General features: G+C 52.5%; 51 protein-coding genes, 2 tRNA genes and 5 pseudogenes (1 of these 58 running past the window's edge). 38 read left to right on the forward strand and 20 right to left on the reverse strand.

Translation table 11 applies throughout. The annotated features are described in order from the left end of the window. Positions 1–111 precede the first annotated feature (111 nt). A pseudogene (locus tag DW806_RS09815) lies at positions 112–971 on the forward strand (IS256 family transposase). Positions 972–1,488: 517 nt separating this feature from the next. On the opposite strand, the gene DW806_RS09820 reads toward DW806_RS09815, so the two are convergent. Together DW806_RS09820 and DW806_RS09825 are read right to left on the reverse strand one after the other, a co-directional pair. Further along, positions 1,489–2,205 (reverse strand): hypothetical protein, encoded by a 717-nt coding sequence (locus tag DW806_RS09820; protein ID WP_147359191.1) that lies wholly within the window; start codon positions 2,203–2,205, stop codon positions 1,489–1,491. Continuing rightward, on the reverse strand, positions 2,177–3,499 hold the full coding sequence (locus DW806_RS09825; RefSeq protein ID WP_158578343.1) for a phospholipase D family protein: 1,323 nt from the start codon (positions 3,497–3,499) through the stop codon (positions 2,177–2,179). The genes DW806_RS09820 and DW806_RS09825 overlap by 29 nt, the downstream gene beginning before the upstream one ends. Before the next feature lie 352 nt (positions 3,500–3,851). On the opposite strand from DW806_RS09825, the pseudogene DW806_RS15710 reads away from it, so the two are divergent. From DW806_RS15710 to DW806_RS09840, 4 genes and pseudogenes are all read left to right on the forward strand, one after another. After that, positions 3,852–4,328 (forward strand): annotated as a pseudogene (locus DW806_RS15710) (transposase). Further along, complete coding sequence (locus tag DW806_RS15435; RefSeq protein ID WP_199677297.1) at positions 4,325–4,762, forward strand: transposase; 438 nt, start codon at positions 4,325–4,327, stop codon at positions 4,760–4,762. The pseudogene DW806_RS15710 and the gene DW806_RS15435 overlap by 4 nt, the downstream one beginning before the upstream one ends. Positions 4,763–5,052: 290 nt before the next feature. Beyond that, a complete protein-coding gene (locus tag DW806_RS09835) occupies positions 5,053–8,724 on the forward strand; it encodes an S-layer homology domain-containing protein (RefSeq protein ID WP_158578344.1) in 3,672 nt (1,223 codons plus the stop codon). Between the two features lie 159 nt (positions 8,725–8,883). After that, positions 8,884–8,959, forward strand: a tRNA-Val gene (locus DW806_RS09840). A 165-nt stretch (positions 8,960–9,124) separates the two neighbouring features. Here DW806_RS09840 and DW806_RS09845 read toward each other — a convergent pair. Both DW806_RS09845 and DW806_RS09850 read right to left on the reverse strand, forming a co-directional pair. Further along, positions 9,125–9,667, reverse strand: a complete 543-nt coding sequence (locus tag DW806_RS09845) for a tyrosine-type recombinase/integrase (RefSeq protein ID WP_118729835.1) — start codon at positions 9,665–9,667, stop codon at positions 9,125–9,127. A gap of 10 nt (positions 9,668–9,677) precedes the next feature. Beyond that, positions 9,678–10,055, reverse strand: a pseudogene (locus tag DW806_RS09850) (S24 family peptidase); the annotation flags it as partial. A gap of 181 nt (positions 10,056–10,236) precedes the next feature. Between DW806_RS09850 and DW806_RS15215 the strand changes: the two are divergent. From DW806_RS15215 to DW806_RS15730, 4 genes and pseudogenes are all read left to right on the forward strand, one after another. Then, positions 10,237–10,407 (forward strand): hypothetical protein, encoded by a 171-nt coding sequence (locus DW806_RS15215; RefSeq protein ID WP_158578345.1) that lies wholly within the window; start codon positions 10,237–10,239, stop codon positions 10,405–10,407. A 296-nt stretch (positions 10,408–10,703) separates the two neighbouring features. Further along, positions 10,704–10,826 (forward strand): annotated as a pseudogene (locus DW806_RS16080) (ssDNA-binding protein); the annotation flags it as partial. Between the two features lie 107 nt (positions 10,827–10,933). Continuing rightward, on the forward strand, positions 10,934–11,101 hold the full coding sequence (locus DW806_RS15725) for a hypothetical protein (RefSeq protein ID WP_407926648.1): 168 nt from the start codon (positions 10,934–10,936) through the stop codon (positions 11,099–11,101). Between the two features lies 1 nt (position 11,102). Next, positions 11,103–11,255 carry a hypothetical protein gene (locus DW806_RS15730; protein ID WP_243022706.1) on the forward strand — a complete coding sequence of 51 codons (153 nt, stop codon included), beginning with the start codon at positions 11,103–11,105 and terminating at the stop codon, positions 11,253–11,255. 92 nt (positions 11,256–11,347) lie between these two features. Here DW806_RS15730 and DW806_RS09865 read toward each other — a convergent pair whose 3' ends face one another. Further along, positions 11,348–11,611: a DUF1653 domain-containing protein gene (locus tag DW806_RS09865; RefSeq protein ID WP_118729839.1), complete on the reverse strand. Its 264-nt coding sequence runs from the start codon at positions 11,609–11,611 to the stop codon at positions 11,348–11,350. Between the two features lie 143 nt (positions 11,612–11,754). Continuing rightward, positions 11,755–11,831: transfer RNA gene (locus DW806_RS09870), tRNA-Ala, on the reverse strand. Positions 11,832–12,107: 276 nt separating this feature from the next. On the opposite strand from DW806_RS09870, the gene DW806_RS09875 reads away from it, so the two are divergent. Together DW806_RS09875 and DW806_RS09880 are read left to right on the forward strand one after the other, a co-directional pair. After that, positions 12,108–13,520 carry a glycine--tRNA ligase gene (locus tag DW806_RS09875; RefSeq protein WP_110436756.1) on the forward strand — a complete coding sequence of 471 codons (1,413 nt, stop codon included), beginning with the start codon at positions 12,108–12,110 and terminating at the stop codon, positions 13,518–13,520. A 370-nt stretch (positions 13,521–13,890) separates the two neighbouring features. Then, positions 13,891–15,183 (forward strand): O-acetylhomoserine aminocarboxypropyltransferase/cysteine synthase family protein, encoded by a 1,293-nt coding sequence (locus DW806_RS09880; protein WP_117488003.1) that lies wholly within the window; start codon positions 13,891–13,893, stop codon positions 15,181–15,183. Between the two features lie 80 nt (positions 15,184–15,263). Here the strand turns inward: DW806_RS09880 and DW806_RS09885 are convergent, their stop codons facing one another. From DW806_RS09885 to DW806_RS09895, 3 genes are all read right to left on the reverse strand, one after another. Next, positions 15,264–15,479 (reverse strand): DUF378 domain-containing protein, encoded by a 216-nt coding sequence (locus DW806_RS09885; RefSeq protein ID WP_118285795.1) that lies wholly within the window; start codon positions 15,477–15,479, stop codon positions 15,264–15,266. 65 nt (positions 15,480–15,544) lie between these two features. Beyond that, positions 15,545–16,261 (reverse strand): NAD-dependent protein deacylase, encoded by a 717-nt coding sequence (locus DW806_RS09890; RefSeq protein WP_118729840.1) that lies wholly within the window; start codon positions 16,259–16,261, stop codon positions 15,545–15,547. A gap of 101 nt (positions 16,262–16,362) precedes the next feature. Then, the gene (locus DW806_RS09895) at positions 16,363–16,884 is read right to left on the reverse strand and encodes a nitroreductase family protein (RefSeq protein WP_117488007.1); all 522 of its coding nucleotides are present in this window, start codon (positions 16,882–16,884) and stop codon (positions 16,363–16,365) included. 181 nt (positions 16,885–17,065) lie between these two features. Between DW806_RS09895 and DW806_RS09900 the strand changes: the two genes are divergently transcribed. The 22 genes from DW806_RS09900 to DW806_RS10005 all read left to right on the forward strand — a co-directional run bounded on the left by DW806_RS09900 (position 17,066) and on the right by DW806_RS10005 (position 42,380). Further along, positions 17,066–18,670, forward strand: coding sequence for an ABC-F family ATP-binding cassette domain-containing protein (locus DW806_RS09900; RefSeq protein ID WP_118359433.1), 1,605 nt, complete (start codon positions 17,066–17,068; stop codon positions 18,668–18,670). Beyond that, on the forward strand, positions 18,670–19,035 hold the full coding sequence (locus DW806_RS09905) for a DUF2752 domain-containing protein (protein WP_118645579.1): 366 nt from the start codon (positions 18,670–18,672) through the stop codon (positions 19,033–19,035). Before DW806_RS09900 ends, DW806_RS09905 begins: the two co-directional genes overlap by 1 nt. A gap of 154 nt (positions 19,036–19,189) precedes the next feature. Continuing rightward, positions 19,190–19,636, forward strand: a complete 447-nt coding sequence (locus tag DW806_RS09910; RefSeq protein WP_118645577.1) for an NfeD family protein — start codon at positions 19,190–19,192, stop codon at positions 19,634–19,636. 12 nt (positions 19,637–19,648) lie between these two features. After that, positions 19,649–20,572 carry an SPFH domain-containing protein gene (locus DW806_RS09915; protein ID WP_118729842.1) on the forward strand — a complete coding sequence of 308 codons (924 nt, stop codon included), beginning with the start codon at positions 19,649–19,651 and terminating at the stop codon, positions 20,570–20,572. Between the two features lie 221 nt (positions 20,573–20,793). Further along, positions 20,794–21,099, forward strand: coding sequence for an ArsR/SmtB family transcription factor (locus DW806_RS09920; RefSeq protein ID WP_117750896.1), 306 nt, complete (start codon positions 20,794–20,796; stop codon positions 21,097–21,099). Positions 21,100–21,104: 5 nt separating this feature from the next. Continuing rightward, complete coding sequence (locus tag DW806_RS09925; RefSeq protein ID WP_118729843.1) at positions 21,105–23,801, forward strand: heavy metal translocating P-type ATPase; 2,697 nt, start codon at positions 21,105–21,107, stop codon at positions 23,799–23,801. Positions 23,802–23,933: 132 nt separating this feature from the next. Beyond that, positions 23,934–25,784 carry a TIGR03960 family B12-binding radical SAM protein gene (locus DW806_RS09930; RefSeq protein ID WP_118729885.1) on the forward strand — a complete coding sequence of 617 codons (1,851 nt, stop codon included), beginning with the start codon at positions 23,934–23,936 and terminating at the stop codon, positions 25,782–25,784. Further along, a complete protein-coding gene (locus DW806_RS09935) occupies positions 25,777–26,445 on the forward strand; it encodes a TIGR03936 family radical SAM-associated protein (protein ID WP_118729844.1) in 669 nt (222 codons plus the stop codon). Before DW806_RS09930 ends, DW806_RS09935 begins: the two co-directional genes overlap by 8 nt. Before the next feature lie 12 nt (positions 26,446–26,457). Then, positions 26,458–27,855, forward strand: coding sequence for a tRNA (N6-isopentenyl adenosine(37)-C2)-methylthiotransferase MiaB (miaB, locus tag DW806_RS09940; protein ID WP_118729845.1), 1,398 nt, complete (start codon positions 26,458–26,460; stop codon positions 27,853–27,855). 15 nt (positions 27,856–27,870) lie between these two features. After that, on the forward strand, positions 27,871–30,465 hold the full coding sequence (gene mutS / locus DW806_RS09945) for a DNA mismatch repair protein MutS (protein WP_118729846.1): 2,595 nt from the start codon (positions 27,871–27,873) through the stop codon (positions 30,463–30,465). A gap of 60 nt (positions 30,466–30,525) precedes the next feature. After that, a complete protein-coding gene (gene mutL, locus DW806_RS09950) occupies positions 30,526–32,532 on the forward strand; it encodes a DNA mismatch repair endonuclease MutL (RefSeq protein ID WP_118729847.1) in 2,007 nt (668 codons plus the stop codon). Between the two features lie 16 nt (positions 32,533–32,548). Continuing rightward, positions 32,549–33,490 carry a tRNA (adenosine(37)-N6)-dimethylallyltransferase MiaA gene (miaA, locus tag DW806_RS09955; RefSeq protein ID WP_118729848.1) on the forward strand — a complete coding sequence of 314 codons (942 nt, stop codon included), beginning with the start codon at positions 32,549–32,551 and terminating at the stop codon, positions 33,488–33,490. A gap of 32 nt (positions 33,491–33,522) precedes the next feature. Beyond that, the gene (hfq, locus tag DW806_RS09960; protein WP_199667438.1) at positions 33,523–33,771 is read left to right on the forward strand and encodes an RNA chaperone Hfq; all 249 of its coding nucleotides are present in this window, start codon (positions 33,523–33,525) and stop codon (positions 33,769–33,771) included. 19 nt (positions 33,772–33,790) lie between these two features. Continuing rightward, a complete protein-coding gene (locus DW806_RS09965; RefSeq protein ID WP_118729849.1) occupies positions 33,791–35,080 on the forward strand; it encodes an HlyD family efflux transporter periplasmic adaptor subunit in 1,290 nt (429 codons plus the stop codon). Then, a complete protein-coding gene (locus DW806_RS09970) occupies positions 35,077–35,802 on the forward strand; it encodes a YggS family pyridoxal phosphate-dependent enzyme (RefSeq protein ID WP_118729850.1) in 726 nt (241 codons plus the stop codon). Before DW806_RS09965 ends, DW806_RS09970 begins: the two co-directional genes overlap by 4 nt. Positions 35,803–35,822: 20 nt before the next feature. Then, positions 35,823–36,323 (forward strand): cell division protein SepF, encoded by a 501-nt coding sequence (locus tag DW806_RS09975; protein ID WP_243022707.1) that lies wholly within the window; start codon positions 35,823–35,825, stop codon positions 36,321–36,323. Positions 36,324–36,344: 21 nt separating this feature from the next. Then, positions 36,345–36,611 carry a YggT family protein gene (locus DW806_RS16085; RefSeq protein ID WP_147356920.1) on the forward strand — a complete coding sequence of 89 codons (267 nt, stop codon included), beginning with the start codon at positions 36,345–36,347 and terminating at the stop codon, positions 36,609–36,611. A gap of 94 nt (positions 36,612–36,705) precedes the next feature. Then, a complete protein-coding gene (locus tag DW806_RS09985) occupies positions 36,706–37,299 on the forward strand; it encodes a DivIVA domain-containing protein (protein ID WP_117488033.1) in 594 nt (197 codons plus the stop codon). A gap of 27 nt (positions 37,300–37,326) precedes the next feature. After that, positions 37,327–40,116 (forward strand): isoleucine--tRNA ligase, encoded by a 2,790-nt coding sequence (gene ileS, locus DW806_RS09990; protein WP_118729851.1) that lies wholly within the window; start codon positions 37,327–37,329, stop codon positions 40,114–40,116. A 61-nt stretch (positions 40,117–40,177) separates the two neighbouring features. Continuing rightward, positions 40,178–40,648 carry a signal peptidase II gene (gene lspA / locus DW806_RS09995; protein ID WP_110436776.1) on the forward strand — a complete coding sequence of 157 codons (471 nt, stop codon included), beginning with the start codon at positions 40,178–40,180 and terminating at the stop codon, positions 40,646–40,648. 2 nt (positions 40,649–40,650) lie between these two features. Beyond that, on the forward strand, positions 40,651–41,571 hold the full coding sequence (locus DW806_RS10000; protein ID WP_118729852.1) for an RluA family pseudouridine synthase: 921 nt from the start codon (positions 40,651–40,653) through the stop codon (positions 41,569–41,571). Continuing rightward, positions 41,568–42,380, forward strand: a complete 813-nt coding sequence (locus DW806_RS10005) for a Cof-type HAD-IIB family hydrolase (RefSeq protein WP_118729853.1) — start codon at positions 41,568–41,570, stop codon at positions 42,378–42,380. The genes DW806_RS10000 and DW806_RS10005 overlap by 4 nt, the downstream gene beginning before the upstream one ends. Positions 42,381–42,442: 62 nt before the next feature. Here the strand turns inward: DW806_RS10005 and DW806_RS16090 are convergent, their stop codons facing one another. The 8 genes and pseudogenes from DW806_RS16090 to DW806_RS10045 all read right to left on the reverse strand — a co-directional run bounded on the left by DW806_RS16090 (position 42,443) and on the right by DW806_RS10045 (position 50,457). Beyond that, positions 42,443–42,724 carry a helix-turn-helix domain-containing protein gene (locus tag DW806_RS16090; protein ID WP_158578346.1) on the reverse strand — a complete coding sequence of 94 codons (282 nt, stop codon included), beginning with the start codon at positions 42,722–42,724 and terminating at the stop codon, positions 42,443–42,445. Continuing rightward, positions 42,699–42,986: pseudogene (locus DW806_RS10015) on the reverse strand (transposase); the annotation flags it as partial. The pseudogene DW806_RS10015 and the gene DW806_RS16090, both read right to left, overlap by 26 nt. A gap of 260 nt (positions 42,987–43,246) precedes the next feature. Next, positions 43,247–43,831, reverse strand: coding sequence for a pyridoxal 5'-phosphate synthase glutaminase subunit PdxT (pdxT, locus tag DW806_RS10020; protein ID WP_117750800.1), 585 nt, complete (start codon positions 43,829–43,831; stop codon positions 43,247–43,249). 1 nt (position 43,832) lies between these two features. Further along, entirely contained in the window at positions 43,833–44,705 is an 873-nt protein-coding gene (pdxS, locus tag DW806_RS10025; RefSeq protein WP_117750799.1) for a pyridoxal 5'-phosphate synthase lyase subunit PdxS, read from the reverse strand. Between the two features lie 162 nt (positions 44,706–44,867). Next, on the reverse strand, positions 44,868–46,787 hold the full coding sequence (locus tag DW806_RS10030) for an HlyD family secretion protein (RefSeq protein ID WP_118729856.1): 1,920 nt from the start codon (positions 46,785–46,787) through the stop codon (positions 44,868–44,870). Between the two features lie 61 nt (positions 46,788–46,848). Beyond that, on the reverse strand, positions 46,849–47,361 hold the full coding sequence (locus tag DW806_RS10035) for a hypothetical protein (RefSeq protein ID WP_118729857.1): 513 nt from the start codon (positions 47,359–47,361) through the stop codon (positions 46,849–46,851). Between the two features lie 130 nt (positions 47,362–47,491). Then, the gene (spoIVA, locus tag DW806_RS10040; protein WP_118729858.1) at positions 47,492–48,967 is read right to left on the reverse strand and encodes a stage IV sporulation protein A; all 1,476 of its coding nucleotides are present in this window, start codon (positions 48,965–48,967) and stop codon (positions 47,492–47,494) included. A 14-nt stretch (positions 48,968–48,981) separates the two neighbouring features. Continuing rightward, positions 48,982–50,457, reverse strand: a complete 1,476-nt coding sequence (locus tag DW806_RS10045; RefSeq protein ID WP_118729859.1) for a DUF3794 domain-containing protein — start codon at positions 50,455–50,457, stop codon at positions 48,982–48,984. Between the two features lie 141 nt (positions 50,458–50,598). Between DW806_RS10045 and DW806_RS15220 the strand changes: the two genes are divergently transcribed. Continuing rightward, positions 50,599–50,745 carry a hypothetical protein gene (locus DW806_RS15220; RefSeq protein WP_158557213.1) on the forward strand — a complete coding sequence of 49 codons (147 nt, stop codon included), beginning with the start codon at positions 50,599–50,601 and terminating at the stop codon, positions 50,743–50,745. A gap of 152 nt (positions 50,746–50,897) precedes the next feature. Here DW806_RS15220 and DW806_RS10050 read toward each other — a convergent pair whose 3' ends face one another. The 3 genes from DW806_RS10050 to nrdD are packed head-to-tail and all read right to left on the reverse strand — an operon-like array spanning position 50,898 to position 54,050. Next, a complete protein-coding gene (locus tag DW806_RS10050; protein WP_118285774.1) occupies positions 50,898–51,413 on the reverse strand; it encodes a deoxyuridine 5'-triphosphate nucleotidohydrolase in 516 nt (171 codons plus the stop codon). A gap of 16 nt (positions 51,414–51,429) precedes the next feature. After that, positions 51,430–51,924 carry an anaerobic ribonucleoside-triphosphate reductase activating protein gene (gene nrdG, locus DW806_RS10055; RefSeq protein ID WP_118729860.1) on the reverse strand — a complete coding sequence of 165 codons (495 nt, stop codon included), beginning with the start codon at positions 51,922–51,924 and terminating at the stop codon, positions 51,430–51,432. A 5-nt stretch (positions 51,925–51,929) separates the two neighbouring features. Then, on the reverse strand, positions 51,930–54,050 hold the full coding sequence (nrdD, locus tag DW806_RS10060; protein WP_118729861.1) for an anaerobic ribonucleoside-triphosphate reductase: 2,121 nt from the start codon (positions 54,048–54,050) through the stop codon (positions 51,930–51,932). Positions 54,051–54,476: 426 nt separating this feature from the next. Between nrdD and DW806_RS10065 the strand changes: the two genes are divergently transcribed. From DW806_RS10065 to hydF, 4 genes are all read left to right on the forward strand, one after another. Next, the gene (locus tag DW806_RS10065; RefSeq protein WP_110436788.1) at positions 54,477–54,734 is read left to right on the forward strand and encodes a TM1266 family iron-only hydrogenase system putative regulator; all 258 of its coding nucleotides are present in this window, start codon (positions 54,477–54,479) and stop codon (positions 54,732–54,734) included. Next, the gene (gene hydE / locus DW806_RS10070; protein WP_118729862.1) at positions 54,727–55,773 is read left to right on the forward strand and encodes a [FeFe] hydrogenase H-cluster radical SAM maturase HydE; all 1,047 of its coding nucleotides are present in this window, start codon (positions 54,727–54,729) and stop codon (positions 55,771–55,773) included. The genes DW806_RS10065 and hydE overlap by 8 nt, the downstream gene beginning before the upstream one ends. A 72-nt stretch (positions 55,774–55,845) precedes the next feature. Continuing rightward, positions 55,846–57,294: a [FeFe] hydrogenase H-cluster radical SAM maturase HydG gene (gene hydG, locus DW806_RS10075; protein WP_118729863.1), complete on the forward strand. Its 1,449-nt coding sequence runs from the start codon at positions 55,846–55,848 to the stop codon at positions 57,292–57,294. A gap of 12 nt (positions 57,295–57,306) precedes the next feature. Continuing rightward, positions 57,307–57,671, forward strand: partial view of a [FeFe] hydrogenase H-cluster maturation GTPase HydF gene (hydF, locus tag DW806_RS10080; protein WP_118729864.1) — the 5' portion only. 853 nt of this gene lie beyond the right edge of the window; 365 of the gene's 1,218 nt are visible here — the first part of the coding sequence; it begins with the start codon at positions 57,307–57,309; its stop codon lies off the right edge, out of view.

Genomic DNA, 57,671 nt, shown 5'->3' on the forward strand with positions numbered 1-57,671 from the left:
CTTGCGGCCTCTGCTTTGTCCAACTTTTCGTCCGCACCCCCCTCCATCCCAAACTTTGTGTAAACCTCCAACAAGGTGTAGAATAGAAGCAGAATGACGGAGGTAATCACAATGGCAAGAAGGAAAAAAACCCCAGAAGAAAACGCACGTCGCGAAAAAATTCGTGAGCTGCTGCAGCTGGCGAATGTAGGCAGCATGGATGACATTCAGGAACTGTTCAAAGACACTATCGCGGAGTTCATGGAAAACGGTCTGGAGGCCGAGCTGGACGATCAGCTGGTATGACTACAAGAACAAGGACACGGATAACAGCCGGAACGGGCACAGCAGCAAAACCCTGCGCACCAGTTTTGGCAAGAGTGGCAGCCGATGCCGCTGGAGCCCATTTATGCGGTTGTTTTTCCGGATGCGATTCACTACCATGTCCGCAGTGAAGGCCAGATCGTAAAGAAGGCCGTCTATATCGCCATCAGTATTGATCCTGATGGTCGGAAGGATGTTCTGGGAATGTGGGTTGGCGAGAACGAAAGTGCGAAATTCTGGGCTACCGTACTGAACAGCCTGAAAAATCGGGGCGTCGAGGATATTTTCATTGCCTGTACGGATAATTTGACCGGTTTTTCTGCGGCGATCGAGGCGGTCTATCCCAAGACGGAAATCCAGAACTGCATCATCCATCAACTTCGAAATTCCAGCAAATATGTCTCTTACAAGGATTTGAAGGCATTTATGGCTGACTTGAAAGCAGTCTACGCAGCGGTAGATGAATCGGCTGCTTTGGACGCGATAGACACGTTCGCAGAACACTGGGACAAGAAGTATCCTAAGATTTCTTAGTCGATGACAGCCTTTTCAAAATGCTGTATCTGGCGATGATCGACATCACGAAAAAGTGGACCGGCCGCCGGCAGGACTGGAGCATGATTCATGCCCAGCTGGCAATCTATTTTGAGGATCGGATGCCGGATTAACAATCCGGCTCGAAGGTCAAGGGGCGCTACGCCGCCGGCGAGGCTCCAATGGACGAGGGTGCCCCTTGACTCCCGCCTCGGTTGGCGTTATGTTGTAGACAAGGCGGGCGCAGCCAACGCCGCTCCCGTCTTGAAATATTAAGCTCTATTTTACACCGCATTTTGGCGGTTACACAGAATTCGGGGTAGTCCCTCTAAATAATATATTCCGAGAGTACAACCCTTTTTGTAGCGAATTTTCATCTTCCCCATCCTTTGCAAAATTTATCATTTTGCTCTGTAAATCGGTTCCAGTTTAATTAATCATATAGCAAATAGGCTGTGTTTTCAATAATTACACCTTGAAATCACAGCCTATTGCACTTATATAGAAGTAGAATTTTTCACAGTTCTGCCTGAGCATTCTCCGGTTTGTACACTAAATTACTAATCCGACTCCAGGCTTCCCTTATTTAAGCCATCTGCAAACCACTGCCTGATGCACACTCACAAACTGCAAGGCGCCTCATTGCCGCTCTCAAAACCGCCACAATCCCTTTCTGAAATTCACATCGAAAAATTCCCGTGCGGCCTGCAGGTTCATCACGACCCACTCACGAGATTTATGGGCCTCCAGTGTTTCCGGCAATTCTTTCATCAGGCGGTCCGCTTCATACGGTACACCCGCATTGTAACGTAGTTCATTGCTGTGCTTATTCACAACAAACGACTTTTTGCTCGTCCGCCATGCATTTTGAATCAACTTGATCGCGTATTTGCCGGTAACGTGCTCACTGAAATAATTCTCCAGTGAAAGCGTTCGGATATAATCCGGCAGCACATCACTGCCAAACTGCTGCATGACAGCAACGATAATCTCCGAGGAAATCTGTAAAATATCCGGTGCCTCGGTTTCATCATCCTTTAGCTGATCGAGTAAATCCGGCATTTGTTCCAGCATTCTGCGTAAGTATTCCCGATAGAATGCTGTGCCGATCTTCTGCTGCACCGAGCGTACCACGTTGCTGCGCATCACTTCGGTATTGGTCAGACCCGCTTCTACACGACAGATAACTGTTCGGCGAATGACCTCCGGTGCAACCGCTTTTACATCCTCGTTAGCACTGATGACAACCGCAGAATAATGTGTCAAATGGTCGCTCACACCAAAATCATCATTCTTGATGGTTTCGATCGCGTGCTGATTAAAGCGTGTATTCGTCAAGTCATCTACAATGATCGGGGCCCCTTGCACGGTTCGTTTTCAGGTTTTCAATGCCAGATCGGGTAAAATCCGGTGCCGAAATCTTAGGTTTCTGGCCGATCATCATTTTGAGCAGTGTTTCCAGAAAGCTGGTCTTCCCGGCCTTGCTCTGTCCATAAACCAAGCCAAATACCGGATACGGCAACCGCTGCTGATCAAACCTTGCCGCCATATCGCGCATCGTTGCCATCAGCGGCGAACAAAAGAACCAGTTCGCAAACTCAAAATACCGATACTGCATCCCCTCATAATCACCAGGAAAACGGCTGTATCCGTCCATATAATCGCGGAATAACCCTACATCATGGCGAATCTCCTCTTCTGTCGGATGCAGGTTCAGTGCCTCGCCATTCAGAGTGGCACTTTGCTTATCCGCATCGATTATCAACTGCGGGTATTCACTTCTCAGTTCTTTTTCTTTAATCTTCTCATTTTGGATTTGCCGCCGCAGCTTGACGATTTGTGCCGCCGAAATGATCGTTTTTCCCTGTTTACTTGTTTTCTTATCCTGCTTAGGCATATACGGCTTCAGTTTATCCGCCAGATTATGTACATCCAGAATAAATTTGACTTCTGACGCATCATCCGCAGTTGTCTCTGTCGGCTCGATCACAAAGACCTTATTCGCCTTGATTGTGCCGGCAATGGGCAGTTCATCAATATTTTCGCCCGCATCTGCATATTGCAGCGCTTTCATGGTGATCTCATCCGAGCTTTCCTCGAGCAGACTTTGAAACACACTGTAATACCAATCATACGCTTCATCGCCATCAACAAAGCAGATATTTTCTCGCTGCATACCGCCGAACGCATGATAAGACATATTGGCCGAACCTGTGATAACGCGCTTTCGGCCATCTGCCGCCTCCAACAGATACAGTTTTTCGTGGGAAACCGTACCGCGGGATACATAAAACCGAACTTCTCCCTTATCCATACGGGCAAGCAGATCATTCATTTTTTCACTTGACTGCTCGCGCATTCGCTCGATCAGCTTATCTTGATAAGCAATAATCTGATTCATGGACGAGGAAAGGATATGCTCACAGCCAAAGATAATCTCCGCATGATCGAACATATCCAGCAGCTGATACACAAAATTCAGGCCGGAGGAAAATGTAATGGCGTGAATGGTATCAAATCCCTCAAACAACTCCTGCCATGTGACAGTGTGCGCCTGCTTGTACCCCATCTCCACTACGTCAAGTTTGCTGCCTCGCTTTTTGTTTGGTGCCGATTTTTCTTCTTCGTCTACCAAAGAAAACAGATTCAAGTTATCGTCCATTGACATTACCCCGCTTTTTATATTTTTGTGTGGTCCTATGCTATTGTTTTGTACCCTTTCTGCTATGGATTGCTATATTTTTGCTCCTGCATCCGCCATATATGGCTGTTTGGTTGATAGCGTATAATCAAGTTCGCAAAAGCAAACAGAAAATAGACAAGCCATCAGGGCTCCTGTAAAATGATAGTTGTCGAAAAAATCATGATGTAAAGGAGAGACCCTAATGGCTCACAAAAAGAATACCACAAATCTGACAGAATTGCTACTGCAATGTGTGACGCAGCCGGATCCGATGCTGAGTATGCTGGAATGGCTGTGCACAGAGCTGATGTAGGCCGAGGTCGATCAGCAACTGGGCGCAGAGAAAAGTCAGCGCACGGACGGAAGAAGCGACTACCGCAGCGGTTATCGTCCTCGCCGTCTGGATACCCGAATGGGCACGATGTACCTCATGGTGCACAAGGTTCGTCAGGGCGGCTACATTCCGTTCTTCGTCACAGAGCGCAAGCGCAGTGAAGAGATGCTCGTACAGGTAGTGCAGGAAGCCTTCGTGCAGGGCGTTTCCACTCGAAAAAATGGAGAAGCTGGCACATAGCCTCGGCATCGAAAATCTATCCAGAAGCCAGATCAGCGAGATGACAAAAGGACTGAATGAGTAGGTCGAGGAGTTCCGTAATCGCTCTCTTCCGATACGGTGTACTCGGTTCTTTGGGTGGACGCACTGTATGAAAAAGTTCGTGTAGATGGCAGAATTATCAGCATGGCGGTGCTTATCGTGTGCGGTGTGGACGAAAATAGCCGCAGAGATATTATCGCGCATATGATGTGATCGACTCCTATGCCAAGCGCTTGCCGAAAGCGGTTCAGTGCCTTGAAGATGGATTGGAAGATTCTCTGGCCTTCTATACATTCCCCATGCTGGACGCGCGAAAAATCTCATCTTCCAACATGATTGAAAGATTGAATCGTGAAATCCACAGACGTACCAGCGTGGTTGGAATCTTTCCGAATGAAAGTTCTTATGTTCGCCTGGTGACAACGTATCTCATGGAATACGCCGAGGACTGGTCTACTTCCAGAGTAAATATACAGCGCTCGTGTTTTTCGTCTTATTATTGCTCATCAACGGCGCAGCTCTGTGGAAAGCTTCACAGTGTTTTTGCACTTATAGGATATTTATGCGAAATACGGATAAATGAACGCATAGTCATTAAACGAAAAACATCATACAGTATGTATGGAAATGACATAATAGAGAATTAGTAGTCGTTTTTAAGATAATAACATAAATATGCAAATATGAATATTCTGCCGATGAAGGGCTCACTGTATAGGTGGAGTAGACACGAAGAAACAGACTAACGACTGGCTGTGCCTTTATGGAAAATGCTGAATATTACATGTCGAATTTTGTCGATTAAAACATTGACGCATATGAAACCTCATGGTAAGCTGAATAAAAATATATGTGTTCTCTGCGAAAAATTGTGCAGAGTGCAGTGAACGAAGCGCACGCAATCGTCAAATACCAGCTTGCGGGTCAGGAGGAAAACGTGAAACGTCTTAAAACGGCATTTTCGGCGGTCTTGGCGCTCTCGATGGCGCTCGGCATGGTAGTCGTTCCTGCGGGAGCGGCCGACGGCACTTATCAGAATGCGGTTTATCCGGAACGGATATGTAGAAAGGCTCGACCAACTACATCAATCCGAATCAATCGAAATGGTACACCTGTAGTTGAAAAGTCGATTACTGTTTCGATTCCAACTGGTGATGAGCCATACAAGGATATGTATACGGCGGATGCACTTTTCCAGGATCTGACGGTCAACCAAGAAGCAAAATGCAATATTTCATTGCATGCAGAAGATAAAACAATAGTGGACGAAAACACGGATAATGGTGTCACATTTCGTAGAGAAGAAGAACTAAATAAGCAGACAAACGAAATAGATGTGCACTGGGACATGATTGTTACTTGTAATGCAAAAGCAGGGCAAACATATCATATGAAAGCCGAGTGTAATGGTTTATCTGACGAACTCGAGATTGTTTTAATCTCGGAAGAAGGTTCTAAAGAAGAAACACCGATTATAGACTGGATTACGTCGGCTAAGGGCACATACGGCCAGACCTGGAATGAAATGGTTGATGTTTCCGGCTGCAGCGCAACGATGAACGGCGCAGACCTTTCCGGCACATTCGAGGTCGTAAACGGTGAAACCGTCCCGAATGTCGGGGACAAATATCGGCTCAAATTTATGTCGGAAGACAGCAAGTACACCGTGGAAAGCGAGGAGTTTTCTGCAGAAATTCAGCCGAAACCGCTGATAATTACGGCGGAAAGCGCAGAGAAAGTGTACGATGGCGAACCTCTGGTGAAAGATGGCTACACAGCAGGCAAACTGGTGTCCGGCGACAAAATCATCGAGGTGAAGGTTTCCGGCACGCAGACGAATGCAGGAAATGCAGAAAATGTACCACATAATGCAAAAATATGCGGAAACGGTACAGATAAGACGAAAAATTACGCAATCAGCTATGCCAATGGTACGCTGAAAGTTATTCCGCGGGATATTGCAGACGCGCAGATTGATATGAAGCAGACCGAGTATGTGTATGACGGAGTCGAGCATAATCCCAAGCCAATCATCGCAATAGGCAATAAAACGTTGAAAATCAACGTAGATTACGAACTTTCTTACACCAATAACAGAGACTGCGGTGCAGGAACGGTGACAATTACCGGCAAGGGTAATTACACCGGAAAAGTTGAGGAAACGTTCCAAATCACGCAGAAAATACCGGAAAAGGACGCAGATTACAAGGTTGCGCTGCCTGCGGCTTCAATATACGACGGCAAGCCGCGTGAGGCGTCGGTGTGGACGAGAACAGGCGTTGGCGAGGTCACAGTTTGGTACAACGACAGCACAGCTTTGCCGGTTCGTGCCGGAACTTACAACGTGACGGTCGAGATTGCATCGAGTGAAAACTTTTCTGCAGTTAAACGGGTGAATATCGGCAGTTTTACAATCAATAAGCGCATAATTTACTTGAATACAACAGCGCTGAAAGTCGCGGACAAGACATGCAACGGACGCGATGATGATGCACGGATTAGCGGTCTGGCGTTCAGCAATCTTCCGGAAGGCGCGGCACTGAGCGAGGGCACGGATTACACGCTCTCGACACGGTATGCATCTGCCGAAGCCGGCGAATGGAATGTGACGGTTACAGTTACACTTACGAATAAAAATTACACGTTAGAGGACGAAAACTGCACTGTAAGGGGTAAAATCCTGCCGAAAACGGTCGAACTTATTGTAAGCGCGAAGAATGCAGTCTATACCGGTCTGCCGTACAGCGAGAGCAATATGACCTGCTCGGGCACGTCCGCGCCGACGTATCGCTACTACGCCGACAGCAACGGCGCAAAAAGCAATCAACTGGACGGTGCACCGATCAACGCTGGAACTTACTGGGTGGAAGCGTATGCACCGGAAACGAGCAGTACGGCTTCCGCAACCTCGCAAGCGGTTCGGTTTCATATTGAAAAAGCGCCGCTGTGTATTCGTGCTAAGGGTAAAACCATAACCTATGGAGAAACGTTAAGTGATAATGGTGCGGAAATCAATGGATTCGTGAACAATGAGAACGAAAACGTGCTTTCGGGTCTGAACTATGCGTTTGACTATGCACAGTTTAGCGATATTGGAACTTACACGATTATTCCGATGGCTGCAAAAGCTGAAAATTACAAAATTACATATGAAAACGGCGTGTTGAACGTACAGCCGAAGCCTGTTGAGATAAAATGGAACGGCGAGAGTATTTTCTATTATGATGGTACGCCGAAGTTGGTCACGGCAGAAGCGATTGGCGCGGTGAACGGAGATGCGCTTACTGTCATAATCGAGGACGGCAGCCGGACCGAAACCGGGTCGTACACCGCACGCGCGGCTGCTTTGGCAGGCGGAAAGGCGGGCAACTATGTGCTGCCCGAGACACAAACCTTCTCGTTTCAGATTAAGAAGGCGCTCGAGACGGCAGCTGTCACGCCGAGTACCGTTACTGCCGTAATCGATGGTCTGACGATTCGACTGACTGGCTTTGCGACCGAGCCGATCACGGTTTCTGCGCCGGATGCCGTGGCCGCGGGCGATACGCTGACCACCTATGGCGTGACGTACACGATCGACCGTTCTGCAGTGGACGTGCGCCGCGCGGAGATCACGTTCGTGTTTGCGGACAGCAGTGCGCAGACCAACGTTTATGGCGCGGGAGATATCGGAACGGCGTTTCCGACCGACGGCAAGCGCGGATACACGTTTGACGGGTGGAAAATCGGTGATAAAACGTACACGACGCTGACAGAGGAAGCACTTACTAAACTGAACGGCACGCAGACTGCAGCACCGGTGTTCACCGCTCAGCAGAGTGGAGGAACGAGCGGCAGTGGTGGCGGCGGTCCGGTCCGCACGCCGACCGGTGCGGTGACTGCGGCTAAGAGTGAGCACGGCGAGGTCTCGATCACGCCGAAAAACGCAGCCAAAGGCAGCACAGTGATGATTAAAGCTGTGCCAAAGGAAGGCTATGCTCTCAAAACAATCGCGGTTACAGACCAGAGCGGCAAGCCGGTCGCAGTGACGGAGAAGGACGGTCGGTTTACATTCGTCATGCCTGCGTGCAATGTCACGCTTACGCCTATTTTCGAGAGACAGCCTGCTCAAAATGTGAGCTTCGATGACGTCAAGCCAACCGAGTGGTACGCCGATGCCGTGCACTGTGTTGTGGAAAAGGGTCTGATGAGCGGTACAGGTACGGATGCGTTCTCGCCGGATGGCACGACCACGCGCGGTATGCTGATGACAATTCTCGCACGGTACGCGGGTGCGGATACGACCGGCGGTGCAAGCTGGTACGAGAAGGGTATGGCGTGGGCGCAGTCGGCAGGCATTTCGGATGGCCGCGCGCCGGAGGCTGGAATTACACGAGAGCAGCTCGTCACCATGCTGTACCGCTATGCGGATGCTCCCGAAGCCAGTGGCACACTGGATGCCTTTGCGGATGCGGATACCGTCAGCGCTTATGCGGCCGATGCCATGCGATGGGCGGCGGCGAACGGAATCGTCAACGGCTCGCACGGCAGACTGAATCCACAGGGGAATGCCACCCGCGCACAGGCTGCGGCAATGCTGATGCGGTTCTGTGAAAAGATGGAACAATAATACATTGCACCGCGCATGCCGGAGAACGCTGTGCGCGGTGTAAATTTTCGGGTCTAAAAATTTTTTGGAGTTTTTTCAGAAAATGTGTTGACAGATTCGTGATTCTGTTATATACTAAACAAGTCGTCAGGGATGAGACAACGACAACAACGACCCGATGGAAGTTTAGCTCAGCTGGGAGAGCATCTGCCTTACAAGCAGAGGGTCAGCGGTTCGAGCCCGTTAACTTCCACCAAACGAAAAGCTCCTAAACATTGTGGTTTGGGAGCTTTTTCTCTGTTTATTTGAACTTTTTTACAGCGCCGCAAGGGAAGCGGCGCTTTTTCCGTTTTTTGTGTGAATGCGGTTTTTTTGGGGTTTTTACGGGTGCAGGATGTGGGACTAAGTGTGGGAGCAAAAATCAACGGATAGAGACGACTTTTTTCTGTGTTTTCTTCCTGCTCTCTGTCGCAAAACTGAGCACCTTTAGCGAGGCGTTCGTGAACGCTTCATCGGAGAGGTGCGTATAAATATGCGACGTCATGGCAATCGACTTGTGCCCCAGAAAGTCCTTTGCAACGTTGATCGGCACGTCGGCGGACTGCAAATCAGTCGCGTATGTATGCCGCAGGCAGTACGGCGTGAGATCGTCAGCCACGACGGACGTTTCCGGGGCGATCACGCCGTGTACCATCTGTGCACCCATATCGAGATCAAGCGCTTGCTTGAACGAGCGCCACATCTGCTTCGTGGACGTTTCGGTGTGCGGTCTGCCGGTAGTCGGCTGCGTAAAAAGATAGCCGCTACTCTTTTCCTCGACCTTGTGCCAGAGATCGCGCGCGGTCTTTACCCGGACGGAGTACCGCTTGTCATTATAGCTAAACGTTTTGCGGAAACATCCGTCTAATGTGTTTGTTTTTATTGTAAAACATCTTTGGTTGTAAAATAAGAGGGTAGAATGCACTCGCTAACGCTCATCGGTTGCAGCCGGTGGACGTAATTTTTATATTTAGAACGCGCGTATCAGTACGCGCGGGATACCGATAATACGGTATCTTTCCGGGTCGGTGCCCTCGATCCGTCTGGGCGGGTAAGACGGGGTTCAGGGGTGCAAGCTCCAGCCAATCCTCGCTCTGAGCGTAGTTGATGCGTTTGATGGTCATTTCGTCATCGCCATAGCTGATGATTCCGATTTCGCCGCTGTGGTTCATGGTGTTCTGCTTGAGCACCAGCACGATATCACCATCACGGAAATCAGGATACATACTGTCACCTCGGACATGCATAGCGCAGAAATCCTCCGGCTTGCGGCCCTTGAGATAGGTGTTGGGAACTTCGACCATTTTCTCTTTTGATTCTTCCTCATAATGTCAGAACAAACATCCTTACTTTATATCAAACATTCGATTGGTTGTGATTAGTGTACCACCTGCGTGATTATAAATCACACAAGGAGGTGTAAAACATAAACGCCTGAACCAATCAGGAACTCCGTTAGGGGGCAAGAACGACCTGATGCGGATGTATTCGAACATGGTATTGCTGACACTGGAGCAAGTCGTAAAAATCTACGGTTTTACCGACAAACACAAAGCCAAGCGCATAATCGGCGCACCGAGAGCGTCCGGCGAGCATCGCGTGACGTACTATCTTGGCGACGTTGCAACCGACATCGTCAAGCGGCGTATTGGCATTGTACGATAAAATGCACAAGAAAGGAGAAGATTCAATGCAAAACAACAACTTTGCAGCCAATCTGGCTGCAGTCGAGAAGCACAGCTGCGGCATCAAGCCGAGCAAGCGTCTTTACTTCTGCTGGACGGAGGAGCAGCTCGAGCAGCTGGCCGCTCTGTGGGATACGGCGTCAAGAACCTGTGGAAGGGCAACCGTCCGCAGATACGCTATCCGGTCATCTACGGCGGCGACGGCATCCGTCCGTCCGGTGAGCCGTTCGTCCTGGAGTGCAAGGGACACTGGGTTACAAGCAGAAGCCGCAGTGCGTGCATATTTCCACCGTCCATGCCGACCTGCTGCCGACCGACGTTTACTCTGGTATGTATGCCCGCGTGACCGTCAACTTCTTCCCGTATGACGCTTCCGGCAACCGCGGTGTCGGCTGTGGTCTGGGCAACGTGTGCAAGACCCGCGATGGCGAACCGCTCGGCAGCCGTGCAAATGCTGTACGGCAGCGTACCCCGGTACGTTTTCGCAGTTGGTGCGGACGGCACTGGTGCCCAAGCCTGGCTACAAATTCGTGGACGCGGACATTTCCGCTATCGAGGCGCGTGTGGTTGCGTGGCTTGCGGGCGAGGAATGGGTCTTGCAGGTTTTCCGCATGCACGACAAGATCTACGAGGCAACCGAAATCCCGTACACGCGAGTGCATTACCGAGAATGAGGTGAACTACATCAAACTGCGGTCGTTGGAACGGGCAGGCTTTATGATCGGGTATGACCCGATTCGCAAGCTGCTGAGCGTCACTGTGCAGGAGCTTGCCGGTCTGGAGGAGCAGACCGTCGAGTATTTGCTGCGGTATCAATCAGTACGGTGAGGACCTCGTGAAGAAGCTGGCGGAGGCGATGGGGAAATAAAGAGAAACCCCTCTGGGAACTGGTTTGATACCGGCTCTCGGAGGGGCTGTTTTTATTCAGTTGCCTTCGGCGTATCTCCGTCAAAGATTACATGAGCAAAGCGGAAACGCTGCGTAACATCAGGGTACTTCTTGTGATCCACCTCGGAGGCGAACATATCATACGGCCGCGCGTAGATTTTGAAGTCGCCGTAGAGCGCCTGATAGATCACCAGCGATTCACCGGTTTCCGTGTGCGTGGCGATAGTGAGTACCTGATACAGCTTGTTCTTAAAGTGTAAGTATTTTTCACCGACCAGAATTTTTCTTGAAGCCATTCATATTTCCTCCAATCCTATATTTTTATTATAACAGAGAGGAGGGCAAAGAAAAAGAGCACACCCGCAATCAGGTGTGCTCTATTCTGATGGTTAATGCGAAAACATTCCGAACTATGAAAAAAGTTTGTATCTTCGCATTATGGTGGACTTGAAGGGGATCGAACCCTCGACCTCTCGGATGCGAACCGAACGCTCTCCCAAACTGAGCTACAAGCCCGAATATATGTTGTCAAGAAAAGTGTTTTGACCAAACTCAACTGAACAGGGAAGACGGGGACTGCTTTCCGCACCGCTTTTAACTGCGCTAATCGCCCAAATGTCAACTTTTTGCAAGCAATTTACCGATCAAACCAAACTCTATTCGTTTAATTCACTAAACTACCCTTGACAATTATTAATTATAACGGTAGAATAATTTCATGTCAAGCACTTTTTTCGGGTGCAAAGCAAAAACCGCGTGCAGCAGCCAGCTGTGCCAAAAGGAGAATTTAACATGAAAAACAGCGAAAAAACAATGGAAAAGATCGTAGCGCTCTGCAAGGGTCGCGGCTTCGTATACTCCGGCTCGGAGATTTACGGCGGTCTTGCAAACACCTGGGACTACGGTCCGCTCGGCGTTGAGTTCAAGAACAACGTCAAGGCAGCATGGCGCAAGAAATTTGTGCAGGAGAGCCAGTACAATGTAGGTCTTGACTCCGCGATCCTGATGAACCCGATGACCTGGGTTGCTTCCGGTCACGTTGGCGGATTCTCTGACCCGCTGATGGACTGCAAGGAGTGCAAGGAGCGTTTTCGTGCCGATAAGGTAATTGAGGACTGGTGTGCTGAGAATAACTACGATCTCGGCAAGAGTGTTGACGCGCTCAGCCAGGCTGAGATGAAGGCATTCATCGACGAGCATGAGATCGCATGCCCGACCTGCGGCAAGCACAACTGGACCGACATCCGTCAGTTCAATCTGATGTTCAAGACCTTCCAGGGCGTTACCGAGAACGCGAAGAACGAGCTGTATCTGCGTCCGGAGACCGCACAGGGCATCTTCGTAAACTTCCAGAATATCCAGCGCACCACCCGTAAGAAGATTCCGTTCGGCGTTGGTCAGGTAGGCAAGTCCTTCCGCAACGAGATTACTCCGGGCAACTTCACCTTCCGTACCCGCGAGTTTGAGCAGATGGAACTGGAGTTCTTCTGCAAGCCGGGCACCGACCTTGAGTGGTTCAAGTACTGGAAGGATTACTGCCACAACTTCCTGCTGTCTCTCGGCATGAAGGACGAGAACCTGCGTCTGCGCGACCACGATCCGGAGGAGCTGTCTCACTACTCCAACGCTACCACCGATATCGAGTTTATGTTCCCGTTTGGCTGGGGCGAGCTGTGGGGCATTGCCGACCGCACCAATTTCGACCTGACCCAGCATCAGAACACCTCGGGTGTTTCGATGGAATACTTCGATCAGGAAGCAAATGAGAAGTATATTCCGTATGTTATCGAGCCTTCGCTTGGTGCTGACCGTGTTGCACTGGCCTTCCTGTGCGACGCTTACGACGAGGAAGTTGTAGGTCAGGACAAGAACGGCAAGGACGATGTTCGTACTGTTCTGCGTCTGCATCCGGCTCTGGCACCGTTCAAGGCTGCTGTACTGCCGCTGTCCAAGAAGCTGACCGACAAGGCTATGCCGATCTGGCAGGAGCTGGCTAAGCAGTTCTCTGTTGATTTTGACGATGCAGGCTCTATCGGTAAGCGCTATCGCCGTGAGGACGAGATCGGTACACCGTACTGCGTAACCGTCGATTTCGAGACCGAGCAGGACGGCTGCGTAACCGTTCGTGACCGCGACACTATGGAGCAGGAGCGCATCAAGATCGAGGAAGTTGCTGCTTATATCGCAAAGAAGATCGAGTTCTGATTTTTTCGCTGCTGAACATTGATCATCAAAACCGCTGCACAATCCCTGTGCGGCGGTTTTCTTTTATTTGGATGGAGAACAGAAAACACTACCCAAAACCTATTGGAAATATAGGGATTGAGCCATCGGAAATTGGGCACTCTGCCGGAATGAAAAAAGTTTGTCGGAAAGGGTTGACAGAAGAGGGGGAGTTTAGTATAATCATAGCAATCCCAGTGAAATAATATGAATTTAGGAGACGCGGTTATGCGATACTACTTTGAAAAGCTGCTCCGCTCGAATTTCCGATTTGGGCGAATGTGATCCTTCTTTTTAGTACACGAAACGAATCAATCACTTCAAACATGTATATAAAAAGGAGATTATTATCATGGCAACTATCAAGAATACCGAAAACTGGTCCTTTGAAACCAAGCAGCTGCACATCGGTCAGGAGACCGCTGATCCGGTTACCGATTCTCGTGCAGTTCCGATCTACCAGACCACTTCCTATGTTTTCCATGACAGTCAGCACGCGGCTGACCGTTTCGGTCTGGCTGACGCAGGCAATATCTACGGTCGTCTGACCAATTCTACGCAGGATGTGTTCGAGAAGCGCATTGCAGCACTCGAGGGTGGTGTTGCTGCTCTGGCTACCGCTTCCGGTGCCGCAGCGATCACTTACACCATTCAGGCACTTGCTCAGGCCGGCGACCACATCGTAGCACAGAAGACCATCTACGGCGGCAGCTATAACCTGCTGGCACACACTCTGCCGCAGTTCGGCGTTGAGACCACCTTCGTTGATGCACACAATCTGGAAGAGCTGGAAGGTGCTATCAAGGACAACACTAAGGCTGTTTACATCGAGACTCTCGGCAACCCGAATTCCGATATTCCGGATATCGAGGCTATTGCAAAGATTGCGCACAAGCACGGCCTGCCGCTCGTAATTGACAACACCTTCGGCACTCCGTACCTCATCCGCCCGATCGAGTACGGTGCTGATATCGTTGTTCACTCTGCTACCAAGTTCATCGGCGGTCACGGCACGACCCTCGGTGGTATCATCGTTGATTCCGGCAAGTTCGACTGGAAGGCATCCGGCAAATATGCACCGATTGCTGAGCCGAACCCGAGTTATCACGGCATCTCTTTTGCAGATGCAGTTGGTCCTGCTGCTTTCGTAACCTACATCCGCGCTATCCTGCTGCGTGATACTGGTGCTACCATTTCTCCGTTCAACGCATTTTTGCTGCTGCAGGGCACTGAGACTCTGTCTCTGCGTATCGAGCGTCATGTTGAGAACACCAAGAAGGTCGTTGAGTTCCTGACCAATCACCCGCAGGTTGAGCATGTAAACCATCCGTCTCTGCCGAATCATCCGGACCATGCACTGTACGAGAAGTACTTCCCGAACGGCGGTGCGTCCATCTTCACCTTTGATATCAAGGGCGGCAAGGAAGCAGCATTCAAGTTTATCGACAAGCTGCAGATCTTCTCTCTGCTGGCAAACGTTGCTGACGTTAAGAGCCTGGTCATCCATCCGGCAACCACCACTCACTCGCAGCTGACCGCAGAGGAGCTGGAGGATCAGGGTATCCATCAGGGCACCATCCGTCTGTCCATCGGCACTGAGAATATCAACGATATTCTGGCTGATCTCGAGCAGGCATTCAACTAAGCAAAGTATCGCGTATTCCTATTTACCTCTTACAATTTGATAAGCAAAGCCCGCCGTTCCCGGCGGGCTTTGCTTTTTATTCAACTTTTCGGCTGCTGTGTGGTGTCATCCTGTCGGAAGAGCAGCGAGATACACCATGCTGCCGCCAGTCCGACCAGAGTGTAGACGATGCGGCTGATGGCGCCGGTCTGTCCGCCGCACAGCAGCGCGACCAGATCGAGCTTGAAAATGCCGATCAGTCCCCAGTTCAGACCGCCGATAATCATCAGTATCAGTGCGATTTTGTCGATAAGCATAGAAAAACTCCCCTTTCAGTTTGCATTCAGTATAACCGAAAAGGGGAGTTTCATACATTTTAACGTTACAGCTGGGAGAAAACCTCACCGATTGGCGCATGAATGACCAGATCAGCACGGCGATCCGCAGGAGTGGGGGACTTGTTGACCAGAACCAGCTTATTGCCGCGGTAATAGTCGATCAGGCCGGCCGCCGGATATACCGCTAGCGACGTACCGCCGATGATCAGGATATCCGCCTTGGAGATGTAGTCCACGCTCTTGTTGATCGTGCAGCTGTCCAGACCTTCCTCGTACAGCACGACATCCGGCTTGATAATGCCGCCGCACGAGCATTTCGGAATGCCGGTGCTCTTGGCGATGGACTCAACCGGATATGGCTTGCGGCAGCGCATGCAATAGTTTCGCAGCACCGAGCCGTGCAGCTCAAGCACTTCCTTCGAGCCTGCCTTCTGGTGCAGACCGTCGATGTTCTGCGTTACAACGGCACGACACTTGCCCTCGCGTTCCCACTCGGCCAGCTTGAGGTGAGCCGCGTTCGGCTTTGCATCGAGCGCCAGCATTTTCGCCCGATAGAAGCGGTAAAACTCCTCGGTTTCGCTCAAAAAGAACGTGTGGCTGAGAATGGTCTCCGGCGGGTACTTGTACTGCTGGTTGTATAGACCGTCCACCGAGCGGAAATCCGGAATGCCGCTCTCGGTCGATACGCCCGCACCGCCGAAAAAGACGATATTGTCGCTGCCGTCGATCCACTCTCTCAGTTTAGCAATCTTCTCATCCATGATATTAGCTCCTTTCGTCGCTAATGAATTGAAAACGGATAATGGAGAATTGAAAATTAAGGTATTTGGCATTTTCTATTCTGGGTTTTCCATTGTTTCGATTATTCGGTAATCGAAACCAGACCCTCATGACGCGGCTTTGCCGGCGTTTCCTTCTCGATGTAGCCGATTGCAGCGGAGCAGACAACGATGTGGTCCTCCGGTACGCCGTACTCGGTCAACAGTGCACGAACCTCGGGCACGTCGCAGGTCTCGCGCAGCTGGTTGATCCAGCAGGAGCCGAGGCCAAGCTCAGTAGCCATCAGCAGCAGATTCTCCATTGCAGCAGCGCCGTCTACCAGAGCGTGGTGCTCATCCCGCTTGTAGGAAATGATAATGTTGACCGGTGCACCGTAGAAATTATACTCCGGACCGCGATTGTCTGCCTCAGCAACGGCACGAGCCAGCTTGAGCGACTTCTCTGCATTGTAAATCACGGTAAAGTGCCACAGGTACTTGCCCATGCCGGAAGGCGCCCATTCAGCAGCTTCAACAATCTGCATGATCTGATCCTTCGGCGGCAGCTCGGACTTGAACGCGCGCGTAGAGCGGCGGGACTTGATAACTTCCATCAGGTTAGACATAGGAAAAACCTCCTGAAACAAATAGGGATTGATATTTATAAATATAGTATATAGCATTCTCGGTGCTGTTTCAAGACAACATGAACAAAAATGCGGCTGCACCTGTAAATTATCTGTGAAAACAGCGGTTTGTGTGGTATACTGATTCTAATTGAAAAATAATGCGGGAGGAATCTCTTTCATGATCAATATCAGCGATCTTAGCTTAAACTTCAGCGGCGAGCCGCTGTTCAAAGATGTAAACCTGAAATTCACCCAGGGCAACTGCTACGGTGTTATCGGTGCAAACGGTGCAGGCAAGTCTACCTTCCTGCGCATTCTGTCCGGCGATCTGGACCCGTCCACCGGCACGGTTTCGATTGCGCCCAAGACCCGTATGAGCGTACTCAAGCAGGACCACTTCGCCTTCAACGAGGAGACCGTGCTCAACACGGTTCTCGGCGGCAACGAGCGTCTGCTCGAGGTCATGCGCGAAAAGGATGCGCTCTATATGAAGGACCCGTTCACCGAGGAGGATGGCAACAAGGCTGCCGAGCTGGAGTCCGAGTTTGCTGAAATGGGCGGTTGGGACGCCGAGACCGAGGCCAGCCAGCTGCTGAACGGTCTGGGTCTGGATGCAGATGCCATCCTGTACACCGAGATGAAGAACCTCGGTGACGTCGAGAAGGTCAAGGTGCTGCTGGCGCGTGCACTGTTCGGCAAGCCGGATATCCTGCTGCTGGACGAGCCTACCAACCATCTGGATATTCAGGCAGTCCGCTGGCTGGAGGACTTCCTTGCCGATTTTGAGGGCACCGTCCTCGTTGTATCGCATGACCGTCACTTCCTGAACAATGTATGTACCCATATCGTTGATATCGATTACGGCAAGATCAAGCTGTATGTCGGCAACTACGAGTTCTGGTATGAGTCCTCTCAGCTGGTTCAGCGCATGATCAAGGATCAGAACCGCAAGAACGAGGAAAAGATCAAGGAACTGCAGAACTTCATTCAGCGTTTTGCGGCAAACAAGTCCAAGTCCCGTCAGGCGACCAGCCGCCGCAAGCTGATCGACAAGCTGTCCGTCGAGGAAATGCCGGCTTCGTCCCGCCGTTACCCGTGGGTAGCGTTTGACGCGGACCGTGAGGCAGGCAAGGATATTCTCGAGGTGCGCGGCATCTCCAAGACCATCGACGGCGAGAAGGTGCTCGACAACGTATCTTTCATCGTGCGCCGCGGTGACAAGATTGCGTTCATCTCGGATAACGAGCTGGCAATGACTACGCTGTTCCAGATTCTTATGGGCGAGATGAAACCGGATGAGGGCAGCTTCAAGTGGGGCGTTACCACCTCGCAGAGCTATTTCCCGAAGGACAACAACGAGTTCTTCGAGGGCCACGAGGAAAACATGCTCGACTGGATCGCACCGTATTCCCGCACGGATACACTGGAATCCACGCTGCGCGGCTTCCTCGGCCGTATGCTGTTCTCCGGCGACGATGTTTACAAGCCGGTTCGCGTACTGTCCGGCGGTGAGAAGGTTCGCCTGATGCTGGCGCGCATGATGCTGTTCGGCTCGAACGTGCTCGTCATCGACCAGCCGACCAACCACCTCGATCTGGAATCCATCACCGCAGTCAACAACGGCGTTCGTGATTTCAAGGGCACCGTGCTGTTTGCTTCCCACGACCACGAGTTCGTGCAGACCATCGCGACCCGTATTATCGAAATTCGTGAAAAGGGCGTTCTGGACAAGGAATGCACCTATGACGAGTTCCTCGAGTTCCGCGAGACCTACAAGGGCTGATGCCGGAGCGCTTTCGGCGCGGTCTGAACGGCCTGCTCGTGCTGCTGATACTGGGTGCGTTGGCATATGCCTCGGCGCTGCTGTTCGGCTGGAACTGTCCGATCAAATACTTGACCGGCGTGCCGTGCCCCGGCTGCGGACTGAGCCGTGCGCTTGCCGCTCTGCTCCGACTGGACTTTCGTGCGGCACTGCGGTTTCACCCGATGGTTTTCGTGCTGCCGCCGGTCGTTTTGTACGCGCTGTTTGGCAAAAAGCCGCTTTTCGGCTCCAAAAACCTCGAGCGCATGCTGCTGTGGAGCGTTATCGTGCTGGATATCGCAATTTGGCTGATACGTCTCGCGCTGCATGACCCGCTGATTTTTTGAAGATTTTCCGCTCGAACTGTACTGCACGGTCCGGGCGGATTTGTTTTATTCGACATTTTGTGCAATATGCAAAAATTAACCGGAAATTTAATCGGGTTTTGCTGTACTTTTTCGTAGGCACATGCTATACTGTTGCCAAGGGAGGGGATAGTTTATGATGTTTGGAATTGACAGCCTGTATATCTGGCTGGCTGTCATTATCATCAGTGTAGCGGTAGAGGCGTTTACACTCACGCTGTGCGGCATCTGGTTCGCTGCCGGTGGTGTCGCGGCACTCATTGCAGCCAGCCTTTCGGTCGGACTGATGGGGCAGTGGATTGTGTTCATCGTGTTCTCCGCGCTGCTGCTTGTACTGGTGCGTCCGCTCTGCCGCCGTTTTCTCGGCAGTCGGCAGCAGGCGACCAACGCAGATCGTATCATCGGACAGACGGCTGTTGTTACCGAACCGATTGACAATATTCTGGAGACCGGTGCGGTGAAAATCAACGGAAAGATCTGGACAGCCCGCAGTACGACTGACGCGCAAATTGCAATCGGGACAAGAGTCACGGTTGTGGAGATCCGCGGCGTCAAGGCGATTGTAAAACCGAACCAACTGTAAAGGAGCGTTATCATGGATTATATTATTGTACCCATCATCTGGATTGTGCTGATTATTCTGTTCATCGCGTTCATTGCAAGCAATATCGTGATCGTGCCGCAGGCGAAGGCGTATGTTATCGAGCGTCTCGGTACCTACCGCGACACATGGAGCACCGGCCTGCATTTCAAGGTGCCGCTGTTTGAGCGCATTGCCCGCAAGGTAACCCTCAAGGAGCAGGTAGTCGATTTTCCGCCGCAGCCGGTTATCACCAAGGATAACGTAACCATGCAGATCGACACGGTCGTGTACTTCCAGATCACCGATCCGAAGCTGTTTGCATACGGTATCGAAAGCCCGATGGCGGCAATTGAAAATCTGACTGCAACCACACTGCGAAACATTATCGGTGATCTCGAACTTGACCAGACGCTGACCAGCCGCGATATCATCAACACCAAAATGCGCTCCATCCTCGATGAAGCGACCGATGACTGGGGCATTAAGGTAAATCGTGTGGAGCTGAAGAACATCATTCCGCCGGCTGCTATTCAGGAATCTATGGAGAAGCAGATGAAGGCCGAGCGCGAACGCCGTGAGTCCATTCTGGTAGCGGAAGGTAAAAAGCAGTCCGCGATTCTGGTGGCTGAAGGCGAAAAGGAAGCAACTGTTCTTGCTGCAGAGGCAAATCGCCTTGCTAAGATCAAGGAGGCCGAAGGTGAAGCGGAAGCGCTGCTTACCGTGCAGAAGGCACTGGCAGCCTCCATCAATCTGCTGAATGAAGCGGCACCGACCGAGCAGGTTATTAAGCTGAAATCCCTCGAGGCATTCAGCAGCGCCGCTGACGGCAAGGCAACTAAGATCATTATCCCGAGCGAGATTCAGAGCCTTGCGGGTCTGGCAACCTCATTCAAGGAAGTTATGACCGATCCGAAGCGCGAACAGCCCAAGAAGTAAAAAATGCGTTCAAGTCCTGCAGACCGTATCCGGCCTGCAGGACTTTTTTGCACGCAAAATTGTCATTTGTGTCCGACTCGATTCTTGACAGAAGTGGACTGGAATGTTATCATAAGTTGAATAGATATGCACATATTGCGGGAGGGATCAAATTGTCGGCAAAGCATACAGACGCAGAACTGGAGTGCTGCGAGGAGCATATCGTCCATACGGACGCAGTTATGGCAGCGCGCAGCGCAATGCCGGCAGAGGAGATCACTACAGCCGCATCAGATTTTTTCAAAGCGTTTTCCGACAAGACCCGCTTGCGGATACTGGCGGCGCTTGTTTCCGCGGAGCTGTGTGTCTGCGATATTGCGTCGCTGCTGAACATGAGCCAGTCCGCGATATCGCATCAGCTTCGTTTTTTGAAACAGGCGCGGTTGGTCAAGAGTCGAAAAACCGGAAAAACAGTATACTATGCGCTGTGCGATGATCATATTCAGACCATTTTGGCACAGGGAATCGCGCACGTGCAGGAGGGATAAACGGAATGAGCGAAAATAACCGCCCTGATTCGGAAGAGAAGAAGGACCAGACAACGGCGGAAGATATTTTAGCACAGGTCGATTCGATTTTAGCGGATCTGGAGAATTCGGCAGTAGCGCAGCTGTTTGCCGCTCCGGAAAAGCCTAAACCCGAAGAGAACAAAAAACCGCCTGAAAAAGAAGAATCAGCGCCGCCCGGCGAGCCTGAGCCGCCGGACAAGAATGCGGAGCAGCCGGAGATTGAACCGGAAGCCGATACATCGCATCAAAGTGAAAGCGAATCTCCGGAGGCGAAAACGCCGCCAGAGGAAGCGGCGGCAGCTGAGCCTGCAAAGCCCTCGGAGGAATCAGACGCAGCAGAGGAATCGCCGGAAGATTCGGAAGACGAATTTGACGAAGAAGAAGATTCGACGGATGAGGCTGAAGACGAGGACGACTGGGACGAACCGGAATTTGACGACGAAGGTATAGAGGACGAGCTTCCTGAGGAAGAACAATCAGAGGAAGCGGAATTTGAGCCTATCATAGAGGAAAAGCCGGACAGGCTGCAGAAGCTAAAAGAAAAACTGAAAAACCATGAAAAGGACAAGGCGGAGAAAAAGGAACAGGCAAAATCCGCACCTAAGGAGAAGCCTAAACCAAAGGATGAAAAAAAGCCGGAGGAAAAGAAACCGGAACCGCCGGTAATCGAAGTTCCGGAGGACGCGGACGATACCACCGGTATGAATTTCGTGCAGAAGGCACAGTACCGGGCCAAAATGCGTCGGCGTGAGCAGACCCGTCTGCGGCGAGAAAATGCACGCCGTATACAGGAAGGCGCCGAAGTGACCTATCAGCCGATGACACGGTTGGATATGCAGAGCACAGGCGCACGGTTGGCTGCCGCGGCAATCGTTCTTGTGGCCGGAATCGCGATGGGAGGTTCGAGTGCGGCATTGCCGCTCTGCCTGTTGGCGTTTTTGATCACAGCGCTGCCGATTGCAGCGCGTGTGCTGACCAATCTGACACACGGTTCATTTTTCGATGAATATCTGCTCGTGCTAATGGCATCCATCGGCGCATTCGCGCTCGGCAGCCGTGCAGAAGCAACGATCGTGCTCATCCTGTTTGAGATTGGCAAAATTGCAGGTGATATCGTTCTATTATCCACCTATCAGGCATTGCCGCAGCAGCATGATTTCATGCCGGAAAAGGCAACGGTCGTCAACATGAAGGGCGAACAGCGTCAGGTTCCGCTGGCAGATATCCGTCTGGGCGAGCTGGTTCTGGTACACTCGGGTGAGCGCGTACCGATTGACGGCGTTGTACTTCGCGGAGACGGCACGGTGGATGACAGCGTGCTTACCGGTGAAAACGTGCCGATGGCAGTTGATAAGAACACGCGTGTGCTGGCAGGCAGCCGGTATAACGGCTCTCTGATGCTGATTCGTGTGATCTCGCGCTATGAAGACTGCGCGGTTCGTCAGATTCGTCGCGTACAGAATGCGGCCGCCGAACACAAGGCAGCGTTGGAAAACAGTGCGCAGCGTAATGCCAAGCGTCTGGTTCCGGTTGTGATCGTCATTGCCGTACTGGCAGCCGCACTTCCGCCGCTGTTCATGCCCGGTTCAGATATGACCGGCTGGGTATATCGCGGACTGACGCTTCTCATTGCCTGCTGTCCGACCGCACTGGCGCTGGCTGTCCCGCTTGCTTTTGTATGCGGCGGCGGCCGACTTGAGAGTGAAGGCGTTCACATGAAGGGCAGCGAAGCGATGGAACGGACTGCAGACCTGCGTCTGGTCGTGTTCAACAAGACCGGCACAGTGACTAACGGCAATCTGCAGATTAAAAAGATTTATCCCACACAAGAGTTTTCCGAAAAGAACTGTCTGGCACTTGCCGCAGCAGCTGAGCAGCTTTCACAGCATCCGATTGCGCGCGCAATCGCAAGTGCATGCCAGGAAAAACTGCCAAAGATCGAGGAATTTGAGGAATTCCCGGGCCGTGGCGTGCGCGCCCGTATCGGTGATCACGTTCTGCTGGTAGGCAACCGCAAGCTGATGGTCTCCCGCGGTGTCAAGGGCTTGCCGGATATTGACGGCACGGTTGTTTACATCGCCTGTGAAGGGGAGCACATCGGTGTGATTGAATTGGAGGATACGGTTCGTCCGTCCGCTGCTGACGCGATCAAAAAGATCAAGGATCAGGGTGTTGAGCGCACGGTGCTTATCACCGGTGACGCTGAGACACCAACTCAGCGAATTGCAAATGCCGCCGGTATTGACACCGTTCACTGCGGCCTGATGCCCGAGGAAAAGCAAGCGAAGCTGGACTTTATGATGCGCACGATTCCGACAGACGGCACGACCGCCTATGTCGGCGACGGCGTAAGCGATATCGAGCAGCTCAAGATGGCCGATGTCGGTGTGGCAATGGGCACGCGCGGCTCCCGCTATTCAGCGGATGCGGCGAATATACTGATTACCGCAAATGATCTGAGCGGTCTCGGCGAGGCTGTTCAGGTCTGCAAGACTACACACGGAGTTGCAATGCAGAATCTGACACTGCTGGCCGCCATCAAGCTGGTGCTTGCTGTACTGGCGCTGATCGGTCTGGCGCAGATGTGGATGGCAGTTATCGTCGATGCTGTACTCACGGTGCTGACCGTGTTCAATACGACCCGACTGCTCGGCAGCAAGCCGGAAATTTCGGAGGAATAAGCAAAACGCGAAGGAAGTGTAAAAGCTTCCTTCGCGTTTATTTTTTGTTTCGTGTACTTTCTGCGCGAAAACGGTCAAAAACGGTATGGTTTTTTTCGGAAGGATATGATACAATAATCTGTATGAATGAAAATGGAGGAATACGTCTTGCATAAAAAGATGGAAGCCATTTTGTCCCGTGTACAGAAGCCGGCACGCTACGTCGGCGGTGAATGGGGCTCGGTGATGAAAGATAAAAAGAACATCGATCTACGATTTGCGTTCTGTTTTCCGGATACCTATGAGGTTGCCATGTCTCACCTCGGTTCGCGTATCCTGTACGGTCTGCTCAACGATCAGAAGGGCATCTGGTGCGAACGCGTCTGCGCGCCATGGATTGACATGGAGGCTGAAATGCGCGAGGCAGGACTGCCGCTGTACGGTCTGGAGAGCGGTGACCCGTTGTCGGACTTTGATATTATCGCTTTTACGCTGCAGTACGAGCTGTCGTTTTCCAACATTCTGAATATGCTGGATCTCGGCGGTATTCCGGTGCTGGCAAAGGACCGTACCGAACTCAAGCATATTGTAGCCTGCGGCGGTCCGTGTGCCTACAATCCGGAGCCGCTGGCTGACTTTGTTGACCTGTTCATGATCGGCGACGGCGAGGAGATCATGCTGGAATTTACCGATCTGTACCGCAAGGCCAAGCGCGAAGGCTGGTCTAAGCAGGAATTTCTGATTGCGGCAGCACAGATCGAGGGCATGTATGTACCTTCGCTGTACGAAGTCAAGTATCACGAGGACGGCACAATCGAGAGCGTCACACCGACGCACAGTGCACCGGCTCTCGTGCAGAAGCGCATCGTCAAGGATCTGGATACCATGTACTATCCGGAGTCCTTTGTTGTGCCTTCGACCGACATCGTGTTCGACCGTGCGATGATCGAGCTGTTCCGCGGCTGTCCACGCGGCTGCCGATTCTGTCAGGCCGGTCACACTTATCGTCCGCTGCGTACCAAGTCCAAGGAAGTGCTGCTCAAGCAGGCGCAGGCGGTGCTCAAGAACTCCGGTTACGAGGAAATCTCTCTGTCCTCGCTGTCTACGAGCGACTACGGTGAGCTGTCCGGTCTGACCGAGTGTATGCTCGACTATTGTGAGCCGCGTCATATCAGTCTGTCACTGCCGTCTCTTCGTGCGGACAGCTTTTCCGCCGAACTGATGGAGCGCGTACAGAAAACCCGCAAAAGCGGCCTGACGTTCGCATGTGAGGCCGGTACGCAGCGCCTGCGCGATGTTATCAACAAGAACATCCGCGAGGAGGACGTGCTCCATGCCTGCGAGATTGCCTTTCAGGGCGGTTGGAATAATGTCAAGCTGTACTTTATGATGGGTCTGCCGACCGAGACCTACGAGGATCTGGACGGCATTTCCGACATTTGCAAAAAGGTCGCCTATTGCTGGCGTGAGAACACGCCCAACCGTGCGCGCGGCGTGCGTATCACAGCGTCGGCTTCGTGCTTTGTGCCCAAGCCGCAGACCCCGTTCCAGTGGGACGCGCAGGACACGCTCGAGCAGTTCCGCGAGAAGCAGGCGCATCTCAAGGTGGTCATGAAAACCAAGAATGTCACCTACAACTGGCATGATGCCGAGACCTCGGTACTCGAGGGCGTTATTGCACGCGGCGACCGCCGCCAGGGCAAGGCGATTCTGCTGGCGTGGCAGCGCGGCTGCAAGATGGACGGCTGGGATCAGTGCTTCGACTTTGACAAGTGGATGCAGGCGTTCCGCGACTGCGGACTGGATCCCGCGTTCTACGCATCCCGTCAGCGTCCGATGGACGAGGTGTTCCCGTGGGATCACATCGGCTGCGGCACGCGCAAAGAGCACCTCAAGCGTGAGTGGGAGCGTTCCCGCGAAGCGGCTATCACGCCGGACTGTATGCACCAGTGTGCCGGCTGCGGCGCAAGCGCTTTGCTGAAGGGAGGCAAGTGCCATGTTTAAGGCAAGAATGAAGTTTGCCAAGGAGGGACGCGCCAAGTATATCTCCCACCTTGATCTCATGCACGCCATGCAGCGTTCGATGGCACGCTGCCAGATGCCGCTGTGGTTCACCGAGGGCTTCAATCAGCACGCCTATGTTTCGGTGGCGCTGCCGCTCTCGACCGGCTACTCCGGCGAGTGCGAATTTCTGGATTTCAATATCACGGCAGAAGCCGTGCCGGAAAATGCGGTGGAAGCGCTCAATGACGTATTTCCCGAGGGCCTGCGTGCAATCGAGATTTACCCGCTTGCCGACGGCGGCATGAAGGTCGGTTCGATCGAATGGTCGCAGTACCGCATCACCTGGGGCTTTGAGGGCGGTACGCCCAAGGGCTTTGCCGATGACGTGCGCGATCTGTTCCGCCGTCCGGTGGTCGAAATCGTTAAACGCTCCAAGAGAGGCGAAAAGGTCGTCAATATGCGTGAGCTGATGCGCGACCTGACCGTGACCGATGGTCCTGATGAGGTGACCGCTGTTGTCACCACCGCTGCCGGCAATAACAACATGAGTCCGGAATACCTGACCCGTGCCATCCGGCAGTATCTGCCGCAGTACGAAATTCCGTTCAGCGCGTACCACCGCATGAACGTGTTTACTTCTGACGGCACTCCATTCCGATAAAAGGAGAGTTTCATGGCAACTCAGAATGTTTCCGAAGAACAACTGCAGTCGCAGTTTACCTATATTGACGCGGTAGCCCGCCTGTTGGGGGACAAGCGTCCCAAAGCCTATACGCATACGTTTGGCTGCCAACAGAACGAGGCGGATACCGAGCGTATCCGCGGTATGCTGTCCGAAATGGGCTACGAAATGACCGATACACCGGATGAGGCGGATTTTATTCTTTTCAACACCTGTGCTGTGCGTGAGCATGCCGAGGATCGTGCGTTCGGCAACATCGGCGCACTCCGCCACCTGAAAAAAGAGCGGCCGGACATTGTTATTGCAATGTGCGGCTGCATGGCCCAGCAGGAGAAGAATGTCGAGAAGATCAAGAAAAGCTATCCGCAGGTAAATCTCCTGTTCGGCACGCATGCGCTCTGGCGATTTCCGTCGTTGCTGTACCGCGTGCTGACCGAGAAAAAACGCGTATTTGACATCGGCGGCGAGGACGATATTGCCGAAGGCCTGCCGGTGCTGCGTGCCAAGGGCGCGAAGGCGTGGCTGTCCATCATGTATGGCTGCAACAACTTCTGCACCTACTGCATCGTGCCGTATGTGCGAGGCAGAGAGCGCAGCCGCCGACCGGAGGAGATCGAAAAGGAACTGCGCGAGCTGGTCGATGCAGGCTATAAGGAGATTACTCTGCTCGGGCAGAACGTCAACTCCTACGGCAAGGACCTTGGCATTGACGTGGATTTTGCCGATCTTTTGCGCCGTCTCAACGCCGTGCCCGGCGATTTCTGGCTGCGGTTTATGACAAGCCACCCGAAGGACGCGTCTCCCAAACTGTTTTCTGCTATGGCAGAGTGCGATAAGGTTGCAAAGCAGCTGCACCTGCCGTTCCAGTCTGGCAGCGATGAGATTCTGCACCGTATGAACCGCCGCTATACGGCAGAGCACTACAAGTCGCTGATTGCGGATGCACGGTCGAAAATGCCGGATATTACGCTGTCAAGCGATATTATTGTTGGTTTTCCGGGCGAAACGGAAGAGAATTTTGAGGACACCTTAAAGCTGGTGCAGGACACCCGTTTTGACCTGCTGTTTACGTTTCTGTATTCGCCCCGCGCGGGCACGCCCGCGGCCTCTTATGAGGATAACGCAACACAGCAGGACAAGCAGCGCCGCTTCGAGCGACTGCTCAAGGCGCAGGATGAAATCGTTGCTGAAAAGCAGGCGGCGTATCAGAGCAAAAAGCTGCGGCTGCTTGTAGACGGCAATGCCAAAGGACCGGAATATCCGTTTACCGCCCGTACCGAGGGCAACCTGCTTGTCTGCGTACGCGGTGACGATATCAAAATCGGTGAATTTATCGAGGCAGAGATCGAGAAAACCTCGCTTCGCTGTCTGTTTGCACACAAATTATAAGAAAGAGGTAAGAACATGGCTGAACTGACGCCCATGATGCAGCAGTATTTTGAGATCAAAAACAAAAATAAAGATTATATTCTGTTTTACCGTCTGGGCGATTTCTACGAAATGTTCTTTGACGATGCCAAGCTGGTCTCCCGCGAGCTGGAGCTGACGCTGACCGGCCGCGACTGCGGTCAGGGAGAACGTGCACCGATGTGCGGCGTGCCGTATCACAGCGCGGAAGGCTATATTGCCAAGCTGGTGCAGAAGGGTTACAAAATCGCGATCTGTGAGCAGATGGAGGACCCGAAAAAGGCAAAAGGTCTGGTCAAGCGCGAGATCATCCGACGCGTGACACCGGGTACGGTCGTGGAAGCCTCCATGCTGGATGAAAATCGGAACAACTTTCTCGGCTGCGTATATGCAGCCGGTGGTTCTGTCGGCGTATGCTTTGCTGATATTACGACAGGTTCGGTGTACGCGACCGGCTCGGATAACTGGAATGACATCACCAGCGAGTTCGGACGCTTTGCGCCGCGTGAAGTGCTGGTCGGCGGCGGAGCCATTTCTGCAGACAGCCTTCAGTCCTTTCTGAAGGAACGTCTGGAGGCGCTTATCGAGCCGATGCCGGAGGAGTGCTTTGAGGCACAGCGCAGTGCGGAACGCATTCAGGAGCACTTCAAGGTGCAGGACTTTGACGCTGCCGGTCTGACCGACCTGCCGTGCACTGTGCAGTGCCTCGGCGGTCTGCTGGATTACCTCGAGCAGACGCAGAAGGCCAGCCTTTCCAGTCTGAATCAGCTGCAGGTGTACCATCAAGGCCAGTATATGGAGCTTGACCTGATCGCACGCCGCAATCTCGAGCTTTGCGAGACTATGCGCACCAAGGAGAAGAAGGGCACGCTGCTGTGGGTGCTTGACCACACGCGCACGGCAATGGGTTCGCGCCTGATTCGTCAGTGGATTGAAAAACCGCTGTATAATCCGCTGCATATTGCACGCCGTCAGCAGGCGGTAGGTGCATTGTGTGACGATGTAATTGCCCGCACGGCATTGACGGACGCACTCAAGCGGGTGTTCGATATGGAGCGCCTGATTGGGCGCGTAGCCTACGGCACTGCAAACTGCCGTGATCTGCGTGCGCTGTCGGCGGCAATTTCTTGCCTGCCGGAGATCAAAACGCAGGCTGCTCTGTTCGGACAGGCTATGCTGCGTGAGCTGACCGGCAAGATTGATCTGCTTGAAGACATCCGCGCGCTGGTCGAGCAGGCCATCGTGGATGAGCCGCCGATTCTTCTTCGGGAAGGCGGCATGATCCGCAAGGGCTTCAACGAGGAGATTGACCGTCTGCGCGACCTTGCGTCCGGCGGTAAGGGTAAAATTGCCGAAATCGAGCAGGCGGAACGCGAGCGTACCGGTATCAGCAAGCTGAAAATCGGCTACAACCGCGTGTTCGGCTATTATATTGAGGTCAGCCGCTCCAATGCGGAGGCGGTCCCGGAGAACTACATTCGTAAGCAGACGCTTGCGAACAGCGAGCGCTATATCACCGAGGAGCTGAAACAGCTCGAGAGCACCGTGCTCGGTGCGCAGGAGCGGCTGACCGCACTCGAGTATGAGGTGTTTGTCTCTGTGCGTGACCAGATTGCCGCCGAGGTACACCGCGTGCAGAAAACCGCGCAGGCTATCGCAGCGCTTGACGTTCTGTGCGCTCTGGCTGATGTGGCATGTGATAACAACTATGTTTGTCCGGTGGTGGATTTTTCCGACCGCATTGACATCAAGGACGGCCGTCACCCGGTTGTTGAGAAAATGCTGTCCGACAGTCTGTTCATCCCGAACGACACCTTGCTCGACAGCAAGGAAAACCGCGTCGCTATCATCACCGGCCCGAATATGGCAGGCAAATCCACCTATATGCGGCAGGTGGCACTGATTACCATCATGGCGCAGATTGGTTCGTATGTACCGGCCTCGTCCGCGCATATCGGCGTGGCAGACCGCGTGTTTACCCGTGTCGGCGCGTCGGATGATCTGGCGAGCGGTCAATCCACCTTCATGGTGGAGATGAGCGAGGTCGCGGATATTCTGCGGCACGCTACCAAGTCCAGCCTAATTATTCTGGATGAGATTGGCCGCGGCACCTCTACCTATGACGGCATGAGCATTGCCCGCGCAGTCGTAGAGTATGTAGCGGACAAAAAGCGCATCGGCGCACGCGCGCTGTTTGCAACGCATTATCACGAACTGACCGTGCTTGAAGATTTGGTCAAGGGCGTCAAGAATTACAATATCGCGGTCAAAAAGCGCGGTGATGACATTACGTTCCTGCGCAAAATCGTGCGCGGCGGCGCGGATGACAGCTACGGCATTGAGGTTGCAAAGCTGGCCGGTGTGCCGAATCCGGTTATCAAGCGGGCAAAGGCTGTGCTGGCGGATCTGGAATCCACTATGCCGAAAATCGAGCTGCACGCCGTAGCCGAGGAACCGGAAGACGTTCCGCAGATTACGATAGATTCGCTCTCCGGCGACGCAGTCGCAGAGCGGCTGCGTGCACTGCAGGTGGACACCATGACGCCGATCGAGGCGCTCAACGCATTGTATGAGCTGAAAAAGCTGGTTTAATCATTTATCAGGGCAGGAAAGACCAACCATGATTTGTTCCGGAAAGGAAAACAAAGAAAAATGGCAGTGATTCATGAATTATCTCCGCATCTTGCGGATCTGATCGCGGCAGGAGAGGTTGTTGAACGGCCGTCCTCTGTGGCGAAGGAGCTGGTCGAGAATGCGATTGACGCAGGTTCTACCCGCATTACGGTGGAGATCGAAAACGGCGGCATTACCTATCTGCGTATTGCGGATAACGGCTGCGGCATGTCGGCAGAGGATGCACCTGTGGCCTTCCGCCGCCACGCGACCAGCAAGCTGCGTACCGAGGAAGATTTGAATGCTATCGGCACATTGGGCTTCCGCGGTGAAGCACTGGCTGCGATTTCGTCGGTTACGCGCATTGATCTGTTCACGCGTCAGGCAGGTTCGATTGCGGGTCTGCACCTGCATCTGGAAGCCGGTGAGATTCAGACACAGGAGGAAGCCGGCTGTCCGGAAGGCACAACAATCGTTGTGCGCGACCTGTTCTTCAACACACCGGCTCGCATGAAGTTTCTCAAAAAGGACTTCACCGAGGCGGGTTACATTCTCGGCGTAGTACAGCATGCGGCGCTCTCCCATCCGGAGATTGCGTTCACGCTCATTCGCGACGGCAAGCAGGTATTCTCGTCGGACGGCAAGGGCAAGCTGATTGCACCGGTGTTCGGCGTATTCGGCAAGGAAATGACTGCCAATATGATTGAAGTGCCGACGACCGAGCGCAACGGTATGACCGTGCACGGCTACATTGTCAAGCCGCACGCCGGACGTGCCAACCGTTCCATGCAGCACTTTTTCGTCAATGGCCGCTATGTCAAGAGCCGTCTTATGCAGGCTGCAATGGAAGAGGCCTATCGCAATGCAATCATCACCGGCAAATATCCGTCTGGTGCGCTTTTCCTGGATTTGCCGCTGTCGGCGGTCGACGTCAACGTGCATCCTGCAAAAACCGAGGTCAAATTTTCGCAGGAAAAGCCGATTTTCGAGGTCGTGTATATTGCCTGCAAGAATGCGCTTGCCGCAAACGACAATATGCCGCATCTGGAGCACAAGGAGAAGGAAGCGCCTGCCAAGCCGCGTGAAGATAATCTGACGCATGAGCAGCAGCGGTTTGCGATTCCAAAGCCGGTAGACCCTAAGCCGTTTGTCACGCCGAGTGTCAAGCCAACACCGATTGCACCGGTAAAGAACGACGAGGAAGCACCGGATTTAGAAGATTTCCTCGTGTCTATCCCGCCAAAGGCAGAGCGTCCGCGCAGTGCATCGAGTTATCTGTCCGCGCCGCGCATCCTGCAGGACGAACCGCAGGAACCGGTTCGTCCGCGAATGGCACAGTCGATTGAGTCGTCGGTCGCAGAACCAACACCTGCCGTGCATACGCCGGAACCGGAGCCGGAAGATGAACCGATGGTTGTTGTGCCGCCTGTCAGCGCACCGGAGGTCAAGGATAAGCCGCAGATCCTGCAGCCGCTGGATGCCGGTGTGCGTGTAATCGGCGAATGCTTCCAGACGTACATTATTGCTGAGGACAAGGACGGCTTGATTCTCATCGACAAGCATGCCGCGCATGAACGTATTCTGTTTAACAAGCTGCGTGCGGAGACCGATATGCCGCAGCAGCAGCTTCTCACGCCTGTAATTGTAGAGCTGACCGGCGAGGAAGCCGCCGCTGTGCAGTCGCAGATCGCGGACATCCGTCAGGCAGGCTTTTCCATCGACAGCTTTGGCGAGAACAGCTTTGCCGTACGTAGCGTGCCCGCTTATCTGGATAGCGGCGATGTGCAGAGCGTCATCAGTGAATTGGCCGAAAAGGCGATGAACAGCCGTACCACCGTGCCGGATCGTCTGGATGATTTGATTCATACAGTAGCATGCAAGGCGGCAATCAAGGCAGGTAAGCCAACCACGATGACCGAGTTGCAGGACCTGTGCGAGCGGGTGCTGAACGATGACAACGTGCGTTCCTGCCCGCATGGCAGACCGACGACCGTTCGTCTGACCAAATATGAGCTTGACAAGATGTTCAAGCGTGTAAATCAATAAAAAGTGAGGAAACAGCATGGAAAACCGTTTGATCTGCATCTGCGGACCGACTGCCAGCGGCAAAACCGCCTTATCGGTCGCATTGGCGCAACAACTGCATACCGAGATCATTTCTGCGGATTCCATGCAGCTTTATCGTGAAATGGATATCGGCACCGCCAAGCCGGATATGAGGGAACGACAGGACGTACCGCACCATCTGTTCGATGTATGCGAGCCCGGCGAAACGTTCTCAGTGGCGCGGTATGTCGAACTGGCAGACGCTGCTGCGCAGAATATTCTGTCGCGCGGGATGACACCGATCGTTGTTGGCGGCACAGGATTGTACATGGACGCGCTCATCGAGTGCAGCGTATTCTCCGGCGATGAGACCGACCTGACCGTGCGTGAGAAATATCAGCGGATGGCGGCTGAGCAGGGCAATCAGGTGGTACATGACTGTCTGGCTAAGGTGGATCCGGCCGGAGCGGAACGTCTGCACCCGAATAATCTCAAGCGCGTCATTCGTGCTCTTGAGGTGTATGAGCAGACCGGTATGACGATCGACGAATTTAACCGCAGGAACAAGCGCCCGGAGCCAAAGTATGATGCGCTCAAGATCGGTGTTTGCCCGTCTGACCGTGAAATTCTGTATGACCGCATCAACCGCAGAGTGGATCTTATGATGGAAAACGGTCTGCTGGAGGAGACGAAACGGCTGGTGGAGCGCGGTCTGCTGACCGGCACTGCCGCGCAGGCCATCGGCTACAAAGAGCTGCTCGGCTATCTGAGCGGCGAGCAAACATTGGAAGAATGTACCGAATTGCTCAAGCGCCGCAGCAGAAATTATGCAAAACGTCAGCTTACCTGGCTGAAAAGGGATGACAGCATCCACTGGATATATTATAATAGTGGAGAAGAACTTCCTTTCGTCTTACAGGAAACGACAAAATATCTTCAAAACCACGGTGTACAATGATACCATAAATTGTAATTTCAACTGGAGGAATCATTGTGCGAAACGAAATCAACTTACAGGACAGAATGCTCAGTGCACTGCGTCAGCAGGCGCAGAACATCACCGTATTTTTAACGAACGGCTTTCAGATGCGCGGTATCGTCCGCGGATTCGACAGCTTCGTTGTGATTTTGGAGAGCGACGGAAAACAGCAAATGATCTATAAGCACGCAATCTCTACTCTGATCCCACAGCATAGAGTCGATCTCCATGCACCGAGAGGGGAGCGTGCGGAACAGTGAACATATACGAGGTCTTTACATGGGACAACAGACAAAAAGCACAAAATCCAAGCTGCGAAAACGGCGGAATGACGGCGGAAACCGCGTTGTATTTATCATTGCGGCAGTGCTGATGGTGATTTATCTGGGCGGCCGTCTTTCTAACGCTTTTTCGGCTGCACCGGAGACCACACCGGCTCTGCATGTCACAGTTAATGACAGCTTTACGAGCGATGGCTGGTTCTTCCGCGATGAAGAACCGATCGACAATGCCACGGGAAGCTCGGTCAAGCACATCGTGTACAGCGGTGAACGCGTACAGCAGGACGCACCGCTGGCAATCATCTATTCCGATCAGGAATCTATGGACCTGAGCCGACAGCTCGATCCGCTGGAGGAACGTATTTCTCTTCTGGATACGGCGCTGCAGTCCGCATCGGACAGCTCAAACATCGCAAAGCTGGATCAGGTCATCACGCTGACGATCGAGCAGCTGGCCGAGCAGGTGAAGGAAGGCAGCGGTTCTTCGGTCGCATCCGCCGCAAGTTCGCTGCGCACGCTGTCGCTACGCCGTGAGGCAGGCAATGTGGATACCAACGAGGTATCTGCCGAACGTGACGCTTTGGTTTCTGAGCAGTCCTCGCTTGAGCATCAGCTTACCGGCCGGACCACGGAACTTACTGCATCTTCGTCCGGATATTTCTCCGAGGTAGTGGATGGATACGAGAGTATTCTCACACCATCCTCACTGGATGAGATGACCGTGGAGCAGTTTGACAAGACCGTTGCGCAGCAGCCGTCTGCTGAGAACAGCAATTCGCTCGGCAAGATCGTCAAGGGATTCAACTGGTATCTGGCAGCTAAGATTCCGGCCGAGCAGGCCGAGCGTCTGCAGGTCGGTCAGGAGCTGACGGTAAACTTTACGCAGGCTTCGATGGAATCCAAAGTAACCGTGCATTCCATCAACCATCAAGGTGACAGCGATACAGCTCTGCTGGTGATGGAAGGCACAGAATTCAGCAGTGAAATGGTTTCCATGCGCGAACAGCCAATCGAAATTATCATTGCGACCTACACCGGACTCAAGGTGCCGAAGAGTGCCGTCCGCGTGCAGGAACAAACAGACAGCGACGGAAAGACCACGCAAATCCCCGGCGTGTTCATCCTGAGCGGCTCGATACAGAAATTCAAAATGATTAACGAGCTGTTTGAGGCGGACGATTATTATGTCGTCAAACAGAGTGCGACCGACTCCGATATGCTGGTCGAGCGAGACCAGGTTATCGTTCAAGGTAAAAATCTGCAAAACAATATGGTGGTGAAAACATGACGGAGCAAGAAAAGAAAGAACTGCAGGAACGCGTAAAATCTGTGATCGAGCGCGTCAACAATGCCGCCGTGCAGGCAGGGCGCGATCCCAGTGAAATTACGCTGGTGGCTGCGACCAAAATGAATGACGCCGAGCGCGTGCAGGTAGCCATCGAAGCAGGCATCCGCGTGTGCGGTGAAAACCGTGTGCAGGAGCTGCAGGAGAAGTATGAACAGGACGCCTACGATGGCGCAGACCTTCAGTTTATCGGCACGCTGCAGACCAACAAGGTCAAGTATCTGATCGGCAAGGTTTCGCTGATTCAGTCAGTCGGCTCGGTTCATCTCGGCGAGGCTATCGCCAAGGAAGCCGAGAAGCGCGGTGTTTGTCAGGATATTCTTCTGGAGGTAAATATCGGAAGAGAAGCCGCAAAAAGCGGTCTTCCGCCCGAAGAACTGCACGATGCGATCGTGAAATTGAGCGCAAAAAAGTCACTTCATATCCGCGGATTGATGGCAATTCCTCCCGTTGCAGATGAAAAAACAAAAAATTCAAACTACTTTACCGAAATGCGTCAAGTATTTATTGACATTTTGACGAAAAAATACGATAATGTAGATATGGATTATTTGTCTATGGGAATGACGAATGATTTTGAAACGGCGATTGCGTGCGGAGCGAACATGGTTCGCGTGGGCACGGCGATCTTTGGCAAACGGCCGTATCAGATCGTTTCGCCTTAAAACATAAGGAGGAACTTGGCATGGGTTCAATCAAAGGCTTTATTGATTGGGTAAAGGGCAGCGAGTTGGAGGACGACTACGAAGACGAGATGCCCCGTCAGAGAAACGAAGAACCTGCGATGGATAGCGAGCCATCATCTTACAATAGAAGATCCTATGACCGTTCGTACGACAGTGATGCACAGGACGCGCCTCAGGTGCGCCGTCACGATCGAAGCGATAAGGTTGTAAACATCAATACTACTACACAGCTGGCTGTGGTTCTGGTCAAGCCGGATCGCTTTGAGGCGGCTGCAGAGATTGCAGATCATCTCAAGGACAAGCGTACGGTTGTCCTCAATCTGGAGCAGACCAACAAGGATATTGCCCGTCGCCTGGTGGACTTCCTCAGCGGTGTTGCGTATGCAAACGAAGGCAAGATCAAGAAGGTTGCAAACAGCACCTATATTATCACACCCTACAATGTTGATATTATGGGCGATCTGATCGACGAACTGGAAAACAGCGGTATGTATTTCTAAGCGCAGATCGTGAGTACTATCGTGAACAGCTTGGTAATATATTTCGTAGGAAGCTTATTGCGCATTCTGCAGTTTATGTTTTTTGCACGGGCAATCATGAGCTGGTTCGTACAGGGCAGCGACTCAAAAATCTACGAGTTTCTGTGCCTTGTTACCGAGCCGCTCATTCAACCTTTTCGCAGTCTGCTGAGCCGCGTGAGTGCACTGCGGAATTGTCCGTTTGATTTTGCGTTTATGCTGGCATTTTTTGTTCTGATTGTTTTAGAACAAATGGTATATATGCTTTAAGCCTGCCGGACAAACGGCGCTGATTTGGTCGGGCGCAGCCCGACCATTTTTCCGTGTCAGTACGGCAAATGATATAAAGACGGAGGAAAAACATATGACGGTGCAGGAAATACAAGAAATCGGCTTTGAAAAAGCAGTTTTCGGCGGATATGACATGAAGTCTGTCGATACTTTTCTCGAGCGTGTTGCAGAGGAATTTGCAGCGATGCAGAAGGAAAACGCTGCTATGAAGGCAAAAATGAAGGTGCTGGTCGATAAAATTGAAGAATACCGCGGTGTTGAAGAAGGAATGCACCGTACCCTACTGACCGCTCAGTCGATTGCACAGGAGACAATCGACAAGGCAAAGAAGGAAGCAGAGGAGATCATTGCTTCTGCGAAGGATGAAACCGCAAACAAGGTGAAAGACACCCAGGCGGAAATCAACACCGAGGAACAGAAACTGGAGACTGCCCGCAAGAACACTGCTGAGTTTATCGCTCATGTAGCAAAGCTGTATCAGTCGCAGGCAAGAGCATTGGCAGAGTTGGCGAAGGGCGAAAACCTCGCTCCGGTACAGCAGACTGAAGATGCAAAGAACACAAATGCGACTGGGAAGGGCGATGCACCAGTGGAAGATGCAACGCGTAAATTCGACTTCGGCGAACTGCAGTTCGGCACTGAATACGACCCGAAGGACGTTAAGTAAATAAGCGAAAGGACTGAATACTGCACAATGCAGCAGGATTACAACAATACGATCAATTTGCCCAAAACCGAATTCCCGATGCGTGCCGGTCTGCCGAAGCGCGAGCCGGGTTTTCTGGAAAACTGGGAGAAGAACGACCTCTACCATGAACTGATGAAGAAGAACGAGGGCAAGCCGCTTTTCGTTCTGCACGACGGCCCTCCGTATGCAAACGGCAATCTGCATATGGGTCATGCACTGAATAAGATCCTCAAGGATTTTATTCTGCGTTCGCGCAATATGATGGGTTATCAGGCTCCGTACATTCCGGGCTGGGATACCCATGGCCTTCCGATTGAGCGTCAGGCAATCAAGGCTTACGGCATGGATCGCAGCAAGGTTTCCACTGCGGAGTTCCGCTCCAAGTGTGAAGAGTTCGCACACGATCATGTCAATACCCAGCGTACCCAGTTTAAGCGTTTGGGCGTTATCGGCGACTGGGATCGTCCGTACCTGACCCTGACCCACGATTACGAGGCTGCTCAGATTGAGATTTTCGGCGAGATGGCTAAGAAGGGTTATATCTACAAGGGTCAGAAGCCGGTTTACTGGTGCCCGCACGACGAGACCGCACTGGCTGAGGCAGAGATTGAGTACAAGGATGTTCCGTGTAAGTCTATCTTTGTAAAGTTCGCTGTAACCGATGACAAGGGTGTTATCACCAAGCTGCTTGGTACCAAGGAGAATGTATATTTCGTAATTTGGACCACCACTACCTGGACCATTCCGGGCAACCTTGCAATTTCTCTGAACCCGAACTTCGAGTACGATTTCGTTAAGGTTCCGAACGGCGAGATTTATGTTCTGGCTAAGGAACTGGTTGCTTCTGTTATGAAGACTGCCGGCATTGACAGCTGGGAAGTTCTCGCAACCGTTCTCGGCTCTGATCTGGAGCTGATCAAGACCAAGCACCCGCTGTTCGACCGTGATTCTCTGGTTATCACCGGTGACCATGTAACGCTCGATGCCGGTACCGGCTGTGTTCATACCGCTCCGGGCTTTGGTGCTGATGACTTTATCGTTTGCCAGAGGTACAACATCCCGATTATCGTTCCGGTTGACGGCAAGGGCCGTCACACCGCCGAATCCGGCAAGTACGAGGGTATGTTTGTTGACGATTCCAACGAGGTTATTCTCAAGGATCTGGATGACTGCGGCGCACTTCTCGCAACCGAGGACATCGTGCACAGCTATCCGCATTGCTGGCGCTGCAAAAACCCGATCATCTTCCGTACCACCGAGCAGTGGTTCTGCTCTGTTGATGCGCTCAAGGATGACGCAGTCAAGGCTTGTGAGGACATCAAGTGGATTCCCGGTTGGGGTCAGGAGCGCATGACCTCCATGATCCGTGAGCGTTCCGACTGGTGTATTTCCCGTCAGCGTGTCTGGGGTGTTCCGATTCCGATCTTCACCTGCAAGAAGTGCGGCAAGCCGTTGGTAAATGAGCAGACGATTAAGACCGTTGCTGATCTGTTCCGTGAAAAGGGCTCCAACGCATGGTTCGACATGACGGCTGCTGAGATTCTGCCGGCAGGCACCAAGTGTGAGTGCGGCTGCAGCGAGTTCGACAAGGAAACCGACACCATGGATGTATGGTTTGACTCCGGTTCCTCCTGGCGTGCTGTTATCGAGAACCGCGAAGGTCAGAAGACCCCGGTTGACGTATATCTGGAAGGCAATGACCAGTATCGCGGCTGGTTCCAGTCCTCGATGCTGACTTCTATTGCTACGCAGGGCAAGGCTCCGTACAAGACGGTTATCACCCACGGTATGATCGTTGACGAGGAGCGCCAGAAGATGTCCAAGTCTCTGGGCAATGGTATTGCTCCGGAGGATATCCTCAAGCAGTATGGCGCAGACGTAATGCGTCTGTGGGTTGCTTCTTCTGACTACCGTCAGGATATGCGTATTTCCAAGGACATGCTCAAGCATCTGTCTCAGAACTACCTCAAGATCCGCAACACGGCTCGCTACATTCTGGGCAACCTGTTTGACTTTGATCCTAAGACCAACGCTGTTGCATACGCAGATATGCCGGAGTTGGATAAGTGGGCACTGATGAAGCTGAACGACCTTGCTGCAAAGGTTCGTGAGGGATATGATAGCTACGAATTCCACACCGTATTCCATGCAATTCATAATTTCTGTGTTGTTGATATGTCCAACTTCTACCTCGATGTGATCAAGGATCGTCTGTACTGCGATGAGACCGATGGTCTGAGCCGCCGCTCTGCACAGACTACGATCTATCGTATTCTGAGTGCGCTGGTTCGCATGCTGTCTCCGATCCTGTGCTTTACCGCAGACGAAATCTGGCAGGCTATGCCGCACGCTGCTGAGGATGATGCTCGCAACGTAGCATATAACGAGATGCCGCAGGCTGACGAGGCTTTGTCCTTCAGCGATGAGGATCGTGCTAAGTGGGACAAGCTGACCGCATTCCGCGATGACGTAAACAAGGCGCTCGAGGGTGCGCGTACTGCTAAGACCATCGGCAAGCCGTTGGAAGCATGCGTTACTGTTTACGCTGACGCTGAACAGGCTGCATTCCTGAACGGCTGTGGTCAGGATCTGGCCGATCTGTGCATTGTTTCCGAACTTGATGTCGTTGCCGGTGACGGTGAGGGCGTTGCAAGCGAGAATCTGCCGGGTCTGAAGATTGCTGTTGCCCGCGCAGCAGGTGAGAAGTGCCTGCGTTGCTGGAAGCAGGCTAAGACCGTTGGTTCTGATGCAAAGCATCCGGGTCTGTGTGCTCGCTGTGCCAAGGTTGTAGGCTAAAAGAAGAATCCAAGGGGGAGCAGAGCAATTCTGTTCCTCCTTTTTGTTTTGGAGGTAGAAGATGCCGATTTATATTTGTGCAATCTTGCTGATGATCGCGGCAGATCAGGCAGTGAAATACTGGGCGTTTACGTCTCTGCAGGCACAGCAGACCATTCCGCTGATCAATGGTGTGTTTCACTTGACTTATATCGAGAATCGCGGTGCAGCATTCAGCCTGTTCGCGCAGTTTGATTCACGCTGGATTTTCGTTGTACTGGCCATTGTGATTACAGTTGCCATTTTCACAGCGATTTATAAGAATATGCTGCAGACTCAGCTTGGCTGCTGGTCGCTGATTCTGGTAGCGGCAGGCGCACTCGGCAACGCCATTGATCGTGTAGCACACGGTTTTGTTGTCGATATGTTTGACTTCCGTCTGATTCATTTTCCGGTATTTAATGTGGCAGATATCTTCATTTGTGCAGGTGGTGTACTGTTTGTGCTATATTTTATGTTTCAGCACAAGGAAACAAGCGAAGCGGAGAAGTAACCATGAGTGAATTGCAATTTACGGTTCCGGCAGAGCAATCCGGCAAGCGTATCGACAGCTGGCTGGCAGAGCAGATTGAAGGACTGACCCGCTCTGCGGCGCAGAATCTGCTGTCAGAGCAGGCAGTAAGCTGTAACGGTCAGCCGCTCAAGAAAAATTACAAGCTGGTCGGCGGCGAGGCGGTTACGATTCAGCTTCCGGAGTTAAAGGAAGTTGATCTCAAGCCAGAGAATATTCCGCTGGACATCGTTTATGAGGATGCAGATATTGTGGTGGTCAACAAGCCACGCGGCATGGTTGTGCATCCGGCGGCCGGCAACTGGGACGGCACGTTGGTAAATGCATTGATGTACCACTGTGGTGACAGTCTTTCTGGCATTAACGGTGAACATCGACCGGGCATTGTGCATCGTATTGATAAGGATACCAGCGGTCTGCTCGTTGTGGCGAAAAATGACGCCGCACATCAGAGCTTGGCAGCTCAGATTGCGGCGCATACGGCGTATCGCGGCTATGAAGCGATTGTGGTTGGTTCTGTCAAGGATGATACCGGAACGGTGGATAAGCCGATTGCCCGTCACAAGACGGATCGAAAAAAAATGGCAATCGTGGAGGGCGGACGTGAAGCAATCACGCATTATACTGTCATCAAACGATATAACGGCTACACATATATGGCATTTCAGCTCGAGACCGGACGTACACACCAGATTCGCGTACATATGGCATCTATTGGTCATCCGATTATCGGTGATCCGGTGTACGGACTGAAAAAAGACCGGTTTTCCAATATCGGCGGTCAATGTCTGCATGCAGCGAAGCTGACGCTCACGCACCCGAAAACAGGGGAGCGGATGGAGTTTTCGGCATCGCTGCCACAATATTTTACTGAAGTTCTTGATAAATTGGAGCGTATGCAATGAAAAAGTTTAAGGGTATGCTGCTGGCCTGCGATATGGATGGTACGCTGCTCGATGATTCAAAGCAAATTCCGGCAGAAAATTTGCGCGCATTACAATATTTTACGAAACAGGGAGGACGGCTGTCGCTTGCGACCGGCCGTTCTCCTCATGCTATTGGCACATATATAGCTCAGTTGCCGGTCAATGCGCCATACAGTGTGATGAATGGTTCATTGATTTGCGATGAAAATCGCCAGATTTTGCATTGTTCCGGTATGCCGTACGAGACGAAAGAAATGATTGAGCATGTATTGTTAAATAATTCACAATTTGGATGTGAGGTTTTTACCGCCGAAACAGCGCTGATTCGGCAAATGAGCGATCACACGCTGCAGCACATGCGCAAGCTGCATTTAGATTATCAGATGCTTTCTAATGAGCAGTTTGCAAAAAGCGCAACTGCGGATTGGTGTACGGTCAATTTTACCGGTGAACCGGCACCAATCACCGCACTGACGCAGGATTTACTGATTCGGTATCCGCATGTATTTGATGTGACATCCAGCATGCCGACATTCTGTGAAATCACAGCCGCAGGTGTGAATAAGGGTTCGGCTCTACGAAGTATTGTTGAATACTTACCGGACGTTGAACGTGTATTTGCTATTGGCGACAGCTACAATGATGAATCCATGCTGCAAGAAGCTCAGATTTCGTTTGCACCGGCCAATGCAGAGCCGGAAGTGCTGCGAAATGTAAATGTGATGGTAAGTTCTAATAATGATCGTGCGGTGGCTGATATGATAGAGTATCTGGAGAAAATAGGATGAAAACAGTTAATTGTTAATAGATAGATGGTTTGCTAATTATACAAAATCTTTATTTTGTATAATTAGATTCCTATGTCTAAATTAGATTCTACACTACGAATATCTACCCCGTCAACTGTTTTATACGGGTCATCGCTACGACATACCAGCCAATCACAAGTTACACCAAAAATGTACCCCAGATTCAACAGGACGCTGGACGACAATAATGTTTCGCCACGTTCCCAGCGATAGACCGTATCGCGGCAGATACCGAGCGCCGAAGCAATTTTAAGCGTCGAAACACCGGAACGTCGCCTTGCTTCACGAATACGATTAGGATTTCTTCTCTTTCTGCGGCACATAGGCCAGAATATTCCGCATGAAATGCACCTTGCAGCGCTGCCATGAGGCGTCGGGAAAGGATTCACGAATTGCCGAAACCAGTCCGGCGTGTGCATCTGAAATGATAAGCCTGGGCGTGGACAGACCACGGTCCTCCAGATTCTGAAACAGCACTCCATAGGAGCTCCCGGATTCTTCGGCCATAGATTCAACGGCAATGATATCCCTATGACCGTTTTCATCCACACCGCACACGATAAGTACCACCATGCTGACAATGCGCTGACTTTTCTCTGCTCCTAGCTGCTGGTCCACCTCGACCTCCATGAGCTCTATGCACAGTCATTCCAGCATACTCAGCATCGGATCCGGCTCCGTCACACATTTCCGTCACACATTTCCGTCACACATTGCAGTAGCAAAGGAGCCCTAAGGACCTGTCTATTTTCTGTTGTATATGTGATAGAAACCCAGTTGCCGCTTAATGGCAACTGGGTTTTTCGACAGACTGTAAGCGGCTCTTACAGAGCCGCTTATTTTAGTTATCCCGCATTCTTCAACCGAAACTGCTCAACCATCCGAATAAAATGCTGATGCACCGTCAAATCCATATCTAATTCCGGATGAAATGCGGTCACGAGCATATTATCCTGCTGTGCAGCAACAATATTACTGTCAACAACGGATAGCACCTCGACATTATTTCCTACGCTCTCAATATATGGTGCGCGAATGAATGTCATCGGTATTCTCTCGCTACCGCCAAACCGATCATCCGTGAAAAAACTGCCAAGCTGTCTGCCATAGGCATTACGCTTTACGCGGATATCCATCACACTGAAGCATGGTATGCCACCATCAATCTGCTTAGCCAGCAGAATCAGACCGGCACAGGTTCCGAATACAGGAAGTCCGCTTTGAATCCGCTCACGTAGCGTATCATACAAATCCAGCTCGCGCAAGAGTTTATTCATTACTGTGCTTTCGCCACCCGGAATAATCAAACCATTCATCGGCTGATCCAGATCGCGCTTCTGGCGAATTTCGAAGTGCGGTACGCCGAGTTTATCCAGCACTGCGGCATGCTCTGCGAAGGCGCCCTGCAGCGCCAGAATTCCAACTGCCATTTTACTTGCCTCGCTCTGCCATCAGCAATGCGATTTCATTCTCGTTAATGCCAACCATTGCTTCACCCAGATCGGTAGACAGTTCTGCAATCAGCTTTGCATCGGTGTAGTTAGTAACCGCCTTTACGATTGCTGCAGCACGCTTTGCCGGATCGCCAGACTTGAAGATGCCCGAACCAACGAATACGCCTTCTGCGCCAAGCTGCATCATCAGTGCTGCGTCAGCCGGAGTTGCAACGCCTCCTGCTGCAAAGTTTACGACCGGCAGTCGGCCATTTTCATGCACACTGCGGAGCAGTTCAACCGGAACCTGCAGTTGCTTTGCGGTCTCAAACAGCTCATCCTCACGCAGATTCTGCACACGGCGAATTTCTGCGTTCATAGCGCGCATGTGACGAACTGCCTGCACAACATCACCTGTGCCCGGCTCACCTTTGGTACGGATCATTGCTGCGCCTTCAGCGATGCGGCGCAGAGCTTCACCCAGATCACGCGCACCGCATACAAACGGAACCTTGAACTGTGTCTTATCAATGTGGTATACATCGTCCGCCGGAGACAGCACTTCACTCTCGTCAATATAGTCGATCTCGATTGCTTCCAGAACCTGTGCCTCAACAAAGTGGCCGATACGGCACTTCGCCATAACCGGAATGGAAACTGCTTCCTGAATACCGCGAATCATCTTCGGGTCGCTCATGCGGGAAACGCCGCCTGCTGCACGGATGTCAGCCGGAATGCGCTCCAGCGCCATAACTGCACATGCGCCTGCTGCTTCGGCAATCTTCGCCTGCTCCGGTGTGGTTACGTCCATAATGACGCCGCCCTTCAGCATCTGGGCCAGCTCCTTGTTCAGCTTATACTGTACGCTCATGTCGTTCAGACTCCTTTGTTGTTTGGTGTATGAACGCATTATACGCCCAATCTGAATATGTTGAAATACTCAGATTGCAATTATTTTATAATGCCAGTTTGCAAGAGATAAAGAAAAGCACGGTTTCTGTTCTAAAACAAAAGCCGTGCTTTATACTGCTTATCAGCTGTTATATGCTGTATTTTCCTCATCAGTTACCGCGTTTGATGTATTTGGTGTGGCATTCAGATAAACCGTTGCACCTTCATCGACGCCCCAGAAAATTTCGGTATTGTTCGCATCTGAAACGCCGGTTTCCACCGCTACCAGCTGATAGCCTTCGGGTGCTTCCATGCCGTCTGGAATCGGCAGTGTATCATCGAATGGAATTTCGTTGCCGTCCTTGTCAATGAGCGTTTTGGTGAATACACCCGTACTGCCATCCGCCGTGTGAACGATAGCGGAAGTCGGTACCATCAGGCAGCTGTCCGATTCGGCAACTGCAATTTTGTAATCGACCATCATGCCGCTGGAAATCGCCTGACCTTCGATAGAATCAACCGTGATAATTGCCTTAAAAGTCGTCAGACTGCCCTGACTGCCCGTGTTCTGACTCGGCTCCGGCGAAACCGAGTCAACCACACCGGTGAGCGGCAGCTCGGAACCATCCATTGTGTACATGTTCATTGTCACCGTCTGACCAGGCTCTACAGACTGCACTTCATCTGTCATCAGCTCGGCCGTAACAACGGTATCGCTTAGGTCGGAAACAACAACCAGAGGCTCGGTACCATCGGTCTCCTCCCCTTCTTCCGCGTTCAGTGAGGTGACAACGCCGTCGATCGAAGCCGTCATCGTGGCATCCAGAATCTCCTGCTGCAGCTTGAGAATGCGCGTCTGAATCTCACTCACCTTGGCCTGTGCGGCTGCAGCCGTACTCTGTGCAGCCGTGAGGCTGCTTCGCGCGTCCGAAGTATCCGGCGCTGTAACATTGGAGATCGACATAATGACTGCACCGCTGCTGTATGTGTGGTTCGAGCCGTTATAGGCCGTGATTTCACCGCCGATCGGTGCCGTGATAACCTGCTCCTTGATGTAGTCCAGCGTGCCCGACCCGGAAGAGAAAATCGTGCCGGCACTGTCGCTGTTGATCGTTGCGGTAGCACTCGTTCCCTGCGCCAGTGCACCGGAAGAATTCTGTACGGTCAATACAACAAGGAAAGTACCTTTGCCGGAAGCGGAATCAATCGACGAAACCACAGCGGAAACCTGTCCGACAGAGGTAGAGATCGTAGCCGTCTGACCGGCCTTGATATCTTTGGCATATTCCGAACTAAACTGTACAGCAAGCTGCATCTGGCTGTCGTTGACCATACGGCCGATGGTCTGTCCTGCACTTACCTTCTGCCCTACTGCAAATGTGCTTGATGCGATAAACTTGCCGCTGAACGGTGCCGTAGCGCTGCCGTGGGTATACTGGCTCTGCGCCGAGGCAATGCGGCTCTGTGCCTGCGTAATCGCTGCCTGTGCGTTGGTCAGCTCACTCTGCGCGGCAGTGAATTCTGCCTGTGCCGCTGTCAGTTGTTCGCGGATTCCGGTCGGATCGACAACGACCAGCGGATCACCGGCATGCACCTCATCTCCCTCGGAAACCAGCACCTGAGAGATTTTGCCCTCAAGTCCTAAGCCAAGTTCTTCCGTATTGCGCGCAGCCGTTTCACCGCTGCCCTCGATATAAGTGCCAATATCGCCATAGGTAACGACTGCAGTCGTCGGAATTGTGTCCTCCGTGCCGGTATTGCGCGAGCGAATGACAGCAAATACCGAACCGCCGACCAGCAGAATAATCAATCCGGCTGCAATGATAACGCGGACGCACTTGCTTCGATTAAATCTTTTGCAAAAGGATTCAGCAAGCTGCTCTGCCTTCTCATTTTTTTCGTCAGCATCAGCTTTTTCGGATGCTTCTTCCGGTGCAGTATTTTCCTCCGTCTGAACGGTCTTGTCAGAGTTGTTTTCTGGCATCGGCGGAAGCGTCTGTGTCTGCTCAAGCTCCTGTTCATTCTTGTGTTTGCCGAAGAACTTCTTCTTGTTCTGGCTCATATTTTGATGTTCCTTTCTATGCGCTGTTCCTGTAAAACAGAGCCGTGCCCGATCTTGAAAGTTATCTCTCGATCAGAGCCTGTAAAAAGTCATGTACTTTTGCGGGCAGTTCCTCCAGCGAACCGTCGTTGAGGAATTCCGCATCATAGGTATACGCTGCAACGCCGTCATCCGAGCGGTTGCCAAGCTGTCCGCGTGCCTGCTCAAGTGTTGGTCGACGCACGAGAATGGTCTTGCAGTTTACGCCTGCCGCCTGACGGAAGCGCTCGATCTCCTCCGGCTCCCGGATATGGACGAACAGCAGTTCTGCATCATTTTCAGCAAATATCTGCAGCTGTTCTGTGCAGTAGCGGAACGGAAGGTCGTTGAATTCTGTGCAGTCTGCTTTCAGCTGCGAAAGAAAACGGCGTGCCGCCGGTGTTTTGGTGCCGTCCCATCCTGCGGCTTTGGCCACCTGCAAAATGGGTGTGATGGACGAAATGTTCTGCACCTTCCAGCTTTGCGCGGCAGCACTGCATACGGTATCCTTGCCGACACCGCCGCTGCCGTTTATGATAAACACTTGTTTGGTCAAGTAAAAGTCTCCTTCAAATGCGCATTTCTATACACTATACATTTTAGCACAGCAAATCGACCTTTACAAGCGGACAGTCTTTACAATTCTGTTAAAAAAGCGTGCCTGTTTTTGGCAGGCACGCTCGATTTCACAGGATGATGCAAATGAGTCCTCCTGCGCTTTCATTGATGATCTTTTCCAGTGTTTCACGGATTTTACCACGGGCATCATCCGGCATACGGCTCAATTTGTGCGACAGTTCCTCACGCACGAGTTCATTGAGCGACTTTCCGAAAATATTGGTCTCCCAAATCTTCTCCGGCTGTTCCTCAAACTCGCTGAGCAGATAGTGTACCAGTTCTTCCGACTGCTTTTCCGTGCCGACGATCGGATTGACCTCGGCTTTGATGTTGGCCCGCATCATATGGATGGATGGTGCAGAAGCCCGCAGACGCACACCATATCGCCCTCCCTGCCGAACGATTTCCGGTTCCTCGAGCGAAAGCTCCTCCACCGACGGCATCACAATGCCGTAACCGGTCTGATATACCTGATCGAGCGCACCATGCAGCCGTTCGTACTGCTGTTTCACCGCAGCGAAATCCTCAAGCACACGAATCAAATCTGCGTCATCCCGCACCTGAATGCCGGTCTGCTCGCCGACAATGCCGTAGAATACGGTTTCCGGTACGTCCACATGCACGACCGCCGAGCCGCTGCCGAGCGCCATATTGTCCACGCTCGCCCGCTCGACGTATTCGTTCTCTTCGAGGGTACGGCATAGCTTCTGTACATCACGCATTTTTTCTCCGCCTTCGGCGGCTGTGCGAATGCACTGGTAAATGCTGTTCTGCACCGGATGATGCAGCGGCAGAGTACCGATATAACGCGGAAGGACAAAACCAATCTCGCAGACCGGAAATTCATACAGCACCTGCTGCAGAATATCCGCAATGCCGCTCTCATCCAGTTCAAGACAGTTCACCGCAATCGGTGCAATCCCGTACTGCGACTGCAGCTCGGCGCATACACACTGTGCTGCTTCGCCGTTTGGCTCTGACGAGTTTACCAGCACGAGAAACGGCTTGCCGAGTGACTGCAGTTCCTCGATTACGCGTTTTTCTGCCGGTATATAGGCTTCACGCGGCAGATCGGTAAAGCTGCCATCGGTCGTCACCACCAGTCCGATGGTAGAGTGCTCGCCGATAACTTTGTGTGTGCCGATCTCTGCCGCTTCGGCCAGTGTCATGGGTTCCTCCTGCCACGGTGTAGATACCATGCGCGGTGTATCTCCCTCCATGCCGCCGAGTGCGCCCTCTACCAGATAGCCTACGCAGTCCACCAGCCGTACCCGGCATGCGCCGCCTTCCGGCAGAGCGATTTCTGCCGCTTCTTCTGGCACAAATTTTGGTTCGGCAGTCATAATTGTCCGTCCGGTGCCGGACTGCGGCAATTCATCCCGTGCGCGCTCCCGCTTGTAGGGATTCTCCATATCGGGCAGCACCATAGTCTCCATGAACCGCTTGATAAATGTGGATTTTCCCGTACGAACCGGACCGACAACGCCAATATAAATATCACCGTCGGTGCGACTGCTGATTTGATCGTAAATCTGGTTTTCCATTCTCTTCCCGCCTTTCAGTCCTGAATCGGAATCAGCAGCATGGCATTCTGCACACGCTCTGCCTCTGCCGGCAAGTCATTCGCACAGCGAATCGCCTGCTCGGTCGTACCGCAGTTTTTGGCAATGTCCCACAGCCGTTCTTCGCCGTTGATCTGCTTGAGAACCAGTGTTACGCCGTTATGACTGCTCTCCTTTGGCTTGATCTCCAGCGCAGAGATATAGCAGAACGTCACGCGCTCCTGTGTTGCAGCAGTGCCGTTTGCGGTGACAGTCAAAAGTAATCCACGCTCACCCGCCGCTGTGGCGCGTGCCGAAAGCGTAAGATCTTCCGGCTCTCCGGCTTCACTATACGGCATGGTCAGCGGTACAATACGCTGCACTGCGCAAAGCTGCTGTTCATCACTCAAATACAGCACACGAACACCGGCTTTGACCTGCAGCTCGCTCTCCGATACGCGCTTTGCGCCGCAGCAAACCGCCTGCGCGGCAATCACATGAGAAACATGCTGTGCAGTCTGCAAAGTCTCACTGCCTTCGGAGGTAAACGGCTGCGCGGATGGCATATTCTGCAATACAGGATGCTCTGCCTGCGCAGCAAGCTCCTTGCCGGGCAGATACATATCCTCGATGCAGCGCAGCCTGCGCTCCTGCCGCAGCAGCACCATAGCCTGTGCGCTGATGGTGCAGGACAACATGCCATCGGATTCCAATCGGCAGTCTGCCTCAGATACGGTCATCCGGACTGCAGTCAGGGCGTCTTCTTCTGCTTCCGATAGCTCGAGAATCTGCGTGAACGGCGTGCTGCTGTTCAGTACGCGCACTGCATCATCCTCCTGCATGGCAAGACAGTGCAGCACAGCTTCACCTTTCACGATGATTCTGCCATGCATTGCGCGGCACTCGGAAACCTGCATCGTGCAGTCGCTATGCAGAAGGGACAGCTCCGCTGCATCCGCAAGCTGTATGTCGTCCAGTATTGTCACCGGATAACTGCGTACCTGCTCCAGCAGCGTTATGTTCTGCAAATGGCTCAGGCATTCTATGCCGTCCAGTTCGACCGATTCCGTCACGTCGCATTCAGCTTTGCAGTAGCCTTCGGTTAAAAAGCAAAGCTGAACGCTGACGCTCACCTTGCGGCTGTTCATAGCTTCGGCATCTACTGCAGCAATGCGGCACACGGTGCTGCAGATAGATTCTGCCGTTAAACCCTCACATTCCTCAATATGCGCAAACGTGACCGGCACGGAGAGCCGACGCAGCTTACCACCGTTTTCCGGTTCGTACAGTATGGTCGTCTGCACGGTGCCGGATACCAGCAGGCGGTCATTCTGTGGAGTCTGGTCCTTGATGGCCGCCGTACCATACGCGCACACAATTCGTCCGATATCCGGAAACGTGTCCGGCACAATCGAATCCGCACTCTCTGTCGCCGCAGAGATATGCGCTAATTTCTTTTCGTAGTAGCAGATGCTTGTTTGATTCAGTTCCATTGATGCTGCCTCCTTTGGTTTCACCGCTGCTCCTGCATTACCATATGAAGCACTTGTGTAAAATATGAGCAGATCGGTTTCGCTTTGCTGTCACATTTTCCATCCGCGCTGCTTATACTGGTAACAGGAGCGTGATGCGCTATGTTCTGCCGTGGTCAGGCGATCGGTCTTGCCGTATTTATGTTTGGAACAGGCTTGCTGCTAGGCAGTCTGCTCCCATCCTGTCTGCCGGTGTGGCTGATTGCACTGGCAGTGATCGCGGCAGGGCTGTTCCTGCTGCAGTGCTGAAGGAGGGTAAGGCATATGAAGGTTGTTGTATGGAAAAGTCCCAAGTGCTTACGCGGGATCCTGTGCTGCCTGTTTCATGTAAACAGGGCATAAGAAAAAGCGCATTCGCAGATAAATCTCTGTGAATGCGCTTTTGGCTGTTTATAAAATCGTTACTTCTTTTCAGTCGTGCTACCGAAGCCGCCGGTGCGTTCACCGTCAGCCTCATCGTCCACGGTGATACCGAACGGCAGGAAAATACCTTGTGCAAAGCCGTCGCCTGCGGCAACCGAAAGGGTTTTGCCCTTATGATCGTCGCTGGTCATCTTAATGAGAATGTGTCCTTCATTTTTAGCCTCAAAGTAGTCGCTGTCGATAATGCCGACCGTATTGTCAAGCTGCAGACGGTGACGGAAGCCCAGACCGGAACGCGGGTACAGGCTCAGCACCCAGCCGTCCTCGATCATAACGCGGATACCGGTCGGAATAAGGATGGTCTCATGCGGAACAAGCGTAAAGCTTTCCGGCGCAAAAAAATCATAGCCGGCAGAGCCTTTGGTCGCGCGGCGCGGCAGCCGGATGTTCTGATAGACCTTCTTGGCCTCATCCGCGCTGCGGCGGGTAGCCGCGCACCAGTCACGGACAAACTGTTCCTCGGATACCTTGAAAAACTGTGCGATCTGTTGCATAATTCAGAACTCCTTTTTACTTATCGTCATGCAGGACGATATTGTTAGCCGCAAGCGTGCGCGGAACATCGATCACGCGCTGGTTGGCACTGCCGCGCCAGTGAAGCTGCGGATCGGCCTGCGCCTGTACAAAACGACCGTCGATCAGCACGTCAATCTGATCGAGAAACGGCAGCCACTTGATTTCCTCCCAGCGATAGCCGGTGTACAGCCAGATGGTCTTGTCCGGAAACTTCTGCCGAATCTCGCGGCACAGCTCGCTGACCTCCTCACGGTTGCCGGGGAAAAGCGGATCGCCGCCGGAAAACGTGATGCCGGAGATATAGTCCTTGCCGAGCTCGGTGAACAGCTCATTCTTTGCTGCCTGATCAAACAGCAGACCGCCTTCCGCATCCCATGTGATGGGGTTGTGACAGCCGGGACAGGCGTGTCCGCAGCCGGCCACCCACAGCACAACACGCAGGCCGTCGCCGTTGAGCATATCGTCCTTGGTTATATTGTGATACTGCATTCGTGTTACATACTCTTTCTTTCAGCAATTTCGGCCATCTTGGCATCGTTCAGGCGCGTATCGCCCTTAACGCGAGAGTAGGAAAGATAGCCGTTCATTCTCTCGATTTTGGTAAGGTTGCGGCTGCCGCACTTCGGGCAGACATCCATAGACAGTTCCTCATGACCGCAGTCATCGCAGTACGCGAGTGAAAGATTGACACCCTCATAGAAGCCCTTTGCCATGGCGCGGCGCACCAGAGAGCGAATCGCCTCATGGTTGTAGTCAATCGGATACTTGACGTACTGAATCTTACCGCCGTTGCACAGATTCCAGAAACGACCCTCAAGATCCTGCTTCTGAATCGGTGTCAGGTCCTCGGTAACATGGCAGTGGAAGCTGTTGGAGACATACGGACGATCGGAAACGCCCTCGATGATGCCGTATTTCTTGCGGAACTGCTCGACCTGCAAACCGCACAGACTCTCTGCCGGTGTACCGTAGATAGCATACAGATTGCCGTCCTCGTTCTTGAACTGCTCGACCTTATCGTTGATATACTGCAGTGTTTCGAGGGCAAACTGACCGTCCTCGGCAAGCGATTTACCGTTGTACAGTTCCTGCAGCTCGTTGAGTGCAGTAATGCCGAACGACGCAGTAGCGGTTTTCATAATCGGCTTGATCTTGTCCGACGGCTTGAGATGTCCGCCGTAGAAGCCGCCCTCGCAGTACGCCAACGGATTGGTGGATGCACGCATCTCCCCCAGGTATGCATAGGTGCGGATGTGCAGCTTGCGGATAAGCTCCAGATAGTAGTCCAGCACCTCGCAGAACGGACGGCTCTCCTGCTGTGCCTTAGCGTAGATCATCGGCAGGTGCAGCGATACCGCGCCAATGTTCCAGCGGCCGACAAATACCGGCTTGTCGCTCTCATCAGCGGGCTTCATGCCTCCGCGCTCGTACCACGGAGACAGGAACGCGCGGCAGCCCATCGGACTGATGATCGCGCCGTACTTTTTATACATGCTCGGCACATAGCCTTCACCGGTCAGCGACAGCCAGTCCGGATACATCGCACGGGACGAGCACAGGATACCGGCTTCAAATACATCCTCAAGCAGTTTGCCGGGACCGTGCAAGTTCTCATCGTACAGGAATACGATCTTCGGGAACAGGACCGGCTTTTTCTGGCCTTTTTTGCCCTGTCCCTTGCGGCGTACATTCAGCATGGTAATGGAGGCCAGCTTGGCAAAACGACCGGTGCCGGTTCCCATTGTCATGGTGATGAACGGATAGTCGCCGCGGCTGGATGCTACCGTGTTGAACTTGTACTCCCAGCCCTGGAAGCCCTGCTCAAAGTCGTTGAGAATGTCCGCCATAACTTCCTTCTCGACCGTATCAGCATCCAGTCCCAGACGAGTATACTTCTCGGTCAGCATTTTGTAGCTGCGCTCGGCATAGGGCTCGAGCAGCAGATCGACCGACGGCACGGTAAAGCCGCCGTACTGCTGGCTTGCAGCGGAAAGCACGATATCACCGATCACGTCAAATGCAACATTAAGTGTTTTCGGCTCGTTGTACCACAGATTGCCCATCTCAAAGCCGTCCTTGAGGACACTCGCTACATCAAACAGGCAGCAGTTCATGGTATCGCGGCGTGCCGACATATCGTGGACGTAAATGTAGCCGTCCCGACAGGCCTGCAGTTCCTCGGTGTTCATAAAGAACTTCTGGTACAGCTCCTTGTTGAGCTGATTGAAGATCAGGCTGCGCTTAGTGGAGACCAGCGCGGAATCCGTGTTGGAATTTTCCTTATCGCCGATATACATGATAGACTGGCTTTTCTGGTATACGCTGTCCAGCATGCCGACAAAATCCTGCTTATAGTTGCGGTAGTCGCGGTAGCTTTTGGCAACCTCCGGCTGCACCGACTCAAGTGCAGACTCAACGATGTTGTGCATTTGCCAGATCTGAATCTCGGTCATGTGATGGTCACGGATATAACCCTCGACATGATTGCAGATCGACTTCAACTCATCCTCTGTAAAGTTGTAGAGGACACGGTTTGCCGACTTATTGACGGCGATAACAACCTTCTGGATGTTAAACGGTTCTTTGGTGTGATCCTTTTTGACAACTCGAACCATGTGTTGTTCTTCCTCTCTAAATTTCATACGTTCATCATTATATCATATTGTCCGATAAAAAGCGAACAAAAAAGCACTGCTGTTTACAGGCAAAGCGTAAAAGTGCATACCCATATATCATGTGCCGCTATTGCATTGTACCATACAAGATATAGATTTGGAAGGATAAAATTCGACAAAAATATCATACATATTTTTGCGAAAATAATTCTTTGCACAAAATCGTCGGTTTTGCTTGCGGGTCTGCCGACTATCCTCTATAATAGATGTAGCGATCCTGACAGTAAGCCTCTGCGTCCGCAGATTCTGCATGAAAGGAGCCGTCCATATCGTATTGCAGCGTTTCTTGCACGGAAGCGCCGTTTATATCTGTATCGGACTGCGTCTTTCAGAGGACGCAGTTATTTTTTATTCCGAGGTGTTTTTATGCAAACAAGAGTTGCCGTCATGGGAATCGTGGTAGAGAACACGGATTCTGTGGAACGGCTCAATACCCTGCTGCATGAGTACGGCAGCTATATCATCGGGCGCATGGGTATTCCCTATCGAGCGCGCAATATCAACATTGTGTCCATCGCCATTGATGCGCCGCAGGATGTGATTTCAGCTTTGTCCGGCAAAATCGGCAATCTGGACGGCATCAGCGTCAAGACCGCGTACTCCAATGTGCAGAGCGATGAATAAGGAGAAGCAGCTCATTGACCGGCTGGAAGCGCAGCACAGCCTGTCAATAGAGGAATACGAATATCTAATCGAAAACCAGAGCGATGAACTGGCAGCCTATGCCGCAGAGAAAGCGGTTGCCTTACGAAAACAGGTATACGGTACGAATGTGTACATTCGAGGACTGATCGAAATCGGCAATATCTGCCGCAACGACTGCTATTACTGCGGTATCCGGCGTTCCAATCCTGCGTGTGACCGCTACCGACTGACCGAGGCGCAGATACTGGACTGTGCCCGGGAAGGCTACGCACTCGGTTTCCGCACCTTTGTTATGCAGGGCGGCGAGGACAGCGCATTCTCGGCCGATGTGGTTTGCCATCTGGTACGACAGATCAAAGCCGAGTTTCCGGACTGTGCAGTAACGCTGTCGCTCGGAGAGTTCCCTCGTGAAGCCTATCAGGCGATGTTCGATGCTGGCGCGGACCGTTATCTGCTCCGTCACGAAACCGCCGATCAGGCACATTATGAAAAGCTGCATCCGGCGCAGATGTCGTTTGACAACCGTATGCGCTGCCTTCGTGATTTGAAAGACATCGGCTACCAGACCGGCTGCGGCTTTATGGTCGGCTCGCCGTATCAGACGGCACGAACACTCGCTGAGGACTTAAAGTTCATCGAAAAATTTCGGCCGGAGATGTGCGGTATCGGCCCGTTTATTCCGCAGAAGGACACACCGTTCCGCGATTTTCCGGCCGGAACGTGTGAGCAGACAGTGTATCTGCTGTCACTGCTGCGGCTGATCCAACCGAATTTGCTGCTGCCCGCTACAACGGCGCTCGGCACCATCCGGCCGGACGGCCGCGAGCGCGGACTGCAGGCTGGTGCAAACGTAGTGATGCCCAATCTGTCTCCGCTTGGGGTGCGAAAAAAATATGCACTGTACGACGGCAAACTATGTACCGGTGAGGAGGCTGCACAGTGCATCGGCTGCCTGTCGCGCCGTGTGGCGTCGGTCGGCTGCCGGATTGTTACCGCACGCGGAGATATTATCCGATAAGTGATACATTTTAAGGGACTCTGACGGAAAGAGTAATCCTCTGACCGCAAGATAAGAAAGGAAAACAAAAAAATGGCTCAGTACAACCCGAAATCACTCCATGCAGAGGAGTTTATCAACCATGAGGAAATCCTTGAAACGCTGAAATACGCCGAGGAGAACAAGCACAACATCGAGCTGATCGACAGCATTCTGGAAAAGGCCCGTCCGCAGAAAACAGCTACCGGCGTACACTGTGCCGGTCTGACGCATCGCGAAGCCTCCGTGCTGCTGGCCTGTGATATCCCCGAGAAGATCGAGGAGATGTATCAGCTGGCCGAGGAGATCAAGCTGGCGTTCTACGGCAACCGTATTGTTATGTTTGCACCGCTGTATCTGTCGAATTACTGCGTGAACGGCTGTGTTTACTGTCCGTATCACGCAAAAAACCGCCATATCACTCGCAAAAAGCTGACGCAGGAAGAGGTTGCCCGCGAGGTTATCGCACTGCAGGATATGGGTCACAAGCGCCTTGCCATCGAGGCCGGTGAGGACCCGGTCAACAACCCGATCGAGTACATTCTCGAGTGCATCAACACCATTTACTCCATCAAGCATAAAAACGGTGCGATTCGACGTGTCAACGTCAACATTGCGGCGACAACGGTCGAGAATTACCGCAAGCTGAAGGACGCCGGCATCGGCACTTACATTCTGTTCCAGGAGACCTACCACAAGCAGAGCTACCTCAAGCTGCATCCGGCAGGTCCGAAGCACGATTACGACTACCACACCGAAGCAATGGATCGCGCGATGGACGGCGGTATCGACGACGTTGGTCTGGGTGTTCTGTTCGGTCTGGAAATGTACAAGTACGAGTTCGCCGGTCTGCTCATGCACGCCGAGCATCTGGAGGCTGTACACGGCGTTGGCCCGCATACTATCAGCGTACCGCGTATCAAGCGCGCGGACGATATCGATCCGAACGTATTCGACAACGGCCTGAGCGACGAGCTGTTCGCAAAGGTTATCGCGTGCATCCGCATTGCCGTGCCGTACACCGGCATGATCATCTCCACCCGCGAGAGCCAGCAGGTGCGTGAGAAGGCACTTGGTCTGGGCATTTCGCAGATCAGCGGTGCTTCCCGTACCTCGGTCGGTGGCTATGAGGAAGAGGAGCGTCCGCACGACTCTGAGCAGTTTGATGTATCCGATCAGCGCTCGCTCGATGAGGTTGTTCACTGGCTCATGCAGCTTGGGTTTATTCCGTCGTTCTGCACCGCCTGCTACCGTGAGGGGCGCACCGGCGACCGTTTCATGAGCCTGTGCAAGAACGGCCAGATCCTCAACTGCTGCCACCCGAACGCATTGATGACACTCGCGGAGTATCTGGTCGATTACGCAAGCGAGGACACCAAGCGCGTCGGCATGGAGCTGATTCAGGAGGAACTTAAAAAAATCCCGCGCGATAAGGTACGCGAAATTGCAGCCGAGCATATCAAGGATATCTGCAGCTCCAACCGCCGTGATTTCCGCTTCTAAGGAGGGTTTCCTATGGGACTGAACGCACAGCCCTCCGGCGAGCGCGTACACATCGGCTTTTTCGGCCTGCGCAATGCGGGCAAATCCAGCGTGGTAAACCGCGTGACCGGACAAACACTGTCCATTGTTTCCGATGTCAAGGGCACGACCACCGATCCGGTGCAGAAGGCGATGGAACTGCTCCCTATCGGTCCGGTGGTTATCATCGACACGCCGGGCATTGATGATGAGGGCACGCTCGGTGAGGAACGTGTCCGCCGGGCGCTCCGCGTGCTGGAAAAGACGGATATTGCGGTTCTTGTCACGGACAGCACGCGCGGTTTGCAGCCTGCCGAGCAGGAGCTTATCGAGCTGTTCCGCAAGCGGGAGATTCCGTT

The sequence above is a fragment of the Butyricicoccus sp. AM32-19 genome (assembly GCF_003480365.1).
Classification (GTDB): Bacteria; Bacillota; Clostridia; order Oscillospirales; family Butyricicoccaceae; genus Agathobaculum; species Agathobaculum butyriciproducens.

Bases quoted from the DNA above. Each gene is read 5' to 3' on its own strand.
- DW806_RS09880 (WP_117488003.1), top strand. From the start codon at position 13,891: ATGGCAACTATCAAGAATACCGAAAACTGGTCCTTTGAAACCAAGCAG.
- DW806_RS10045 (WP_118729859.1), bottom strand. From the start codon at position 50,457: ATGGAACTGAATCAAACAAGCATCTGCTACTACGAAAAGAAATTAGCG.
- DW806_RS09865 (WP_118729839.1), bottom strand. From the start codon at position 11,611: ATGGCTTCAAGAAAAATTCTGGTCGGTGAAAAATACTTACACTTTAAG.
- DW806_RS09975 (WP_243022707.1), top strand. From the start codon at position 35,823: ATGGGTTCAATCAAAGGCTTTATTGATTGGGTAAAGGGCAGCGAGTTG.
- DW806_RS09985 (WP_117488033.1), top strand. From the start codon at position 36,706: ATGACGGTGCAGGAAATACAAGAAATCGGCTTTGAAAAAGCAGTTTTC.
- DW806_RS09970 (WP_118729850.1), top strand. From the start codon at position 35,077: ATGACGGAGCAAGAAAAGAAAGAACTGCAGGAACGCGTAAAATCTGTG.
- DW806_RS09885 (WP_118285795.1), bottom strand. From the start codon at position 15,479: ATGCTTATCGACAAAATCGCACTGATACTGATGATTATCGGCGGTCTG.
- DW806_RS09965 (WP_118729849.1), top strand. From the start codon at position 33,791: ATGGGACAACAGACAAAAAGCACAAAATCCAAGCTGCGAAAACGGCGG.
- DW806_RS10065 (WP_110436788.1), top strand. From the start codon at position 54,477: ATGCAAACAAGAGTTGCCGTCATGGGAATCGTGGTAGAGAACACGGAT.
- nrdD (WP_118729861.1), bottom strand. From the start codon at position 54,050: ATGGTTCGAGTTGTCAAAAAGGATCACACCAAAGAACCGTTTAACATC.
- DW806_RS09895 (WP_117488007.1), bottom strand. From the start codon at position 16,884: ATGTCTAACCTGATGGAAGTTATCAAGTCCCGCCGCTCTACGCGCGCG.
- hydG (WP_118729863.1), top strand. From the start codon at position 55,846: ATGGCTCAGTACAACCCGAAATCACTCCATGCAGAGGAGTTTATCAAC.
- DW806_RS09905 (WP_118645579.1), top strand. From the start codon at position 18,670: ATGCCGGAGCGCTTTCGGCGCGGTCTGAACGGCCTGCTCGTGCTGCTG.
- lspA (WP_110436776.1), top strand. From the start codon at position 40,178: ATGCCGATTTATATTTGTGCAATCTTGCTGATGATCGCGGCAGATCAG.
- DW806_RS09875 (WP_110436756.1), top strand. From the start codon at position 12,108: ATGAAAAACAGCGAAAAAACAATGGAAAAGATCGTAGCGCTCTGCAAG.
- DW806_RS09910 (WP_118645577.1), top strand. From the start codon at position 19,190: ATGATGTTTGGAATTGACAGCCTGTATATCTGGCTGGCTGTCATTATC.
- pdxT (WP_117750800.1), bottom strand. From the start codon at position 43,831: ATGGCAGTTGGAATTCTGGCGCTGCAGGGCGCCTTCGCAGAGCATGCC.
- spoIVA (WP_118729858.1), bottom strand. From the start codon at position 48,967: ATGGAAAACCAGATTTACGATCAAATCAGCAGTCGCACCGACGGTGAT.
- pdxS (WP_117750799.1), bottom strand. From the start codon at position 44,705: ATGAGCGTACAGTATAAGCTGAACAAGGAGCTGGCCCAGATGCTGAAG.
- DW806_RS10050 (WP_118285774.1), bottom strand. From the start codon at position 51,413: ATGCAACAGATCGCACAGTTTTTCAAGGTATCCGAGGAACAGTTTGTC.
- DW806_RS16090 (WP_158578346.1), bottom strand. From the start codon at position 42,724: ATGTGCCGCAGAAAGAGAAGAAATCCTAATCGTATTCGTGAAGCAAGG.
- DW806_RS09915 (WP_118729842.1), top strand. From the start codon at position 19,649: ATGGATTATATTATTGTACCCATCATCTGGATTGTGCTGATTATTCTG.
- nrdG (WP_118729860.1), bottom strand. From the start codon at position 51,924: ATGCAGTATCACAATATAACCAAGGACGATATGCTCAACGGCGACGGC.
- DW806_RS09930 (WP_118729885.1), top strand. From the start codon at position 23,934: ATGGAGGAATACGTCTTGCATAAAAAGATGGAAGCCATTTTGTCCCGT.
- hydE (WP_118729862.1), top strand. From the start codon at position 54,727: ATGAATAAGGAGAAGCAGCTCATTGACCGGCTGGAAGCGCAGCACAGC.
- mutL (WP_118729847.1), top strand. From the start codon at position 30,526: ATGGCAGTGATTCATGAATTATCTCCGCATCTTGCGGATCTGATCGCG.
- DW806_RS09890 (WP_118729840.1), bottom strand. From the start codon at position 16,261: ATGGATGAGAAGATTGCTAAACTGAGAGAGTGGATCGACGGCAGCGAC.
- ileS (WP_118729851.1), top strand. From the start codon at position 37,327: ATGCAGCAGGATTACAACAATACGATCAATTTGCCCAAAACCGAATTC.
- DW806_RS10000 (WP_118729852.1), top strand. From the start codon at position 40,651: ATGAGTGAATTGCAATTTACGGTTCCGGCAGAGCAATCCGGCAAGCGT.
- DW806_RS09925 (WP_118729843.1), top strand. From the start codon at position 21,105: ATGAGCGAAAATAACCGCCCTGATTCGGAAGAGAAGAAGGACCAGACA.
- DW806_RS09825 (WP_158578343.1), bottom strand. From the start codon at position 3,499: ATGGACGATAACTTGAATCTGTTTTCTTTGGTAGACGAAGAAGAAAAA.
- DW806_RS15220 (WP_158557213.1), top strand. From the start codon at position 50,599: ATGTTCTGCCGTGGTCAGGCGATCGGTCTTGCCGTATTTATGTTTGGA.
- DW806_RS10030 (WP_118729856.1), bottom strand. From the start codon at position 46,787: ATGAGCCAGAACAAGAAGAAGTTCTTCGGCAAACACAAGAATGAACAG.
- DW806_RS09900 (WP_118359433.1), top strand. From the start codon at position 17,066: ATGATCAATATCAGCGATCTTAGCTTAAACTTCAGCGGCGAGCCGCTG.
- DW806_RS09920 (WP_117750896.1), top strand. From the start codon at position 20,794: ATGGCAGCGCGCAGCGCAATGCCGGCAGAGGAGATCACTACAGCCGCA.
- DW806_RS15215 (WP_158578345.1), top strand. From the start codon at position 10,237: ATGGTATTGCTGACACTGGAGCAAGTCGTAAAAATCTACGGTTTTACC.
- miaA (WP_118729848.1), top strand. From the start codon at position 32,549: ATGGAAAACCGTTTGATCTGCATCTGCGGACCGACTGCCAGCGGCAAA.
- DW806_RS10005 (WP_118729853.1), top strand. From the start codon at position 41,568: ATGAAAAAGTTTAAGGGTATGCTGCTGGCCTGCGATATGGATGGTACG.
- DW806_RS09935 (WP_118729844.1), top strand. From the start codon at position 25,777: ATGTTTAAGGCAAGAATGAAGTTTGCCAAGGAGGGACGCGCCAAGTAT.
- mutS (WP_118729846.1), top strand. From the start codon at position 27,871: ATGGCTGAACTGACGCCCATGATGCAGCAGTATTTTGAGATCAAAAAC.
- miaB (WP_118729845.1), top strand. From the start codon at position 26,458: ATGGCAACTCAGAATGTTTCCGAAGAACAACTGCAGTCGCAGTTTACC.